Raw genomic sequence first — 57,267 nt, forward strand, 5'->3', positions numbered from 1 at the left:
ACGTCGGCCAGTCCGAAGCGGCAGGCGGCAGCTACAACCGCATCCTGCCATTCCTGCTCGGCTCCGTGCCCATGCTCGATGACGACCGCGTGAGCCTGCCGAAGGTGGACGGCTCCGAACTGTCCGACGCTTACGGGTGGGCCACCGCCCGCCCTCGTGTGATCACTCTCTCCGAGGACGCCCGGCCACTGTGGCGGACCGTTCGCCGGTACGCCCGCATCCTGGGCGAGACCCTGCCCGAAGAGCAGGCAGTGTTCATCGAGCGGACCGCAGAGCAGACGCTCAGGGTGGCCGCCTGCCTCGCGGCCTCCGAGTGCTCCGAGAGCATCACGGACGAGATCCTGACGGCCGCCTTCACTCTGGTTCGCCGCTCCGTACGCGACGCCGTACGACTCGCCGCAGGTCACGGGCATGTTGCCGGAGCCGTCAAGAAGGTCCGCCCGTCCCTCGCGGACAAGGTCCGCGCCCGGATTGAACTGCACGGCGGTCGGGCCACGTCGTCTCAGGTGCTCCCGTACGTGGGGGCAACGGCAGCGGAGGTCAAGGTGCTGCCGGATGTGGTGGTGACCGTAGACCGCTCCGGGAAGACCGGCCGTCCCGCCACCGTGTTCACGCTGCGCGGTGACACTCCCGTTCACGGAGAGCAGCCAGGTCCGACTCCGCAGCCGATGCCGGCCGCTCCAGAGCGTGAGCAGAACCGGGCCACGGTTGTGCAGATAGACGCCTACCGCCCGGCGCCCAAGCAGGCCCCGAAGCCGCAGCCGGTGAAGCGGTCGGAACCGCTCGCCGACTCCAATCCCTTCCTTGCCCTGCTCTAATCAACCAACGGAACGTCCCGGCCCAAATAGGCCGGGGCGTTCTTGCTTTGCTTTGGCTCAGCTCACCACAGCGCGAGCGATCAAAGTTCCGATGTGGTCGGGCTCGGGAGCGTCGAGCACCCGCGCTTCCGCTTCCTTGAATCCGGCTTTGAGCAGGAGGGTTTCCCACTTCCGGGGCGTGTAGCTGTAGCGGTACGTGTACATGGCCTTGCCCGCGAACCCGCCCTTGTACATGCCCTGCGGGCCGTACGCGCCGGGGATGGCCGGGGGGTGGGAGAACGTGAGCACACCGCCAGGGTTCAACCGCTCAGCAATCAAAGGAAGCAGCTTGGCCGGATCGGTGAACCACACGGCCCCGAAGATCGAGTACACGGCGTCGTACGTCTCCGTCGTGCTGCTCAAGTGGTCCAGCACCTCAGCGCAGACGAACCGCGCTCCCAACGGGCCCCACCGTTCTGTGGTGTTGGCGACCATGACGGGCGAGAGGTCCACACCGGTTGCCTTCACGCCTTTCTGCGCGAGGTAGGCGAGCGCTCGCCCCGTGCCGCATCCGATTTCCAGTGCGTTCGCCGGATCCCCCAGCAGTTCGGGGCCGGGACCGTGCCCGCTGTACTGCGTCCAACAGAAAACAGGGTCGGATTCGAACACCTTGTCTTTGGTGCTCTCCGCGAAGGTGTCCCAGAGTTCGCGTTCGCTGTCGATGTCGTGTCGTGCGGGCAACTGGGCTTCCTCTGTGTCGGGGCGGGCAAGAGGGTGCCCCCGCCCCTCGTGCGGAGTTGGGGGCGAGGGCACTCTAGTCCCGTGTCAGTGGCTGTCGGGGACCTTGTTGTCACACGGTGAGCAGTCGGACGCGTCCACCTCCCACAGCTCGTCATCGACGGTGAAGCCGTTCTTGCGCAGCAGTTCGGCCGTGCGCATCACGGTGCCGTCCCGGCGGCGCTCGATCAGCGGGGCGTGGTGCTTGTACCGCCCGCTGTTGTACTCCTCGCACAGCGCGAAGTAGAGCGGCGTGTCGAGGATGAGCTGATGAACGCCTACGTCCACGGTCTTGCCGACGCCCATGTCCACGCCGGGGCATTCCATGGCGGTGATCAGGTACGCGATGCCCTGGCCAAGGATGCGCTCGGCCAGGCTGCGAACGGCCACGCTGTCACGCAGCAGAAGCGCGACTTCTCGCTCCCACAGGTCGGCCACGTCCACGTCTGCGACCAGATGCGGCACGCGTTCCCGTACCGCGTTGAGGATGATGCGCGGATCACGGGTCCGCGTCTGAACTGCTGTGCTCATCGTGCGTCTCCTCCTGCTGTGGAGTGGTGCACTGCACTTGCTGACCCGGCCGGTCGACTCCGCTTCACGGTGGCGTGCGACCGGTCGGGCGTTGTGCCCCGCTCCCCGCTGGGGAGCCTCACTGACCAGTGGGGAACGGGAACTCATGGATGCGCTGAGGCGAGCTTCCCGGCAGCCGCCATGACCAATAGCGCCACGGCTGTTCCCCACGTCAGCAGGGCCAGGATTCCGCCCCAGAACGACCCGTCGCGGCTGACCTTCCAGCCCCGTAATCGGCTCACCGACTGACACCGAGCGAGGCGAGGCCGCGCACATGACGGTTGTGCTTGACCAGGGCTCTGAGCTGAATCAACTCCCGGTCGTTGGCGGCACGGACGGCCACTGTGCGGGTGTGCCAGCGAAGCCCTGAAGGACGCGTGAGGGTCAGCTTCGTGCCGTGCTGCGCATGGACCACGCCCACCAACTGGCTTCCCCGATCGAACACCGCCGCGCCCCGTTTCCAGTCCGCTACGGGGGCCGTCCTGAGCCCAGGTGAGTTCGTCATCCTCAATGCCTCCGGTCCGCTTCATCTCTTGCGGATACGGTGCAACCGGACGCGATCTCAGCCCAGGGACAGGGTGTGCGAGTGCTCAAATCAGGTAGGACGTAGCGTCCTAGTTACCGCTCGATCTCCAAGCGAACCGCCAGATCCCTGATGGGGGAACTACGGCGACGTTCGCGCTCCCGCAACTCCGCCACGAGATGCCGGGACGTGGAGTGGTAGCGCATCCACTCAGGGGCTGTCTGTTCAGCGGCGAGCAGGGCCCTTGTCGCTTCGGAGTCGCGGTTCATCTCCGCGTAGGCCAGGGCACGGTCCAGATGATGCCGGGCAAGCCAAGTGGGAGGCAGGCCCGCCACGTTGGTAATGCGCTTGGCGTGGCGCAGGGCCTTGTCCGGTTTCCCCATGTCCACGTACGCGTTCACCGCAGCGACTCCGGCATTCGTCGGGCCGAAGGGCGTTGCGTAGTCGAGTCGGTCAACACCGATGCGCGCAGCTGCCGCCGTGGCCAGCGAGAGCAACTCTTCGGCACTGTCCGTGCGTTCCGCCCGGACTGCGGCACTGGCGCCACGAAGCAAGAGAATCCCCCACAGAGACAGATCGATGGGGGCCGACCTGAAACCGGGCTCGATGCGCTCCGCCATCCGAACCGCGACCTCTTCGGCGTCCGCCACTCGACCTTGCTTGGAGAAGATCCAAGAGAGCGAGGAGACGCCGATGATCTCCAAGCGCGGATCGTCGGACTGCTGCGCCGCAGCCATGGACCGCTCCAGAGCCGTGTAGGCCGCATCCTCCTTGCCGAACGCGGTGAGGGTTGTAGCGGCTACCTGATACGCCTCAGCGAGCACTGCGTAGGCCGCCGCGCGGTCGGCACCCGTGTACTCATGGACGGCAGCACGGGCATCCGCCAGCAAGGTTGGCAGTAGGGCAGTGATCTTTGTTAACTCGCCCTGACGGCGGATGCGTTCGGTACTGCGGATGCTGTCGCGCAGTTGAGGGATCGTCGGAGCTGGCGCGCCCTCCGGGTCGCCTAGCCCGGGGAATCCTGAGAGAGGCGTAACCGCTTGTCGCAGCGTCAGGAGGCTCGGCGGCTCTGCTCCATTGCTTGGCTCCAGCACCCGGGGCGCCCCGAGGAGCACGGAGGTCTCCACGTCCAGTGCCCGCGCGAACTTGTTGAGTGTGGTCATGCGCGCGGTCATCCGCTGGTTCTGCTCCAGCTTCCGCACCGTGTCCACGCTGAGAAGCGCCTTCTCGGCAAGCTGCTCCTGAGTCAGGCCACGCCGCATGCGCAGCTCGACCAGCCGTTCCCCAAGTGTTGTCGCCATGGCCCTGCCTGTCGGGAGAGTGAGCGCCTAGAGCTACGGTACGCCCGCGCCGCTGAGGCGGTTGGAGATCGCCGGGCGGCAGGCGTTGGCCACGTGACCAACGCATGACCAACAGCAGTCCGAAACAGCCCGAAACAGGGGGAATGCATGACCAACGACAGCCGTCAACTCTGCGGCGTGTCGCGTACGTTCCCACAGGTCAGCTAGCTAGCATGCTGGTGCCCGAGTGGAGAGTTCAAGTCCCCCCTCGGACACCAATAAAAACCCCAGTTGATCTGGGGTTTTTCTGTTTTCTGGTGCCGTGGCGGGCAACGTTCGCCCGGTGGGGCGTGACGCGCGTCGGTCGATGTCCGCGGTCGGCCCGGATAACGGTTGGACGGCTTTGCGGGGTCCTGACACAGTGGCGCGCTATGGCGAATCTCGAGCATGTGACCGCCGCGGACGTGCGGCTGATGCAGGGTCTGGCGCAGCGTGTCACCGCCATCCGCCCGGACCTGGTGAACAGCGATGCGTCGTTCGGTGAGCTGGCCTGGACCTGGGGCAAGGGGCATGCCGGTGACGGCGCGAGCTGGCGGCGTCGGCTGTGGTTCTCCGGTGGGGATCTGGTGGCGTGGGGCTGGGTCCATCTTCCGCGCCGGGTGAGGCGGAGCGACGGGTCGGTGAAGGACGTCACCGGGGCCTATCTGGCGTATCAGGTCCATCCCGGCCATGTCGGGCTGGTCGACGAGGTGATCGGCTGGTACGACGGTGCGGCGGCGGGCGTCGAACGTACGGTGCTGCCGGGCGCCGCCGATGAGTTCGCCCTGAAGCGATGGGCGGCGCACGGCTATGAGAGCGACCCGGCCTCGCTGGGCGACGCCGGGTCCTGGACCCAGCTCAACGAGCGGGACCTCGCCGATGTGGAGCAGCCGGTGCTGCCGGACGGATTCCGGTTCCGCACCGCCGACGAGGCCGGGCCGGAGGCCGCGGTCCAGGCCCATCTGGACGCCTGGGCTCCCTCGACGTACTCGGCCGAGGGCTACCGGGGTGTCCGGCGGACGGCGGCGTACCGCGGCGACTTGCACATCCTGGTGGAGGCGCCGGACGCAACGATGGCAGCCTCGACGATCATGTGGCTCGACGAAGCGAACAAGACCGCTCAGTTCGAGCCGGTCGGGACGCATCCGGACTACCGGCGCCGGGGGCTGGGAAGGGCGATGCTGCTGCACGGGATGCATCGGGCGCGGGCGGCCGGGGCCGCTCATATGACGGTCGCCTGCCTGGGTGCGCCGGGGCATCCGCAGGCGCGCGGGCTGTATGACAGCGTCGGGTTCCGGGAGTTGTCGCGGGACGCGCCGCTCATCAAAACCGGGACCGCGGGGATCGGGCTACTCCCCGGGGAGTAGCCCGGTCCCCGGGCCACCCCGGGGAGTAGCTTCCGCTTCGGCCCTGGGGGCGACGCGTTCGCGCGGTTGCGCCCGGAGTCTGGATCCGTCGGATCGTTCACGATCGAGAAGGCGGCAGGCATGGGCCCGGCGGCACGGCGGACGAGGAAGGCACGGGTCATCCCCTGGGGGGTGGTCGCGCTGTGGGTGGTGGTGCTGGCGGTCACGGCGCCGTTCGCGGGGCTGAGCGGGGTCACCCGGGACCGGCTGGTGGACTATCTGCCCGCCAGTGCCGAATCCACCCGGGCCGAGCACCTGCTGCGGCGGCTGCCCGGCGGGGATGTCGCCCAGGCGGTCCTGGTCCACCACCGGGACGGCGGACTCACGCCCACCGACCGCCGGTTGGCGCGGGAACAGGTCCGGCGGATCGCCGGGCGTCATGAGCTCGGGGGTGACACCCTGCCGGCCGGCGTCGAGTCCGAGGACCGTGCGACGGTCATGACTGCGTTGTCGCTGACCGGACTGCCGGACACCAATGACCAGTCCAAGGCTGTCGATGACATCCGGGAGCTGGTCAAGGGTGCGCCGCCGGGGTTGTCCGTCGAAGTCACCGGCCCGGTGGCGCTGATGGCCGACCAGACGGAGGTCTTCGACTCCATTGACGGGGTGCTGCTGTTGAGCACCGCGGTGGTGGTCGCGCTGCTGCTGATCGTCATCTATCGCAGCCCGGCGCTGTGGCTGGTCCCGCTCGGGGTGGTCGGGGTGGCGGCCTCGGCCGCCATGGCCACGGTCCATGGGCTCGTCGAGGCGTTCCAACTCACCGTCACCACCGAGAACACCACCGTGATGACCGTGCTGGTGTTCGGCGCGGGCACGGATTACGCCCTGCTGCTGATATCCCGCTACCGCGAGGAACTGCGGCGGCGGGAGCGCCCGTACGAGGCGATGCTCGCCGCGCTCCGTGGCTGCGGGCCGGCCGTACTCGCCTCGGCCGGGACGGTGGTCGCGGGGCTGATGTGCCTGCTGGCGGCGGACCTCAACAGCAACCGGGGGCTCGGCCCGGTGGGCGCGGTGGGCGTGATCTGTGCGCTGGCCGCGATGCTGACGCTGCTGCCCGCGGTGCTGGTGCTGCTGGGGCGGCGGGCGTTCTGGCCGCTGGTGCCGCGGTACGGGGCCGAACCGGCGCCCCGGCGCTCGCTGTTCGCGCTGATGGGCAGTTCCGTCAGCCGCCGCCCGGTGGTGGTGCTGCTGAGCGGGGTGGCGGTGCTCGGAGCCCTGGCGGTCGGTTCACTGGCGCTGCCGGGCACCCTGCGGCAGGAGGACGCCTTTCTCGAGAAGCCGGAGTCCGTCACCGCGCTGCACACCCTGGCCACCGCCTTTCCGGCGGTCGGCAGCCAGCCGGTCAATGTGGTGACCCGGCCGGACCGGGCGGCGGAGGTGGAGCGGACGGCCCGCACCACTCCGGGGGTCGGCTCGGTGACCGAGGCCCGCAGCGGCCCGGAGGGTACGGAGTTCCGGGTGTTCCCCACCGCCCGGCCCGAGTCGGCCGAGGAGAAGCGGACCGTCGGTGAACTCCGCGACCGGCTGCACGCCCTGCCCGGCGCTCAGGTGCTGGTGGGCGGCGCCACCGCACAGCAGATGGACCTGGCCACCACCAATTCCGACGACCGCGCCAAGGTGATCCCCCTGGTGCTGGCCGGGGTGCTGATCGTGCTGATCGCCCTGCTGCGCAGCGTGCTCGCCCCACTGGTCCTGATCGTCGCCGTGATCGCCTCCTGGGGCGCGGCCATGGGGCTGAGCGGACTGGTCTTCGGCCCGGTCCTGGGCTACCAAGGGCTGGATTCCACGCTGCCGTTGCTGACCTTCGTCTTCCTGGTGGCGCTGGGCGTCGACTACGGCATCTTCCTGATGCACCGGGCCCGCGAGGAGCGGCTGAAGGGCGCCGAACCCGCCGAGGCGGCGCTCATCGCGCTGCGCACCACGGGTGGAGTGATCGCCTCCGCGGGCGTGGTGCTGGCCGCCACCTTCGGTGTGCTGGCGACGCTGCCCCTGGTGCCGCTGGTGGAAATGGGCCTCGTCATCGCGATCGGGGTACTGCTGGACACCTTTCTGGTGCGCACTTATCTGGTCACCTCCGCCGCCGTGTTGCTGAAGCGATGGATGTGGTGGCCGGGACGGCTATTCCGGAGTTCCCTGGAGCGGTGATGCCTCTCCGGGACCCGGCCACCCCCTTGATAGCGCGGATGCTGCTGCCGCGTTCGACCACTCAACCGCCCATTCAGCCGCAGGACCTGGGCATCGTCGCCGCGCTGCTCGCCCTGCAGAGCTGGCTGTGTGTCCTCTCCCCGGAGGACGCCCGGCCGCCCGGTCTCGCCGGCTGGGTCATCATCGCCGCCGCCTCGCTGCTGCCGGTCGCACGGCGCCGGGCACCGATGCTCACGGTGCTGGCGGTGGCCTGCCTGGCCGCTCCGTACCACATATTCGACTACCCCGACCTCGCGTTGCTGCCCTCCGAACTGGTCGCACTGTGGTCGCTCGCCGTGGTCGGGCCCCCGGTGCGGAGCTTCCTCACCCTCACCGGCATCTTCGCCGTCGCGGCCGTCGTCCTGCTGATCACGGGCGAGGAGGGGCAGATCCTGCCGGTGCTGGTACGGGGCGGCTGGATCGCCGATGTGGTGATGCTCGGCGAGGCGGTGCGGATCCACCGTGCCCATGTCGCGGCGATCGTGGAGCGCGCCGAACGCGCCGAACGCACCCGGGAACGGGAGGCGGCCCGCCGGGTCGCCGAGGAACGGGTGCACATCGCGCGCGACCTCCACGATCTGCTGGCCCACAGCGTCACCCTGATCGGCGTGCAGACCTCGGTCGCGGCACACGTACTGCTCACCGACCCCGAACGGCTCGACCGGGCGGCCCTCGCCAAGGCACTGGACGGCATCGCCGACACCTGCCGCGACGCCCGCGCGGAGCTGCGGGCCACCCTGGAGATGCTGCGCGCCAACGACCCTGCCGAACAAGGCCCGTTGCCGGGCCTGGACGGCCTGCCGGATCTGGTGCGGGCCGCCGAGGGAGCGGGCGCCCGGGTACGCCTGGAGGTGGACGCGGGTACGGACCCGTCCGGGCTGCCCCCGGCCGTCGGGGCGGCCGCGTACCGCATCACCCAGGAGGCGCTCACCAATGCCGTGCGGCACGGGGGACCCGCGGTCGGGGTGGCGGTCACGGTGTCGCGGGACGACGGCCCCGGCGCCGACGGTGCGCTGCGCATCTCCGTGCTCGACAACGGCCGGTCCCCCATGGCGAACGAGGCCGGGGGCTATGGGATCGTCGGCATGCGGGAACGCGCCCGCAGTGTCGGCGGCAGCCTGCGGGCCGGGCCCCGCCCGGACGGCGCCGGGTTCGCGGTGACCGCCGTGCTGCCGCTGGCCGCGGCAGCCGCCGACGCATCTGAAGGGAGCGACGGCCAATGAGCGAACCGGCGGCGATCCGGGTCCTGCTCGCCGATGACCAGCGGCTGGTCCGGTCCGCCTTCGCCATGCTGGTGGGCACCGCCGCGGACATGACGGTCGTCGGCGAGGCCGGTACCGGGCGGCAGGCCGTCGAACTGGCCCGCGCCGGCCGGGCCGATGTGGTGGTGATGGACATCCGGATGCCGGACCTGGACGGCATCGAGGCCACCCGGCTGATCGCCGGTGACGAGGATCTGGCGGGGGTGCGGGTGCTCGTCCTCACCACCTATGACACCGACGAGTACGTCATCGACGCGCTGCGCGCCGGGGCTTCGGGCTTCCTGGTCAAGGACACCCGGCCGGCCGCGCTCCTCGAGGCCATCAGGACCGTCGCCGCCGGGGAGTCCCTGCTCTCCCCCGGCCCCACCGCACGCCTGATCGCCCGGATGCTGCGCACCGATCTTCCGGCCGCGGCCCGGGACCGGGGTCCGGAGGTGCTCAGCGCCCGGGAGCGCCAGGTACTGGCCCTGGTGGCCAGGGGGCTGACCAACGCGGAGGTGGGCGAGGCGCTGGGGCTGAGCCCGCTGACGGCGAAGACCCATGTCAGCCGGATCCTGGGCAAGTTGGGTGCGCGCGACCGGGTGCAGTTGGTGATCGCCGCGTATGAGGCGGGACTGGTGACCCCGGGCGACCGGGGCGCGCCCGGGGCGTGACGTGTGGATCGGCACACCCGGCGGTGGGCGGAGCGGATGCTCACCCATGGTAAAGCCATGGCCATTGCGCCCGTTTGCCTGGATGAACGTCCGAAAGAGGGGTACTCGGACGTCACACCGCCCACGGGGCGGCTATCGTCATATGTCAAGTCTCCGACGACCGGCCGGTCTTGAGGTGCGCGACGTCATGGTCTTCGCCTTCGCCGTCAGTGCGGCATGTTGCCTGGGTGTCGGCTTCGTTCTCCAGCAGAACGCCGCGCAACGGGCCCCGATGAGCGACTTCCTCTCCTTCCGTCTGCTGCTCGACCTGGTGCGGATGCCCCGCTGGGTGGCGGGCATCGTGCTGATGGTGTGCGGGATGGTCCTTGGCGCGATCGCGCTGGGGCAGGGCGAGATCTCGCTGGTCGAACCGCTGATGGCGACGAACCTGCTGTTCGCCATGGCCCTGTCCCGCTGGCAGACCAAGCAGCCGCTCGGCCGGACGGGCTGGGGCGGACTGTGGCTGCTGGCCGGCGGCGTGTCCGCGTTCATCGTGGCCGGGCAGCCGCACGGCGGCAGTTCGGTCACCGATCCGCTGCGGCACTGGCTGATCATCGGGCTGATGCTGGGCGGGGCGATGCTGCTGGCGGCCATCGCCAAACGGCTGCGGATGAGTGCCGAGGCCGCGCTGCTCGCGGTGGCGGCCGGGCTGCTCTACGGCGTCCAGGACGCGCTGACCCGGGTCAGCGGCAAGCTGTTCGCGCACGGCGGCCTGGCCACCCTGCTCATCAGCTGGCAGCCGTACGCGGTGCTGGCCATCGGGGTCACCGCCCTGGTGCTGGTGCAGAGCGCCTTTGAGACCGCCCCGCTGCGGATGTCGCTGCCCGCGCTCACCGCCGCCCAGCCGCTGGCGGGCATCGCCTGCGGGGTGGGGTTCCTGGGCGACCGGCTGCGGACCACGCCCGGCGCGCTGGCCTGGCAGGCGGCCGGGGTGACCGCCATCGTCGTCGGCATCGTGCTGATCGGGCGCCATCCGGCGATGCCGTCCGGGATGGCGGAGACCCAGGTGCGTGATCTTCAGCCGCGCTGATCCGGGATCCGGGGTTGGATGGGGGCATGAACGGTCAACAAGGGCTGCCGGCACCGGGATCGCCGGCGGCCGAAGTGCTCGACATCGTCGATGAACGGGACCAGGTGGTGGGCCGGGCGCCGCGTGGCGAGGCCTACGCCCGGCGGCTGCGCCACCGCTGTGTGTTCGTACTGGCCCGGGACGGGCGGGGGCGGATCTTCGTCCACCGGCGCACCGCACAGAAGCTCGTCTTCCCCTCGCGCCACGACATGTTCGTCGGCGGGGTGGTGGGCGCCGGCGAGTCCTATGACGAGGCCGCGCTGCGGGAGGCCGAGGAGGAACTCGGCGTCAGCGGGCTGCCCGCGCCCACACCGCTGTTCCGCTTCCTGTACGAGACCCCCGAGCACACCTGGTGGTCGGGGGTCTACGAGGTCCGGTGCGAGCTGCCCGTCTCCCCCCAGGTGGCGGAGGTCGCCTGGCATGCGTTCCTCTCCGAGGAGGAGCTGGCGGACCGGCTCGACCGGTGGGACTGGGTGCCGGACGGGCTGGAGGCGTATGCGCGGCTGAGGGAGTGGCGGGGCGGGGCATGAGCCCCGGTCCCGCCGCGTCCGTCAGCCGACCGTGACAACGATCTTGCCGCGGGTGTGCCCCTCCGCGCTGCGGCGCTGCGCGTCCGCCGTCCGCTCCAACGGGAAGACCTCGGCCACCTCGACCGCCAGCTTGCCCCGCTCGGCCAGCGAGCTCAGCTCGGCGAGCTGGACCGGGTCGGGGCGTACCCACAGCAGGCGGCCGCCGAGGTCGGCGACGGCCGGGTCGGCGATGGAGACCAGCCGGGCGCCGGGGGCGGTGAGCTCGGGCGAGGTCCGGATGGTTCCGCCGCCGACCAGGTCGAGCACGACATCCACGCCCTCGGGCGCCAAGGCCCGTACCCGGTCGGCCAGCCCGTCCCCGTATTGCACGGGCTCGGCACCGAGCGAGCGCAGATAGTCATGGTTGCGCTCGCCGGCCGTGCCGATGACCCGGGCGCCGGAGTGCCGGGCGAGCTGGACCGCCATCGAGCCCACTCCCCCGGCGGCGGCGTGGATCAGCACGGTGTCCCCCGCGCCCGCCCCGGTCGCCTTCAGCGCCTGGTAGGCGGTCAGCCCCGCCAGCGGGATGCCCGCCGCCTGCTCGAAGGAGAGGGTGGCCGGCTTGCGCGCCAGGGTGCGCACCGGGGCCGCCGCATACTCGGCGAAGGTGCCCCGGGACAGGAAGTCCTCGCGGACATAGCCGATGACCTCGTCGCCCACCTGGTATTCGGGAACGTCCGCGCCGAGGCGGACGACGACGCCGGAGACGTCCCAGCCGGGCACCACGGGGAAGACCGGGGCGATCAGGCCGTCCAGGTAGCCCGCCTGGGCCTTCCAGTCGACGGGGTTGACCGCCGCCGCCCTGACCTTGATCAGCACGCTGTCCGGGCCGACCACGGGCTCGGGGAGTTCGCCGTACTCGAGGACCTCGGGGCCGCCGTGGGTGCGGTAGCTGACAGCCTTCATGATGGTGCTCCTCCTGTGGTGGGCGTTCAGCGGGTGACGGACGCGGTCTCAGCGTCCGCCGTGGGAGCGGAGCCCGCCACCGTTGCCGACCGCAAGGCGTGGATCGTGCGCAGGCCCAGCCCGGCCACCAGGGAGACCAGGATGAACGCCGCTCCCGCGATCGCGAAGGTGAGGGTGAACTGGCTCTCCGCGGGCAGCTTGGGCGCGCCCGGCGGCAGGTGCTCGATGCTCTTGGAGGCGAGCACCGAGGTGATCATCGCGGAGCCGATGGCGCTGCCGGTCGAGCGGGAGATGGAGTTGATCCCGTTGGCAATGCCGGTCTGGTGGCGCGGCACGCTGGCGACGATCACGGCGGGCATGGCCGCGTAACCGAAGCTGATGCCCGCGCCGACCAGCATGCCCGCGGCGATCACCGAGAAGGCGTGGTCGTGGTCGAGCGCGATCCAGACGAAGCCGGCGGTGCCGGCCAGCGAGGCCAGCAGCAGCACCAGGCGCGGACCGTGGCTGCGCACGAGCCGGCCGCCGATCGGGGCCGCCAGCAGCGAGACCAGGGTGCTGGGCAGCAGGAACTCCACGGAGGCGCGCAGCACGCTCGCGTCGAAGCCATAGCCCGCGATCTTCGACGGCATCTGCACCAGGTAGGAGACGCCGATGAAGAGCGCGAAGGAGCCGAAGCCCACCAGCAGACCCGCGAAGTTGGCGAAGAGCACCGGCCGGTGGACGAACATCTTCATGTCGACCAGGGGCTCGCGGACCTTGTTCTCCACCAGCGTCCACAGCGCGGCCATCAGCACGGCGCCGACGAAGCAGCCGATCGTCCGGCCGGAGGACCAGCCCCACTCATGGCCCTGGGTGATCGGCAGCAGCAGGAGTATCAGGGTGGCGGCCAGGCTGAGCGCGCCGAGGACATCGGTGCGTCCGCCGGTGGTCTGCCGGGTGGCGGGCACCAGGGCGGCGACGGCGACCAGGGCGACCGCGGCCAGCCCGGTGGCCAGCCAGAAGACGCTGCGGTAGTCGGGGTTGTCGCCGGAGGTGAGCAGGCCGGTGGCGACCAGCGCCAGGCCGCTGCCGAAGGCGAGGGTGCCGCTGACCATGGCCATCGCGCCGGGCAGCTTGGCCGGGCGGATCTCCTCGCGCAGTACGGACAGCGCGAGCGGGAAGATCGCGGTCGCGGCGCCCTGCAGCACCCGCCCGACGATCAGCCACAGCAGCGAGTGGGTCACCGCGGCCAGCACGGACCCTGCGACCATCACCACCAGCACGCCGACCAGGGTCTTCTTCTTGCCGTGCTGGTCGCCGAAGCGGCCCAGGAGCGGGGTGAAGACGGCGGCGGAGAGCAGCGTCGCGGTGGTGACCCAGCTGACATTGGCGGAGCTGGTGTTCAGGTCGTGCTGGATGAGGCTCAGGATCGGCACGACAAGGGTCTGCATCATCGATACGACCATGGCGGCCAGGCTCAGGGCGAAGACGACGACCGTCTCGTTCCTGGGCCGGGCGGCGGGCGCTTGTGACGTCATGGGCTGGGAAATCCTCCGGGTTACTTCACGACATTGATGCTTGATGCCATCAAGCAACCGGGCAAACCTAGGCCGAATATTTCAGGTAGTCAAGTTAATGTTTTAGGAGTTCAAGCTCTTGCGTAGAATGCGGTGCATGACCGCCCCGAACCCCCAGCCTCCGACCAAGGCCCAGCTCCTGGAGCTGGTGGCGACGCTCGGCACCGCGCAGTGGCAGGACTTCGCGGCGGCCGCCGCCCGCCATGGCCTCACTTCCATGCAGGCCAAGCTGCTCGCCCAGCTCAGGGGCCCGGTGCCGATGCGCGGCCTGGCCACCCTGCTGGTCTGCGACGCCTCCAACGTCACCGGCATCGTCGACCGGCTCGAGGCCCGCGGCCTGGTGCGCCGCGAGATGGACCGCGCCGACCGCCGGGTGAAGAACGTGGTGGCCACCGAGGAGGGCCGGGAGACGATCCGGCGGGTCCGCGCCGAGATGCAGGCCACCCACAGCGCGCTCGACGCGCTCGACGACGAGGAGCGCAGCACCCTGTACGGGCTGCTGGAACGGCTCCGGCCGGGTCTCGAGCAGCGGCGCTGAAACCCCTATCCTGACGGCCGGTCCGGTCCGCGCGTCCCGCACGGACCACTGGCGAAAGGCCCCCGATGCCCGACGGCTCCCCGGCTGCCCCGTACACCGTCCCGATCGCCCCCGGCGTCGGCGCCTATGTGCAGCCCGACGGCGGCTGGTGCCTGAACAACGCGGGGTTCGTCACCGACGGGGAGCGGACCCTGCTGATCGACACCGCCGCCACCGTCCGGCGGGCCCGGGCACTGCGCGATGCGATCACGGCCGGCGGGGCGCCGCCGCCGTCCCTGGTGGTCAATACGCACCACCACGGCGACCACACCTACGGCAACTGTGTCTTCGCCGCCGAGGCGACGATCATCGGCCATGCCGCCTGCCGCGCGCAGACCGCGGCCGTGGGGCCCCAACTGCACGCCGTGTGGCCCTGGATCGACTACGGCGAGGTGCGGATCACCCCCGCCACGCTCACCTACACCGACACGCTCACCCTCCATCTCGGCGACACCGAGGTGCAGTTGATCCACCCGGGCCCCGCCCACACCGTCGGCGACTCCATCGTCTGGCTCCCCCGGCAGCGCGTGGTGTTCACCGGCGACCTCGTCTTCAACAGCGGCACGCCCTTTGTCGCGATGGGCTCGCTCGGCGGTTCGCTGCGGGCCCTGGACCGGCTGCGGGAGCTCGATGCGCGGATCGTCGTCCCGGGCCACGGCCCGGTGACCGACCCCGGCGTCTACGACCGGACCGAGGACTACCTGCGGTATGTGGCACGGCTGGCCCGCGCGGAACACGCCGCGGGCCGCACGCCCCTGGAGGCCGCCCGCCGCGCCGACCTCGGCGGGTTCGCGGCGCTGGGCGAGAGCGAACGGCTGGCCGGCAATCTGCACCGCGCCTACGCCGAGCTGGACGGCCGGCCGCCGGGCTCGCCGCTGGAACTCACCGCCGTCTTCGGCGACATGGCGGCGCTGAACGGCGGCGAGCTCCCCTGCCACGTCTGATCCCCAGGGCACCCCTACGGCCGCAGCGCGCGCAGCAGCAGGTCGGCGAGGTGGTCGGCGACCTGCTGCGGGGTCAGCCGGCCGTCCGGGCGGTACCAGCTGCTGAGGTGGTGAACGGAGCCGAAGTGATAGTCGACCACCAGGTCGGCGGGGGTGGCCGAGCTGAACACCCCGGCGCGCTGGCCCTCTTCGACCAGGGCGCGGAACCGCTCGTGATAGCGCCGCCGTTCGGCCCGTACCCGCCTGCGCTGCTCCGCGCCGAGCTGGTGCATCGAGCGGAAGAAGATCTTTGTGTCGTCGAGGTTCTCGATGGTGGTGACCACCACGTCCGCCGCCGCGTCGCGCAGCCGCCGCTCGATGGGGGCGTCGGCGCCCGCGAAGGCGTCCAACCGCTCCTGCTGAAGGCGCAGCACCCGGGCGTAGACCTCGTGCAGCAGATCGTCCTTGGACCCGAAGTAGTGGTACAGCGCCCCCTTGGTGACCCCGGCCGCCTCGACGACCTCCTGTACGGAGGTGCGGTCATAGCCCTGGTCGGCAAAGAGCCGGGTGGCGGCGGCCAGCAGCCGTTGCGGTACCGGTCTTCCATGACACCTTGCCGCTCCGCCCGTCTCCGCTCTCGTCATGCCCCACCCCTCCGCTCCACGCGATATCCGTGCCGCCCACGCCGATGACACGGCCCCTCGCAGGATCTTGCCATTCGCCTTGCCGGGAAGCACTTTCGAGTCCACGGCGGCGTCAGCACCCGAGCCAGGGCCCACCCCACACCAAAGGGTGAACCAGGCCAAGAAGGCTGGACAGGCGCTCTTGACGGCAGGACCATGCGCGAACCCACTCACTCCGGACCGGCACTTGGGGGACCCGATGGCGGGCATCAGCGTGCAGCCGTACTGGGAAGTGACCTTCGACCGGGACGGGCATCCCGATCCGGACGAACGGGACGCCCTGCTGCGCGGCGCGGCGCGGGAGAACCTCACCGATCTGGTCCTCTTCGCACACGGCTGGAACAACACCCGGTCCACCGCCACCGGTCTCTATGCCGCCTTCTTCGCCCCCTTCCCCCGGCTGCTGGCCGGGGCCGGGAAGCGGGTGCGCCTCGGCTACGGCGGCGTGATCTGGCCGTCGATGCGGTTCACCGACGAGCCCGTCCCCGAGTACCGGGACCGGGGCGCGGCCCTCGCCGGACCGGGGCTTCCACCGGACGCCCGGCAGGACCTGGCGTCGGCCTTCCCCGGCCGGGACGCGGTACTGGACCGGCTGGCGGAACTGCTGGCCGGCCGCCCGGCCGACCCGGCACGGCTGACGGAGTTCGCCGGGCTCGTCCGCACCCTGGTCGCGCCGCACCCGCACGAGGAGGGCGTCCAGGACACCGGGGCGGACACCGCGGCGCCCCTGATGTTCACCGCTGACGCGGCCTCGGTCTGCGAACGCTTCGCCGATGCTCTGGAGAGCACCGGCCTGGCGGTGGGCGAGCTGTTCGGCGGGGTGGCGAACCGGGTGTGGGGCGGTGCCCTGGAGCTGCTGCGCCAGGGCACCTACTGGGAGATGAAGCGCCGGGCCGGGGTGGTGGGCCGGCGGGGGCTGGGCCCGGCGGTCGCCGCCCTCGCCCGTTCCTCGCCCGGGTTGCGCGTCCATCTGGTGGGGCACAGCTTCGGTGCGCGGCTGGTGTCCTACGCGCTGGGCGGGCTGCCCGCACACCCCCGGGCCGTCCACTCGCTGACCATGCTCCAAGGCGCCTTCTCGCACTATGCGTTCGCGCCCCGGCTGCCATTCGCACACCACCGGTCGGGCCCGCTGCACGGTCTGCGGGACCGGGTCGCCGGACCGGTGGTGTGCTGCCACTCCCGGCATGACCTGGCGCTCGGGGTGTTCTATCCGCTCGCCTCCCGGGTGTCCGACGACGATGACTCGCTGCTCGGCTTCGACGAGGCGCGGTGGGGCGCGATGGGCCACGACGGCATCCGGGCCGTGCCCGGCTGTGCCGAACTCACCCTGGGCCAGGGCCTGGACGGTGCGCTGCCGGACGGCGGCTGGGTGAACCTCGACGCGTCCGCGGTCGTACGCCGCGGCGGGCCGCCGGCCGGGGCGCACAGCGACATCTGCCACCAGGAGTTGGCGCGGATCGTCCTGCTGGCCGGGCGGGTGGTGCGCTGAGCGGCCGTGCGCCGCCCCCGTGCGCGGTGCGCACGACCTGCCGCCCGGGCATGCCCCGGGTCCGATGGATCCGAATCGCGATGGGTTACGTCCCTTCCATGTCGGTCGAGTCCGCGCCGCCGGAGGTGGGATGCAGTGGCAGGTTTCAGAGCTCTCGCACGAGAGGTACGCAATCCGGGGAACACCATCGCTTTGCGACGGACATCCCTGCGCAAGTGCCTCGAACGCTTCGCTCCCTACGGGCACCGGGCGACCTGGTACCACCTGTGCGCCGCGGCCGGTCTCGCCCCGGACGACCGCGCCCCGGACCCGGTGCGGCTCATCGCGGCGCTGGCCGAACTGGAGGAGGCCCGCGAGGTCTGGCTCGCATACGAGGCCGAGTTCGCCGGGCGGCGCAGGCGGGAGAAGCACGACGGCATCCGTCAGCCCAGCGCGGTCGACGACTGGCACCGCAACACCTGGGGCGGCTGTGACATCGTGCCGTGCGCGGTCCCCGAGGTGCAGCCCCGGGCCCGGCTGGCGGACGTACTGCGCCGGGTGATCACGGCCATGGAGTCGGCACCCGGGGACCGCTGCCCGGTCTGCTCCCAGGAGCGCATCGAGTGGCACGCCGACCTGGAGCGCTGTCCGCTGGAGGGGCCCGTCTGCACGGACTGCGGAATCGTGGTGCCGGTCGCGGTGCTCACCGCGGGAGCGCTGTCGGCGGCGCGGCGGCACACCTTCGAGGCGCGGTACGCGGTGGTGTGAGGGGGATGCCCCGGACCGGTGGGGTCCGGGGCGGGGCTCACAGCCGGGAGCCGCTGCCCCGGCCGCCGAAGGCGTCGTCGGGGTTGGACAGTGCGCACTTGTCGAGCGAGAGACAGCCGCACCCGATGCAGTCGTCGAGGTGGTCGCGCAGCCGGGCGAGCCGCTTGATCCGTTCGTCGAGCTCGCCGCGCCACAGCTCGGAGAGCCGGGCCCAGTCCTCGTGGTTGGGGGTGCGCTCATCGGGCAGCCGGGAGAGCGCCTCGCGAATGGTGGCGAGCGGGATGCCCACCCGTTGCGCGGCGCGGATGAAGGCGACCCGGCGCAGCGTGTCCCGGGTGAACCGGCGCTGGTTGCCCGAGGTGCGGCGGCTGGTGATCAGCCCCTTGGCCTCGTAGAAGTGCAGCGCGGAGACGGCGGTGCCACTGCGCGCGGCGAGCTGCCCGACAGTGAGTTCCTGGATGGTTTTTGAAATCTGCGGCACGCTTCCAGACTTTACGTCACCCGGGGAGTACGTCACCTGGGGAGATTGACAGCCGGAGAGCGGCCGCCGATGCTCGGACCCTGAGCGCACCCCCAGGGGAGCAAGGGAGGCACTGGAATGGCGGAGCCCCGGATCTTCACCTCGCCCGCCGGTCTGCGGGCCGCCGAGGGCGAGGTTTTCGGCCCGGGCGACTGGCTGGAGGTCGACCAGAAGCGGATCGACCTGTTCGCGGACGCGACCGGGGATCACCAGTGGATCCATGTGGACCCGGAGCGGGCGGCGACGGGCCCCTTCGGCAGCACGATCGCGCACGGCTATCTGACGCTCTCGCTGCTGCCCGCGTTTCTGCCCCGGCTGTTCCGGATCGAGGGCGCCCGGCTGGGCGTCAACTATGGCCTGAACAAGGTACGTTTTCCCGCGCCCGTGCCGGCCGGTTCCCGGCTGCGGGCCACGGCCCGCCTGATCCAGGTGGCCGAAGTGACGGACGGGGTGCAGCTGACGACCGTGGTGACGGTCGAGCGCGAGGGCGGGGACAAGCCGGTGTGCGTGGCGGAGTCGGTGTCCCGTTATCTGTGGTGAGCCCGGGGGTGTCCCACCATCCGCAGCGCGAGCGCCGCGTAGAGCTCGCCGACCTCCTCCGGGGTGCGCTTGCCGTCCATCCGGAACCAGCGGGCGACGTCGATGCACAGGGACAGCACGGCGAGGGTGGTGCCGCGGACATCGGGGACGTCGAAGTCGCCCGTCGCGACGCCGTCTTCGATGATGGCGCGGACGGCGGCGTCGGTGTCGCGGCGCAGCCCGACGATCTCAGTGTGGTGGTCCTCGCCGAGCGCCCCGAGTTCGTACTGCACCACCCGGGCGGTGGTGTGGTGTTCGGCATGCCAGCGGACGAAGGAGCGTACGGCGCGGGCCAGGCGTTCGGCCGGGCCGCCGTCGCCGTGGCGGGCCCGGTTGACCAGGTCCAGGGCGAGCCGGTGGCCGACGCCGCTGATCCGGTAGAGCAGTTCTTCCTTGGTCTTGTAGTGGATGTAGAGGGCCGCGGGGCTCATGCCGGCGCGCCCGGCTATGTCACGGGTGGTGGTGGCGTGATAGCCGCGTTCGGCGAACGCCTGCACGGCGGCGGTCAGCAGCCGCCGGGCGGCGTCCGGGGTGACTTCGGCCCACTCCTCGGACTGCGGTGTGCTCATGTGCGCGCCTTTCCCTCCCGGTCTCCTGGGCCCTCCCTGTCGGGGTCATTACCTTACCGTGCGGCTGAGCGGGCGCTTAGGGCGTGGCCGGTGCTGATCCATAAGAAGCGCCCCAGGGGTTGTGGGCGGGGGCGGGGTGGGGAACATCCACCCGAGGCGGGTGACCACGGTGCGGCGGGAGGCCGGATGAGCAAGGGACGGACACTCAGGTTCACGGGGCTGCGACGCACAGCACTCGGCACGCTGCCCACCGCGGCGACCGCGCTCACCGCAACCGTCGCTCTCTACACCGCACTTGTCGCCTTCGGCAATATCACCGACTTCGACACCAACCGCGAGTTCGTCCGGCATGTACTGGCCATGGACACCACCTTCAAGGACGACCACCTGATGTGGCGGGCGATCACCTCGCACACGATCCAGGACCTCGCCTATGTCGCCATCATCGGCTGGGAGACGCTCACCGCCGCCGTCCTGTCCGCCGGGACCGTGCTGTGGCTGCGGGGCCGGCGCCACCACCGCCGGGCCCGGCGGGCCACCACCCTGGGGCTGGTGATGTCCCTGCTGCTCTTCGGGATGGGGTTTATCGCCATCGGCGGTGAGTGGTTCGCCATGTGGCAGTCGGCGAAGTGGAACGGACTGGCGGCCGCCGAACGCAACTTCCTGGTGGCCGCCTTTGCGCTCATCGTGATCCACCTGCCGTCGCCGCAGTGGAGTTCACCCGACTGACCCCGCCTCCTCAGAGCTGGAGCGACTTGGTCTGGAGGAATTCCCGCAGCCCGTGCACGCCCAGCTCCCGCCCCACGCCGGACTGTTTGTATCCGCCGAAGGGCGCCAGCGGGTTGAACCGGCCACCGTTGACCTCCACCTGCCCGCACTCCATGCGGCGGGCGAAGGCCACCGCCTCGCTCTCGTCGGCGGCCCAGACCGCCCCGGCGAGGCCGTATTCGGTGCCGTTGGCGATGCTCAGGGCGTCATGTTCGTCCTCGTACCTCAGGAGGGAGACGACCGGGCCGAAGATCTCCTCACGGGCGATGGCCATCTGGGGGGGGTGACCTCGGCGAAGACCGTGGGACGCACGTAATAGCCCTTCTCCTGGCCGTCGGGCGCCTCCGGTCCGCCCGCCACCAGGCGGGCGCCCTCCTCGACATCCCGGCGGATATGGCCGCGGACCCGGTCGCGCTGGGCGGCGCTATCGCGGCGACCACACCGACCGGCTCGTGCAGCACGGTCGAGGTGCCGATCCGCTCCTCGAAGGCGTGGGTGGCGGCGAGTTCGGCGTAGGAGCCGGTGACGGCGACCGGCAGACCGGCGTGCACGCGCTGCGCGAAGCCGATCGGCGCACCGAGTTCGGCGGTGATGGTGGCGGCCATCTCCGCACGCCGGGAGCCGAGTTGAGCGGCCAGCGCGGTGAGGCGCTCGGCCCGCCGGGCGGGCGGGGTGGCCGCCCAGCCGGGCAGCGCCGCACGGGCCGCGCGCACCGCGGCGTCGACGTCCTCGGCGGTACCGGCCGGGACGGTGCCGATGACCTGCTCGTCGGCCGGATTGACCACCTCGATCGCCCCGGTCCCGGCGGCGGCCCGCCAGCCTCCGTCGATGAACATCCCGTCGTGCGCGATCACAGGCCGTCTCCCTCGCCAGGTCAGTGCGGGTAACAGCCCCAACCCAACCCCGGGCACTTTTCGCGCACCAGACTCCCATCCGGTCACATCGCCGCGCTTCGGTCCATTGACCGTTGACGCACCCGGCAGGGAATCCTACGGTCTCCCATAGGAATCCTTCGGCGGTGGGAGAACACGCGATGACCGGCACCGATCACGAGCAGGCGCGAAAGACGGCCGAGGGCCTGGAGTACGCGTCCGGCTTCGGCAACGAGCACAGCAGCGAGGCCGTTCCCGGCGCCCTGCCGCACGGGCGCAACTCACCCCAGCGGGCGCCCCTCGGGCTGTACGCGGAGCAGCTGAGCGGCACCGCCTTCACCGAGCCCCGGCGCAACAACCGCAGGTCATGGGTGTATCGGATCCGGCCCTCGGCCGCACACCCGCCCTTTGCGCGGATCGACAACGGGGCCGTGCGCGGCGCTCCCTTCACCGAAACCGTCCCCGACCCCAACCGGCTGCGCTGGAACCCGCTGCCCGAGCCCGCCGGGGGCACCGACTTCCTGGCCGGGCTGTGGACGCTGGGCGGCAATGGCGACGCCACCCAGCGCGCGGGCCTGGCCGTACACCTCTATGCCGCCAACTCCTCAATGAAGAACCGGGTGTTCAGCGACGCCGACGGCGAACTGCTGATCGTACCCGAGCGCGGCGGGCTGCTGCTGCGCACCGAGTTCGGGCTGCTGCGGGCCGAGCCGGGCCAGGTGGCGCTGATCCCGCGCGGGGTGCGGTTCCGGGTGGAGCTGCTGGCCGAGAATGCCCGCGGCTATGTGTGCGAGAACTACGGGCAGCCGTTCACCCTGCCCGATCTCGGCCCGATCGGCGCCAACGGCCTGGCGAACGCACGGGACTTCCTTGCGCCGGTGGCCGCCTATGAGGACGTCGAGGGCCCGGTGGAGGTGGTCAACAAGTTCTGCGGCAACCTCTGGTCGGCGACCTATGACCACTCGCCGCTGGATGTCGTCGCCTGGCATGGCAACCATCTGCCGTACGTCTATGACCTGCGCCGCTTCAATGTCATCGGCTCCATCAGCTATGACCACCCGGACCCGTCCGTCTTCACCGTGCTCACCTCGCCGTCCGACACCCCGGGGCTGGCCGGGGTGGACTTCGTGGTCTTCGCGCCGCGCTGGCTGGTGGGCGAGGACACCTTCCGGCCGCCGTACTTCCACCGCAATGTGATGAGCGAGTACATGGGCCTGATCGAGGGCGCCTATGACGCCAAGGCGGAGGGCTTCGTCCCGGGCGGCGGCTCGCTGCACAACATGATGTCCGCGCACGGCCCGGACCGGGAGACCTTCGACCGGGCGAGCGCGGCCGAGCTCAAGCCGCACAAGGTGGACGACGGTCTCGCGTTCATGTTTGAGACCCGCTGGCCGATCACCCTGACCGGACAGGCGGCGTCCGCCGGCCATCTGCAGCGGGGGTACGACGGGGTGTGGCAGGGTCTGGAGCGCCACTTCGCCTCGTAGGGAACTCCTGTGAACTCCTTCGCCCCCGACTCCCTCGCACTCAATCGCAAGCTGCCGCTCTGGTACCAGGTGTCGCAGTCGTTGCGGGCCTCGATACTCGGGCGCAGCCCGGACGACCCGCTGCGGCTGCCCACCGAGGACACGCTCGCCGCACACTACGGGGTGAGCGTGCTGACGATGCGGCAGGCGCTCAAGGAACTGGAGGCGGAGGGGCTCATCAGCCGGCACCGGCGGCGCGGCACCTTTATCGAGCCGAGCGCCCGCCGCACCTCACCGGTGCGGCTGCTCGGCTCGGTGGACACCATCGTGGCCCAGCAGTCCGGGGAGCGCACGACCGTCCTGGGGCACGGCCCGGCCCCGGTGCCGGCCGAACTGGCCGAGCACTTCCCCGGTCTGACGGAGGCGGTCGCCTTCCGGCGGCTGCGCTGTGACGAGACCTCGGGGGAGCCGACCAACTGGGCGGAGAACCTGGTCCGGCCCGAACTGGCCGAGCGCATCGAGCTGTCCGACCTGACCCGCTGGCCGATGACCAAGGTGCTGCGGGATGCGCTGGGGGTACGGATCAGCCGCATCACGGACACCGTGGAGGCGCGGCTGGCCGACCCGGAGACGGCCGGCCTGCTCAAGGTGCCGCTGCTCAGCCCGATCCTGCACTACACGGGGGTCACCTATGACGAGCGCGGACGGGCCGTGGACGTCGCCCGCATCCGCTACCGGGGGGATCGGTTCTCGTTCACGGTCACCCTGGACGCGCACTGACCGATCAGCCGAATCCGGCCTGACGGCCGACCGGGAATTGGGGTGGTGTGGGGTACGGGTGGGGAATCGTCAGTGGCGGCCGCCGAACAGCGAGCGGCGCAGCCGCCGCAGGGGAGCGAACAGAGAGAGGCGAGCCGTCCGGCTGGCACCGGTGCGCGTCTGATCGCGCGCGGTGAGCTCGCGCATCAGCGAGGTGGCACCCTCGGCCTCGCGCTGCGGCACAGCGGGGCCGCCCAGCACCGCGAGATGGCGGTCGAGGCGCGCACTGGACGCACCACTCCCGTAATCGATGGCAGGCACTCGCGGCCTGCTGCGCATTGCTATCTGATCCATGAGACTCCCCACCCGTACGAGGCACCCGGCCAAGGCAGAGTAACCCTATCGCCCCATCGCGTCACCCGTGCATCGGCGGAACGGATTCACCACCCCGTCAAGGGTGTTGACGTGCCTGGCGTGAACCTGCCGCCTTTGGTCGCGAGTTGACTCGGACATTCAGGTACGAAGGTAGAGGCAATCACGCTCCGTTGCGGTACATTCACCCGGAATCGCTCTCCCGGGGGAGGGGTGCTCATGAGCGGAGCCTTCGACGGAGGGCGCGTGCTGGCGGGCCGGTACCGGCTGCAGGGCGAGCTGGGGCGCGGTGGTATGGGCGTGGTGTGGCAGGCCTGGGACGAGATACTCGGCCGCGAGGTGGCCGTCAAGGAGGTACGGGCACCGGCCGGCCTGCCGGAGGGCGAGGTGCGGCGGCTGTACGCCCGGCTGGAGCGCGAGGGGCGGGCCGCGGCCCGCATCTCACACCGCAATGTGGTCATCGTCCATGACGTGGTCACCGAGGACGGCCGCCCATGGATCGTGATGGAGCTGGTGCGCGGCATGTCCTTTGGAGACGAGCTGGACGCACAGGGGCCGGTCACGCCCGCGCGCGCCGCGCATGTCGGCGCCGAGGTGCTGGCCGCGCTGCGAGCCGCGCACGAGGTGGGGGTGCTGCACCGCGATGTGAAACCGGCCAATGTACTGATCGCCAACGACGGGCGGGTGGTGCTCACCGACTTCGGCATCGCCCGGATCGACGAGCCCGCCGAGGGCACCGGCACCGCGCTGACGGTCACCGGCCAGCTGGTGGGCTCCCCCGAATTCCTGGCGCCGGAGCGGGTGCTGGGCCGCCCGCCCGGGCCGGAGTCCGACCTGTGGTCGCTCGGGGTGACGCTGTACGCGGCGGTGGAGGGCCACTCCCCCTTCCGCCAGGACACCCCGTACAGCACGCTGCGCGCCGTGGTGGACGAGCAGTTGCCGCCGCCGCGCCGGGCGGGGGTGCTACTGCCCGTGCTGGACGGGCTGTTGCGCAAGGACCCCGCGCTGCGGATGGGCCCGGCGGAGGCCGAACGGCTGCTGCGGACGGCGTCCGCGGGCGGTGCGCCCAGCGCGGTCCCGGCCGCGTACAGCCCGGCGGCGTACAGCCCCACGGTCCCGGCGCACCCGGTGGGCGGGTCCGCGCCGCCCTCCGGTGCCGCCCCCGTGCCGTCCGCACCCGGTGCGGGTGACGGTGCACCGGGGCGGCGGTCCGGCGGGGCCGGGGTGGTGCTGGTGGCCGTGGTACTGGTGGCCGTGCTGGCCATCGGCGGGCTGGTGTGGGCGCTGATCAGCCGGGATGGTTCGGGTGGCTCCTCCTCCTCGGGGAGCGGCACCGGCGGGGGTGGCGGCCGGAACTCCGGGGCGTCCTCCTCCGGCGCCCCGGCCGGCTCGGGCGGGGGCGGGACGAGCGGGCAGCCCACCCCGTCCGCCGGCTATGGGGTCACGGTCAAGGTGAAGGCCGTCCGCGACCGGTACTCCGGTCCCTGCCCGGCCCCCACCGCCCAGGCCCCTTCCTTCTGGGCGACGATCAGCGTGGACCGCACTCCGGCGGAGGTGGTCTACCGCTGGGTCACCGGAAGCGGGAAGGTGGCGGACGGCGGGTGGCAGACCGTCTCGCTCGGCGAGTCGAGGGCGGTGACCGTGCGGCACACGGAGACCGGCCGCGATGCGGCCGACCCCGCACCGGACTGGATCGCCGTCGAGGTCAAGAGCCCCCGCCAACTGACCTCCTCTCATGTGCGGTTCACGGTCACCTGCCGGGCGAAGCCGACGGACGGCCCGTCGTCCCCCGGCTCCGCCGGGCCCTCCGGCTCGCCGGGCGAGAGCACATACGGCTCAGGCGGCTGAGCTGAAGACGGGCAGATAGCCGGCGGACTGCCCGCTGGCGGTGGGGTGGTAGGACTCGTCGATGGGGAAGGTGACGCTGCGCAGCCAGGGGCTGCCCGAGCAGAGCTCATGCCCGGCGAAGGTGGAGTTGACGTTGCCGTAGGCGAAGCCGTGATCGGCGGCGCGCTTGGCGATGACCGAGTCGAGGAGGTCGGCCGCGGCGTTGATGGCGGATCTCTTGGTGTCGCTCAGCCCGACACAGCTGACGCCGAGCTTGTAGAAGCGCGGATAGCCGAGGACCACGACCCGGGCGGCGGGGGCCTTGGAGCTGATGGCGGAGTAGACCTTGTCGAGCCGTCCGGGCAGTTCGTTCCGGACATATGCGGTGGCCTGGTCGATGCGGTCCAGACAGGAGTCGTCGGTGCCGAGCACACAGCTGCGCATGGTGTCGGAGAAGCCGGCGTCATTGCCGCCGATGCTGAGGCTGACGAGTCCGGTTCTGGAGTTCAGCGGGCCCAGTTGCTTGCCGAGCACATCACCCGTCCGGGCGCCCGAGCAGGCGGTGAAGGCAAAGCCGGCGGGGGCGTGCCGGGCGGCCCAGAGCGCGGGGTACGCCTTTTTGCTCCGCTTGCAGCCTCCGCTGGAGGAGTCGTACGAACCGGCGCCGACTCCGGAGGAATAGGAGTCGCCCAGCGCCACATAGGCCGGGCCGGAACGCTGTACCGAGGCGTGCGCGGTGCCGGCCCCACCGAGGGTGGCGGTGAGGACAAGTGCGGCAGCCGAGAGAAAACCCGTGATCCGGGACAATTTCATGGGGACCTCCCTAGCAGGGTTTCTGCCACCACCGTGGTAGCAGCGCCCTGGCCATTTCGGAAGTGTCCATGTCAATTTCAAGAGGGATCCCCGGCTTTGATTGCCGTTTGATGTCGCCTCGTTTACGTCCCGTTGACCGGGACGGCGGAGGCTCGAATGAGCCATCGGATCCGATCAGGGATGGCGAAGTGGCGCCGGTGGACGGCTGATTGACGGTCTGACATGTTCGTCAACCGTTCACCTGACGGAAAACCTCCGCTTTCACCCGACGTCGGCGGCCGGAGGCTGTTTGCACAGCCTTCACATCTTGACGTGCATCCGCCCATTGCGCGACATTGAAGCCCGGCATCCGGCGCTTCGGGGGGCAAAGTCGCCAATGCAGAGCTTCAGCGATCTCACCGGTCTTGACGGTCTCGACGATCCGGCCGAAGCCGCCGGGGACAACACTGGCGAACCCCGCGGAAGGCGTCCCTCGGCGGACTCGCTGCCCGTGGTCGCGGGTGCCGCAACGGCCATCGCCGGGGTCGGCGCGGTGCTGGCGCTGATGGACATCGGCTCGCCGCTGCGCGCGCCCTTCACCCTGTTCTTCCTGGTCGTGGCGCCCGCGTGCGCCATGGCGGCCGCCCTGCGCGGCCTCGACCCGCTGAGCCGCTCGGTGGTGGCGGCCGGCGGAGCCGTCACGGTCGACCTGCTGATCGCGCAGACCATGCTCGCCCTGCACGCCTGGACGGTACGGGGCGGTGTCGCCACGGTCGCGGTCGTCAGTCTCCTGCTGTTCCTGCTGGCACATGTGTGGCGCCACCGAGGCCGCACCACGAGAAGTCGGGCTTCCTGACGTGGACATCAGCGTGTACCGCCCCGGTGACCTCACGGCCGCCGACCGCGCTGCCTGGTCGGCCCTGCAGTCACAGGCCGTGGCGGATGGCTCCCCCCAGCTCGCGAATCCTTTCCTCGCGCCGGAGTTCACCCTGGCGGTGGGCCGGTGCCGGCGCGGGGCGCGGATAGCGGTCGTCAGGGAGGAGGGCGATCCGGTGGCCTTCTTCCCCCACCAGCGGACCGCCCTGGGCGTGGGCCGGGCGATCGGCCTGGGGGTCTCGGACTCCCAGGGCCTGGTGCACCGGTCCGGATTCCAGTGGGACGCCCGGGAGTTGCTGCACTCCTGCGGCCTGTCGCTGTGGGAGTTCGACCACCTGGTGGAGGGGCAGAAACCTTTCGAAGTGGGCTCTTGCAGCTCATACGGCTCTCCCGTCATCGACGTCGAGCATGGTTTCGCTCCGTACCTGGCCGCCTTGCGCAAGCAGTCTCCGAAGTTCACCCGCACCACCCTCGCCAAGGAGCGCAAGCTGGGGCGCGACATCGGCGAGGTGCGGTATGTGCACGACGAGCGCGATCCGGCCGCCCTCCGGACACTCATCGGCTGGAAGTCGGCGCAGTACCGAAGAACAGGGCGCAACGACCGGTTTGCGCGCCCTTGGATACACCAACTCGTGGAACAGCTCTTCCACACCCGTGCCGAGTCCTGCGCCGGCCTGCTGTCCGTGCTGTACGCGGGCGACCGGCCGGTCGCGGCGCACTTCGGGCTGCGGTCGCGGACGGTGCTCGCCTGCTGGTTCCCGGCGTACGACCCGGAGTTCGCGAAGTACTCCCCCGGGCTGGTGTTGCATCTGCGCATGGCGGAGGGGGCCGCCGCGGCGGGCCTGGCCCAGCTGGACCTGGGCCGGGGCGACAAGCCCTACAAGGATTCCCTGAAGACCCGTGAACTTACCGTTTCCGAGGGCTGGGTGACGCGGCGTCATCCGGTGGCGCTCGGGCATCTGGCCCGTCGTGCGCCGGTGCGGGCGCTGCGCAATGCCGTGCTCGCGCGGCCCGCGCTCTTCGAGCCGGCCGACCGGATGCTCAAACAGCTGGGCCGCCTTCGCCAAGTCCGTTGATCCGTACGCCAGTTGGACGGTCCCGCGGACCCGAGGGGCGCGCGCGGGGGCGCAGGGGAACGTTGCGCCGGGAACAAAGGACACCAAAGGAGGAGAGTCCGTCCCACCTCTTGCCATTCACTCCCAAGCTTCAATACCGTCGTACATCTACCCGCATCGGTCCATCATTCCATGCGGCTCCGGGGAGGGCTCGAGCGCCGCGATGGTTCCGGAGCGGAGCGCGGCAGGGGGTGCCGCGCTCGGCGTGCCACGGTGTGCCGAGTCGCGTTGCCGCGTGGGTAGTAATCACCAACTCGCCCTGTTCATCCGGCACTTGACACGCCGCGTGGACCTGGCGGGTTACCCCCTTTTCGCACCGGACACATCAAGGGACCGCTCGGGGGCGGGCGGTCCACCGGACGAGAGGGAAACAGAGACTCATGAGTTCATTCCTGCGCCCGGCGGCCGGTCAGGAAGCGGCCACGCAAAGTGGCGCCGGGGATCCCGGCCGGGCCCCGGAGGTCCCCGGGCACTACCGGCCGGTCACCGCGCAATTCGCAATAGCACCGCCCGTCAGTGTGGTCATCCCCGCCATGAACGAGGCGGAGAACCTGCCCTATGTCTTCAAGACGCTGCCCGCGTGGATCCACGAAGTGGTCCTGGTCGACGGCAACTCCACCGATGACACCGTCAGGGTGGCCCGTGAGCTGTATCCGGCGGTCAAGGTCGTCGAGCAGCGCGGCAAGGGCAAGGGGGACGCCCTGATCACGGGGTTCGCCGCCTGCACGGGCGAGATCATCGTCATGGTGGACGCGGATGGCTCGGCCGATGGCAATGAGATCGTCAGCTATGTCTCCGCACTGGTCGGCGGCGCGGACTTCGCCAAGGGCTCCCGGTTCGCCAACGGGGGCGGCACCGACGACATGACGCTGATCCGCAAGCTCGGCAACCGGGTGCTGTGCTCGATCGTCAATCACAAGTTCGGCGCTCGGTACACCGATCTGTGCTACGGCTACAACGCGTTCTGGAAGCGGGTCCTGGATGACATCGCCCTGGACTGCGCCGGCTTCGAGGTCGAGACGCTGATGAACATCAGAGTGGTGAAGGCCGGGCTGCGCGTCCAGGAGATTCCCAGCCATGAGTTTGTGCGCATCCATGGCGCCAGCAATCTGCGGGCGGTGCGCGACGGGCTGCGGGTGCTGAAGGTGATCGTGCACGAGCGGGGTGCCCGGCGCCGGCGACGAGCGCGGCACCGGCCGATCGCCATCGCGCCGGCCGCGAACCGCGGGGAGGTGTCTTGAGCGCGCGGCCGGCCGGGCCGGGCGTCTCGGTGGTGATCTGCGTCTACACCGAGGAGCGCTGGGACGACATCCTGGCCGCGGTGGCCTCGGTGGCCGCCCAGTCGTATCCGGCGCTGGAGACGCTGGTCGTGGTGGACCACCATCCGGAGCTGCTGCGGCGGCTGGCCAAGGAGTACGCGGAGGACGACGGGGCCGCGCGGGTGCGGGTGCTCGCCAACGCGGGCCCCCGCGGCCTGTCGGCGGGCCGCAACACCGGGATCGCGGCCTCCCATGGTGAGGTGATCGCCTTCCTCGACGACGACGCGGTGGCCGAGCGGGACTGGCTGCGCCACTTCGCCGGTGGCTACGCGGACCCCCGGGTGATGGCGGTGGGCGGCCGCACCCGGCCGGTGTGGGCCTCCCGGCGCAGGCCCGCATGGTTCCCCGAGGAGTTCGACTGGGTGGTCGGGTGCACCTACCGGGGGCTGCCGCCCGGCCTGGTGGTGGTGCGCAACGTCCTGGGCGGCAATGCCTCGTTCCGCCGGTCGGGGCTGGCGGCGGTGGGCGGGTTCGCCAGCGGCATCGGGCGGGACGGCGACCGGCTGCCGCTGGGCTGCGAGGAGACCGAGCTGTGCATCCGGCTGGTCCGGGCGGTGCCGGACGCGGTGTTGCTGATCGACGACCGGGCGGTGATCCACCACCGGGTGCCCGCGGCCCGCGAGCGGTTCGGCTACTTCCGCACCCGGGCCTATGCCGAGGGCCTGTCCAAGGCGCTGGTCGCCCGGAGTGTGGGCGCGCAGGAGGGGCTGGCGACCGAACGCCGGTACGCCACCCGGGTGTTGCCCGCGGGCGTGCTGCGCGGGCTGCGGGACGCGCTGCTCGGCAGGCCGGGCGGCGCCGGGCGGGCCGGGGCGATCGTGGTGGGGGTGGCCGCGGCGGTCGGGGGCTATGCGCTCGGCCGGGTGCGGGCCCGCCGGGGTGGCGGGCGGTTCGCGGTGGCGGTGGTCGAGCAGCCGTCGCCCGGCGGCGAGGAGGCGGCATGAGGGACGGTCCTCCGATGAGCGCCGCCCCGGTGCCGATCCTGATGTACCACTCGGTGGCCCACGCCCCGGCCCGCGCGGCATACGGGCTGTCGGTCTCCCCGGAGGCGTTCGCCGAACAGATGCGGCTGCTGGCCGGGTTCGGCTTCACCCCGGTCACCACCGAGCGGCTGGCCGCCGCCTGGCGCGACGGGCACCCGCTGCCCCCCAAGCCGGTGCTGATCACCTTTGACGACGGCTATGAGGGGGTGCACCGGCATGCCCTGGCCGCCCTCACCGAGCACGGCTTCCCGGCCACGCTCTTCGTCTCCACCGGGTGGCTGCGCGGCGCGGATGAGACCGGGGGCGCGCTCGACCTGATGCTGGACTGGGACCAGATACGCGACTTGGCCGCCGTCGGCGTCGAGATCGGCGGGCACAGCCACACACATCCGCAACTCGATCAACTCACCGACGAAAAGCTGCGGTTCGAGATCGAGCACTGCCGGGACATACTGTCCCGGGAGCTCGGCCGGCCACCGGTCTCCTTCGCCTATCCGTACGGGTACTCCACCCGCCGGGTGCGGGAGGCGGTGCGCGGCGCCGGGTACGGCATCTCGCTCGCGGTGGGCAACGGCCTGGCCGCGCGCGGGCAGGGGCCGTACGCCCTGCGCCGGGTCACGGTGCGCCGGACGACGGGGATCGTGGATTTCGAGCGCCTGGTGCAGGGCCGGGCGCTGGGGCGGCTGTTCGCCGGGGACCGGGCCCTGACCAAGGGGTACGCCGTCATCCGCAGAGGCCGTCAGGTGATCGGAAAGGCACGAGAGACGCGTGACTGACACGTCCGCACGGACGGAGGAACGAGCGGTGGAACCGGCCGGCCGCGGACTGCGGCTGCCGGGGCGCGGCGGGGGCGGCAGCCCGCTGTTCCGCAATGCCTTCGCCCTGATGCTCAACACCGGTATCAGCGCGGTACTCGGGCTGGGCTTCTGGCTGGTCGCCGCCCGCTACTACAGCGAGGACTCGGTCGGCCAGGGCTCGGCGGCCATCGCCGCGATGAAGCTCCTCGCGGGGCTCGCCGCGCTCACCCTGACGGGGGCGCTGGCCCGCTTCATCCCGGTGGCGGGCCGGACCACCGGGCAGCTGGTCCTCCGCACCTATGCGGGCAGTTCGGTGCTGGTCGCGGCGGCGGCGGGCGTCTTCCTGCTCACCCTCGACCTCTGGGGCTCCTCCTACCGCTCCCTGCACGGGCTGCTGCCCGGGCTCGGGTTCATCGCCTCGGTGATCGCCTGGTCGCTGCTCACCCTGCAGGACGGGGTGCTGACCGGGCTGCGCAGCGCCAAGTGGGTCCCGGTCGGCAATACGGTCTTCTCCACCGTAAAACTGGCGCTGCTGGTGGGACTGGCGGTGGCCCTGCCGACCACCGGGGTGTTCGTCTCCTGGGTGGTGTCGATCGCCGTCTCGGTACTGCCACTGGGCTGGCTGGTGTTCCGGCGGCTGGTCCCCGCGCACATCCGGGCAACCGCGCGCACCGCGCGTCCCGCCTCCTACCGGGAGATGGGCCGCTTCCTGGCCGGGGACTACACCGGCTCGCTGTTCTCGCTCGCCGTGGTCTACCTGGTGCCGGTGATCGTCGCCGCACAGGTCAGCTCCACCGACAACGCGTACTTCTATATCGCCTCCACCATCGGCGGCACCGTCAATCTGCTCGCCATCAACATGGGTGCCTCGCTGACCGTCGAGGGCTCGCACGACCCGGAGCAGCTGGCGGCCAACTGCCGGGCCGCGCTGCGCCGGATGGCCAAGATCATGCTCCCGGTGTGCGCCCTGCTCTTTCTCCTCGCGCCGTACATCCTGCGGGTGTTCGGCCCCGGATACGAGGGCGCCGCCACCCCGCTGCTGCGCTGGCTCGCGGTCGGGGCGGCGCTGCGCGTGGTGATGGAGACCTACTTCGCGGTGCTGCGGGCCCAGAGCCGCACCGCCGGGCTCGCCTATCTCCAGGGGCTGCTGTGCGTGCTGGTCCTGGGCCTGACGCTGCTGCTGCTCCCCCGGTTGGGGCTGACCGGCGAGGGCGTGGCGGAGATCTCCAGTCTCGCGGTGATCAGCACCGTCGCGGCCGTGCGGCTCCGCGGCATCCTCAAGGCCGCTCCCGCCACCCCGGAGCGGGTCGTCGAGGCCGCCCCGGACGGGGACCTGGCCGACCTGCCGGCGCACGGCGACCGGCACCACGAGGAGCCGCCGGCCGAGCCCACCGCCCGGGAGGGCGGAGGCCATGGCACCCGCTGGGCGCTGCGGGCGGCACTGGATGCGGACACCCTGCCGCTGGGCGTGCGGCTGGACTTCGACCACCCGGAGCGACGCCCCGATGTCCGGCCCGCCCCGGACGCCGGCCCGCCTCCCCCGCCCGACCCGCCGCCCGCCGCCGGGACCGCGCCGCTCGCCGCCCCGCCCCGGCCGGTGCCCCGGTGGCCCGGCCCCGAGGCGCGCGGCTGGCTGCTGCTCGCCGCCGCGCTGGCGCTGTACTGGGTGCCGCTGCGGGCCATCGGCGAGGTCAACCTGGACGGCATGGGCGGGCTGGGGCTGGTGACCGTCCTGCCCGCCGCGACCCTGCTGGGTGCCGGGCTGCTGATGGCGGCGTTCGCCTACGCGCTGTGGCAGGACCGGCCGCGCCCCTGGCTGTTGGCCGCCGTGCTGCTGCTGACCGTGGTGTCCCTGCATGCCGTGCCCGCGCTGTTGGAGGACCAGCCGCGCTTTGCGACGGCCTGGCAGCATGTCGGCTTTATCGACTACATCGAACGCACCGGCACGGCCGCGCCCGACCTGGACGCCCGCTGGAGCTGGCCCGGCTTCTTCGCCCTCGCCGCCTTCGCCGCCAGGGCCTGTGGCGTCACCGATCTCAGCGAGGTGCTGCGCTGGTGGCCGCTGGCCGTCCAACTGCTGTGCCTGGCGCCGCTGGCGCTGCTGCTGCGGGCCGTCCGGGCCGGCTGGCGGGCGAAGTGGACGGCGCTCTGGCTGTTCGCCCTGTGCGGCTGGGTCGGGCAGGACTACTTCTCCCCGCAGGCCCTCAACTACGCCTTCTACCTCCTCTTCGTCGCCGTGCTGCTGGTGTGGTTCCGGCCGCTCCGGCCGCCGGGCGGCCGGAGACTGCCCGGCGAGCGCCGCACCGCCCCCGCCGGCCGCCGCGAACTCGCCGTCCTGCTGCTGCTGTTGATCGCCCTGTTCACCGCCTCGGTCACCAGCCACCAGCTGACCCCCTTTGTGATGCTGGGGGTGCTGACCGCCCTGGTGCTGCTGCGGCGCTCGACCCTGCGCGGCCTTCCCCTGCTGTGCGGGGTGATGCTGGCGGTGTGGGTGGGCTTCCTCGCCGAGCCCTACTGGTCGGGGCACTTCAATGAGCTCTTCGGTGGCCTGGGCTCGCTGGGCGGCAATGTCTCCTCCTCCGTCTCCGGCCGCATCCAGGGCGGCAACAGCACCCACAAGCTGGTGCTGTACGTCCGGGTGGCGCTCGCGGGCGGGGTGCTGGCCTTTGCCGCGCTCGGCTGGTGGCGCCGCCGCCGCGCCGGAATCTCCGACCTGGCCCTGCTGATCCTGACCTGTGTGCCGTTCCTCGCCTTCGGCATGCAGTCGTACGGCGGCGAAGTGGCCCTGCGGGTCTTCCTGTTCGCCCTGCCCGGCGCCTGCGTCCTCGCCGCGCTGGCGCTCTTCCCGGCCAAGGGCGCGCGTCCCCGCACCGCCCTGGGACACTCCCTGGGCCCACTGGCGGCGCTGGCCGCCGGTCTGGTCCTGGTCTTCGGCTTCCTGGTGGCCCGTTGGGGCAATGAGCCCTTCGAACGGGTCCGGGACGGCGAGGTCGCCGCCATGAACTATGTCTACGCACACGACAAGCCGACCGTGCGGCTGCTGTGGATGAGCAGTGACACGGTCACCAATATCACCCCGGCCATGCCCTGGGGCGCCCGGGACATGGAACGCGTGCTCTACGAGCCGACGCTCGCCCCGCGCGACCCCGCCGATCTGCCCGATGTGCTCGCTGCTCTGCGCAGGGCCGGGCCCAACGCCTATCTGATGGTCAACCGCGGCCAGTCCACCTATCTGGAGCTCACCGCGGGCTACGCTCCCGACTGGGAGCGGCGGCTGCGCGGCTCCCTGGACCGGCTGCCCGAGCTGCGCCGGGCGTTCACCTCCGGCGACGCGGTGTTGTACGAGCTGAAGCAGAAGCCGTCCGGCTCCGCGCCCCGCCCGCGGCCCGGCCCGGCCGGTCCACGGGTGACCTGGACGCCGGTGTCGGTGATCGGCGGGCTCACCGCGGTGTTGCTGCTGCTTCTGCTGGCGGCGCGGGAGCTGACCCGGGTGGCGGCCCGGCCGGGGCCCGCGCAACTGCGGTGGCTGCAGGCCTCGTTCTGGTTTGCGCTGCCCTTGGTGGGGGTGGTGGGGGCGGTGCTGGTGCAGCGGCTGGTGACGCTGTCGTGAGGGGCCGGGGCCAAAGAACCCCTACCGCAGCCAACGCACCTCGTACGGACCGAGGTTGACCCCCTGGCCGTCCACCTCCGCCACCACTCCTCGATCCTGTGTATTGATCGCCACCACGGTGGCGTCGGACGCCAGCGCCCGCACCACACCGCCATCCGGCCCCCCGACCGATGGCACCCGCACCCGCGCCCCCGGCCCGAACCCCTTCGCGAACCGCGACAGCAGATCCAGCATCGGCAGCGCGCCTCCGCCGCCCCCCTGCTGGGTGGTGCGCCACAGACAGCCCGCGCAGTCGCCGCCGGACGCCTCTTCCGGGTTCCAGTAGAAGGCCGTCGACACCCCCGCCAGGGCCAACTGCGTCATGGCCGTGGCCTGCACGGCGACCCGGCGCGGCTCGGTCCAGCCCTTGCGCTCGTCGTTGGCGTCGGGGGGCTCGACGTACCACTCGGCCCACCACACCGGCAGCCCGGTGGTCTTCTTCAGCCAGCTGGTGACGTCGGCGAACTTCCGGGTGGCCTGGAATTCATCCGGGATCAGCAGATTCCCGTCACGGGTGTAACTGGAGCCGTCGACCACGACAAAGTCGGCCCCTGCCTTGTGCCGGTTCCAGTAGTCGACCGCGTCGACGGAGCGCTGGTCCAGCACCCCCCAGACTCCCTGCACGACCGAGGAGTTCGAGCCGGACCCGGGAGCGTTGCTGTCCATGACGACATACGGCCCCCCGATGAGAGCATCCCTACGCTGTTTCTTGAGTTCCCGGTAGACGAGGTTGTAGAGCTGGGTGTACCCCTCGTAGTCCCAGCGCTTACGTGCATCGTCGTAGAAGCCCTTGAGCTCGTTCCAGACGATGAAGTGCCGGACGTCCGGATACCGTTTGGCGATCACTCCGGCGAGGTGGGCGAAGTCCTGGTAGTGGGCCCGGTCCGGGGCCCGCTCCAGGGATTTCTGGGACCAGTCGGTGTTCGGACCGCCGCCCTTCATCCAGTCGGGCGCGCAGCACAGGGTGAGCACCGGCGTCCCGCCGGACCTGCGCATCAGCTCGACCCGGCGGTCCAGGTCACCGAAGTTGTAGGTACCGGGTCTGGGCTCGGGATTGTCCACGCCCCAGCCCATGATGTGCTGGTTCTGCGGCATGGGGTCGCCGGAGAGCAGCCTGGCCGCCGTCTGCTTGGAGCCGTCGTCGCCCACATCGGCGCTGTACTGGGTGTGGGTGAAACCCCAGCCGAGATCCGTGGGCCCCGGATCGCGGCCCAGGCCGCCGGGGGGGCCGCCGCTCGATCCCCAGCCCCCGATGCTCATGGTGAACAGCAGCGCCAACGCGCCCGCGACGGCCGCGAGTAGCGCGCTCAGCCGCCACCGCCTCGGATTTGACAACGTCGGCCCCCCAGCATGGCGTCCCATCCCCGTAAGGGTATCGGCGCGCGGTCCGGAGTGCGGCGGCTTCGGGCCGAACGACCGTGATCGTCCCATTCGGCACACTCGCCCGTTCCCACCCTGTTGTGTTGGGCACTCAGGAGCCGTATACGGCGCGCACCGCGTCCTGCGCCGCGGCGAGCGCGGCCGCCCGGTCCAGGCCCAGCCGCCGGGCGCGCTGGGCGTAGTCGTGGGCGGCCGCGGCGGCCTCGCGGGCGGCGGTGTCGCCCGGGGCGGCGACAAAAGTGCCGTTGCGGCCCCGGGTCTCGATCACCCCGTCCGTCTCCAGCGCACGGTATGCCTTGGCCACGGTGTTGGCGGCGAGCCCCAGTTCCCCGGCCAGGCCCCGTACGGTCGGCAGCTTGTGGCCGACGGGGAGGGCGCCGGAGCGGGCCCGTTCCGCGATGTGGGCGCGGATCTGCTCATAGGGCGGTTCGGGGGCGTGCGGATCGACGGTCAGGGACAAGGACACGGTGGAACTCCTGGCTGGCTGGGTGGATCGCGGCCCCCATTGTGCGTCAACGGCAGGAGTGCAGAGCACCCTTGGCCGCGCGTGTCAACGCCGTCGCCCAGGACCTGACCGAGAATCCGGGAGCGCTCGACGCCGAGAGATCTCATACGACACACTCGACACAGCAGTCGCTCTGTTGACCCCCCGCTCAGCAGTCTCAGGCATCACGAGCGACCGATTCTGCTCTCAGGCAAGCGAACGTCAACGTACTTGAACATCAGCGCACTTGTACGTAAGGAGCTGTCTGTGCACATCACTCGTAGGACTCTGTCCGCGAGATCCGCCACGGCGGGCGGCATAGCCGCCGCCACGGTGCTGGCCCTGCTGGGGTCCGTCGCCCCGGCACTGGCCGACCCCGCCGCCCCGTCCCCCCACCGATCCCCCCTGCACAAGGCCGCCGGAGCCAAGGTGACGGAGGCGGCCACCACCGCATCCGCCCTGGTGGCCGCCCAGGCCGGGGGCAGCCGGGTGGAGGTCCTCGACCGCAGGACCGAGACCTCCACCACCTGGGCCAACCCCGATGGAACCCTGACCACCACCCTGGCCGGCGGCCCCCAGCGGATGCTGCGCAACGGCAAGTGGGTCGGGGTGGACTCCACTCTGGCCCGCGCCGCCGACGGAAGCGTACGGGCCAAGGCGCACCCGGGCGGGCTGCGCCTGGCGGGCAGCGGCGGAACGACCGCCCGCTCCGCCAGGGCCGCCGCGGATGCCCCCGCCTCCTCGGCCCGGGATCTGGTCACCCTCGGGGAGGGCGACCGGCGGATCGGCGTCCAGTGGAAGGGCGGCCTGCCCGCCCCGGCGCTGGACGGCCACCGGGCGACCTATCAGGACGCCGTGCCCGGCGCCGACTTGATCGTGGACGCCACCCGGACCGGCTTCGAGCAGTATCTGCGCCTCAAGAAGCGCCCGGCGGACACCGCGGCCCCGATGACGCTGCCGCTGCGGGTCCCCGGCCTGAAGGCCGCACAACAGGCCGACGGGTCGGTGGAGTTCACCGACCGCAGGACCGGCCGGCAGGTCGCCCATATGCCGGCCCCGATGATGTGGGACGCCGCGGTGGACCGGCGCTCGGGTGAGCACACCCACACCGCCCGGGTGCCGATGAAGGTCACCCAGAGCGGGGACACCGTCGAGCTGCGGCTGACGCCGGACCCGGCGTTCCTGGCGGACCCGGCCACCCGGTATCCGGTGACCATCGACCCGTCCACCGACACGCTGTCCGTGCTGTTCGACACCTTTGTACAGGTCGGCACCGACGCCGACCAGTCGGCATCCACCGACCTCAAGATCGGCTGGCCCGGCGACTACGCGGGCGGCGACAAGCGCGTCGCCCGGTCGTTCCTCACCTGGGACACCGCGCAGTTCGCCGACGCGCAGGTCGGCGAGGCGAAGCTGGCGCTGTACAACTACCACTCCTGGTCCTGTGACGCCCGCGGCTGGGAGGTGTGGGACGCGGACCCGGCCAGTACGGCCACCCGCTGGAACAACCAGCCCGCCCTCAAGCGCAAGGCCGCCACCTCCACCGAGACCCGCGCGGACGCCTGCAACACCGGCGGCTGGGTGAACGCCGACGTCACCGACCTCGCCAAGTCCTGGGCGAGCGCCAAGGCCGGTACCGGATCGGTGGCCCTGAAGGCCGCGGACGAGAACGACACCTACGGCTGGAAGCGCTTCTACTCCTCCAAGTCCACCGAGGACCGGATCCCCCAGCTGACGGTCACCTACAGCCCCCCGCTCAAGAGCGGCGCCAACCTCCAGGCGGGGGCGCCGTTCTACACCGAGGACGGCGTCTACAAGGTCAACTCCCTGACGCCCACCCTGCGGTTCACGGTCGAGGACTCCCCGGAGGACGCCAAGATCCGGGGCACCTATGAGATCACCGACAAGGCCACCGGCGAGCTGGTGACCAAGCTGGACTCCTCGGAGGCCGTCGATCCCGGCGCCACCGCCACGGCCGTGGTACCGGACGGCAAGCTGGTCAACGGCCACTCCTACGAGGTCCGTTCGGGTACCTACGAGGGGTCGCGCTGGTCCGGCTGGTCGGCACCGATCACCTTCACCGTGGACACCGGCTGGCAGCCCGATGCCACGGTGCGCACGCTCGGCACCGTCAACGCCAGGCTGGAGGCCTCGGACATCACCGCCGCCACCACCAGTGACGGTTCCTTCGCCGCCATCGCCGAGACCCCGACCGGCACCGTGACCGTGCCCTGGGAGACCAGTGGCGAGATCCGGAGCAAGCCCGAGGACATCCCGGCCGTCGGCATCGGGATCACCGGCAATGACGCCAGGGGTGTGAACGTCGGCGGAAATGTCGTCCGCACCACCGACAGCGCCGCGGTCGACACCGTCACCCAGCCCACCCTCGAGGGCGGCAGCCGTACCCTGCAGGTCATCAAGAACGCCGACGCCCCCCATGAGTTCCGGGCCACCCCCGACCTGCCGGCCGGATCGACGCTGCGCCGGCAGGACGACGGCACGATCGTGATCGTCGGCGCCAACCCGGACGAGCCGGTGGCACCGCTCAACGCCCCCTGGGCGAAGGACGCCAACGGCAATCCGGTGCCCACCAGTTACCGCCTGGACGGGAACGCCCTCGTACAGACCGTGGACTTCGATGCCAACACCGCCTTCCCGGTGGTCGCCGACCCATGGTGGAATCCCTTCAGCTGGAACTGGCACCGGATCGGCCGAGTGGTGAAGAACGCCGCCAAGAAGTGCGGTCTGGGCGCGCTCTCCGCCTATGTGCCGGTGCAGGCCCACCATGTCTCGGTCAATATCAAACGAGTCCGGGCGGGAGCGAGGATGGTCAGGTTCGGCGGTGGCCCCTGGGGCTTTGTCACGGTCGCGGCAGCCGGCTGCCTCGTCAACCAACTCAATTGACCGCGTCCCGGAAGCGGCACCGCGCCGCGGAGTTCCTCGGTATGTCCGGTGACGGACGTCCCGGGGGGCGGCGCGCCGCCGTCATCGATGTCACCGCCGCCGTGCTCACTCTGGTCGTCACGGCGCTGGTCTGCCTGGGCCTCGGTCTGGCCGGCTGGCTGAGTGTGCTCATCGGCGGCTGTCTGGCCGCCGCCGGCACCCGGCTCCGTCCGGGTGCCAGGCTGACGGGATCCGGCCGCCGGGACGGAACCGAGTAGGAACGGCACAACCGCCCGTGGGGTGCCGCCGGATCCGGCGGCACCCCACGGGTCGTCAACCGCCTCAGAGCTCAAGCTCGATGCCGCCGGACCGCAGCCAGGTGTCCAGGCCGAGGACGACTTCCGCACCGCTGCGGTAGGCCTCCGCCCCGCCGTCCGAGAGCGCCGACGTGATGGACTCGTCGTCCAGCAGGGGCCGCACCGGCGAGTCCTGGTCGGCGGCCACCCGGCGCAGCTCGGTCTGGAGGGCGGTCGCATAGCCGGGGTCCTGGGTGGCCGGGTAGGGGCTCTTGACCCGGTTGGCGACCACATCGGGGAGCAGATCGCGGGTGGCGGCGCGCAGCAGGGACTTCTCTCGGCCGTCGAAGGTCTTCATCGCCCAGGGGGTGTTGAAGACGTAGGAGACCAGGCGGTGGTCGCAGAACGGCACCCGCACCTCCAGGCCGACGGCCATGCTGGCGCGGTCCTTGCGGTCCAGCAGCATCTGGACGAAGCGGGTCAGGTGCAGATGGCTGACCTCGCGCATGCGCCGCTGCAGTCCGCTCTCACCGGACAGGTGGGGGACTTCGGTGAGAGCCTCGCGATAGCGGGCGGCGAGGTAGCCGTCCACATCGACCTTCGCCAGGATGCCCTGGCCGAACAGGGCGGTGCGGCCGAGGCTGGCCTTCCCGTCCCGGGTGAAGGTGTCGGCGGCGCCGCCGGCCACCCAGGGGAAGGTGTCGGCGTGTATGGCCTTGGGGTCGTGGAACCACTTGTAGCCGCCGAAGACCTCGTCGGCGGACTCCCCGGAGAGGGCGACGGTCGACTGCTCACGGATCGCCTTGAAGAGGAGGTAGAGCGAGGTGTCCCCGTCGCCGAAGCCCAGCGGGAGGTCGCGGGCGGTCAGGATCGCGGCGCGGTTGGCCGGATCCATCAGGGCCGCGGTGTCCAGGACCACATCGCGGTGGTCGGAGTGCACATGCCCGGCGAGGGCGTGGGCGTAGGGGCCGTCGGGGGTGGAGCGCAGGGCGTCCGGCCGGAAGTTCTCGGTCTGGCCGGTGAAGTCCACCGAGAAGGAGCGCACCGGGCCGTGGCCCGCGTCGGCCAGTCCCTTGGCGGCGAGGGCGGTGATGGCGGAGGAGTCGAGGCCGCCGGAGAGCAGGGTGCACAGCGGGACGTCGGCGATCAGCTGGCGCTCGACGATGTCCTCGAGCAGTTCGCGCACCCGGCCGACGGTGGTCCGCACATCGTCGGTGTGCTCCCGCGCCTCGAGTGCCCAGTAGCGCCGGACGGTCAGGCCCGAGCGGCGGACGCGCACGGTGTGACCGGGGCGCAGCTCATGGATGCCCTGGTAGACGCCGTGGCCGGGGGTCTTGGCGAAGGCCATGATCTCGGCGAGGCCCTCGGCGTCCACGGCGGGACGGACCGCGGGGTGGGCGAGGATGGCCTTCTGCTCGGAGCCGAAGAGCACTCCGTCCGGGGTCGGGCAGTAGAAGAGCGGTTTGATGCCCATCCGGTCGCGGACCAGGAGGAGTTCCTCGGTGCGCGGGTCCCAGAGCGCGAAGGCGTACATGCCGTTGAGGCGTTCGGTGAAGGCCCCGCCCCACTCCAGGTAGGCGTGCAGCACGACCTCGGTGTCGCTGCTGGTGCGGAAGGTGTGACCGCGCGAGGACAACTCGGTACGCAGCTCCCGGTAGTTGTAGACCTCTCCGCTGTAGGTGAGGGCGAGCCGGACCCTGCCGTCCCGTTCGACGAGCATCGGCTGCTTGCCGCCCTCGATGTCGATGACGGCCAGCCTGCGGTGCCCCAGCCCGGCGTGGGTGTCCAGCCAGACGCCGGAGGCGTCCGGTCCGCGGCAGGCCATGGTCTGCGTCATCGCGTCGAGCGTGCCGCGCGCGGTGGTGAGGTCCTGGTCGTAGGAGATCCATCCGGTGATTCCGCACATGGTCGCGGTGTCCCCTTTCGGTAGGCCGCCCCGGGGTGCCGGGGCACGGCTCAGCCCCCGTTGTCACCGTCCGCATCGCTGTCGCGGACCGTGGCGCCGACGCTACGCCCAGATAAGTGCATGCACCATCTACAGTCGGTAAAACCCTTTGCTTTGAGCCATCCCCCTTCCTACGGTGCCCGGGTGAACATCACCGTGAGAGATTTCCGCCCCGCCGACGCCGAGGCTGCCGCCGAGGCCCGCCGCACGGCCCAGCCGTTTATCATCACCACCCCCGAACTGCTGCGCTGGGAGACCGAGCACTCCCCCGCCGAGAGGCACTTCCGGCTGCTGGTGGCCGAGCTGGACGGCGAGGTCGTGGGCATGGCGCGGACTTCACTGGTCCCCGACGGCGAACCGGGCCAGGCTCTCGCCAACCCCTTTGTGCACCCCGAGCGGACCGGCCGCGGCGTCGGCTCCGCGCTGCTCGCCGCCGCCGAGCGGCATCTGGCGGAACTCGGCGCCCGCACGGTCTACACCTGGGCGATGGACGACGGCCGCTCCCCCGGCTGGGCCGAGAAGCACGGTTACCGGCGCCGCCCCCGCCAAGCGCGCTTCCTGCGCCTCGACCTCGCCTCCGCGGGGCTCCCGGAGCGGACCGAGCCGCCGAACGGCATCCAACTGCGCACCGCCGCCGGCTTCGCCGCCGACCCGCGTCCGCTGTACGAGCTGGACGCCGAGGTCGCCGAGGACGAACCAGGCGATGTGGACCCGGGCTTCACCTACCAGGTCTGGCTGGACTCCGAGTGGCGACGCCCCGTGGTCGACCACGGCCTGTCGGTGGTGGCGGTGGACGACGGCGTACCCGTCGCCTTCACCCTGGCCCACACGGACGGCCACGGCCGCTATCTGTCCGGCATGACGGGCACCGCCCGCTCGCACCGGGGCCTGGGGCTGGCCAAGGTGGTCAAGAACCACAGCCTGCACCTGGCCCGGGCGGCCGGGTACCGGGAGGCGTACACCCACAATGACGCGGAGAACGCGCCGATGCTGGCGGTCAACCAGTGGTTCGGCTATCAGCAGGCCATGGGCGAGTTGCGCTATGTGCGGGAACTCGGCTGAGACCCGGACAGAAAATGGAACGTCGGCCCCGGATGCATCAGGAACTCATGGTGCGAGATGTTCCAGGCGTAGGCCCCGGCCATGGCGAAGGCCACCCGGTCTCCCGCCCGCATCCGAGCCACCGGGACCCGTCGGGCGAGGGTGTCCCTCGGGGTGCACAACTGCCCGGTCAGGGTGACCGGTTCGCCGAGCGCGGCCGGGCGCGGCCAGGGGTGGGGCCAGTCGTCGACGGGCAGCACCGTGAAGGGCTGGTCGTGGCCCTTGGCAGCCGGGGTGCGCAGATGGTGGGTGCCGCCGCGCAGTACCGCGAAGGCCTCGCCATGGCTGTGCTTGAGGTCGAGGACCTCGGTGACATACCAGCCGCAGTAGGCGGTCAGCGAGCGGCCGGGCTCCAGGCGGAGGGTGAACTCGGGGTGGCGGTCGGCCAGTTCGGCCAGGCCCCGGCCGTAGGCGGTCCAGTCGAAGCGGGTGTGCGGGCGGGTGTAGTCGACGGCCATGCCGCCGCCGAGGTTGACCTCGGTCAGGTCGAGCCCGTGCCGGTCGGCGAGCTCCCGGGCCCAGCCGGTGACGCGGGCGGCTACGGCCAGGTGGGCGGTGGCGTCGAGGCCGCTGGCCAGGTGGGCGTGGATGCCGCGCAGCCGCAGCCGGGTCCCGCGCAGCAGGGGCAGGCAGGCCTCGACACCGCGCGGGTCGAGGCCGAAGGGGCCGGGGCGGCCGCCCATGGCGAGGGCCGCCGTCCCCAACTCCCCTTCAGCAACCGGCAGGTTGACGCGGAGCAGGAGGTCCGCCGGGGCGTCGGCGAGCAGCCGCAGCTCGCGCTCGCTCTCCACATGGATGCGCTCCACGCCCAGCCGCAGGGCGAGCCCGAGTTCCTCCTCGGTCTTGCCGGGGCCGCCGAGGGCGAGCGGGCGGCCGGGGACGGTGTCGCGGACATGGGCCAGCTCCCCGCCCGAGGAGACCTCGAAGCCGCTGAGGTGCGGGGCCAGCGCGCCCAGGATCTCGGGGGCGGGGTTGGCCTTGGCCGCGTAGTACAGCTCGACGGTGTCGGGCAGGGCGGCCCGGATGGCGTGAGCGTGTTCGTCCAGGGCGGTCAGGTCGTAGAGGTACGCCGGTAGTTCGAGGTCCGGCAGGGCTGCGACGGGCGGAGTGATCATGTGGTGCTCCAGGACACGGAGGGTGCGGGAGTGGCCGATGCCGGCAGCGTCGACAGCACGGACAGCAGTTCCGAGGCCAGTGGCGAGGCGATGCGGACATAGCCCGCGTCCCGGTCGGCCTTGCGTGCCCAGCGGGTCAGCAGATTGGCCTTGGCGGGCAGCGGCATCCCGGCGACCAGGGCGTGCAGCGCCGGCGGGTCGCCGTGCTCGGCGCAGCGGGCGGCCAGCACCCTCCGTACGGCCGACCACAGTTGTGGCTCCAGGTGCGGGTGCCGGTCGGCGAGGGCGGCGAGCATTTCGGCCAGGTGGTTGACGAGCAGGCAGTAGACGACCCGGTCCCAGCCGCGCTCGCGGTCGTAGGCCAGGGCGCGGGCCACCTCTCCGGGGAGCGCGGCCAGCGCGGCCGGGTGCCGCCCGGCGATCAGCTTGGTGCCCTCCAGGTCGCGGAAGAGGACCTGCCGGGGCGTTCCCTCGGCGTCGACGCCGATGATCACGTTCTGCAGGTGCGGTTCCAGGACCACGCCGTGGTCGAAGTAGGCGGCCAGCACCGGGGGGACCAGCAGCCGGAGGTAGGCGTCCCACCAGGCGAGGGCCCGGCCGGGGCCGGTCCCGGCCAGCAGCTGTCCGAGCTGCGCGCGGCCGGTGGGGTACTCATCGGCGACGGCCGCCGCGAGGAGTGCGGTCAGGCCGGGTGCCAGCCGGGCGCCGAGTCCCTCGCGGACGATCACACCAAAGCCCTCGGCCAGTTCCCGGCCGCCCAGGCCGAGGGTGCGGTAGGCGGGTTCGCCCAGCAGTCCGGTGCCCGGGAAGCGGGCGGCCAGGTCGGCGGCGACCGGCTCCAGCAGCCGGGTCAGGGCGACGGCACCGGCCAGTTCGTACTCGGCGTTCTTGCGCAGGCAGTTGGTGATGCGGACATTGAGGCTGAATTTCAGGAAGTCATGGCCGTCATAGAGAGTGCGCACCGAGGCGGTCGGTGCGAAGTCCGCGCCGCGCGGCCCCAGTTCAAGGATGTCCCCGCGCCGGACCGCGGCCCGCAGGACGGGATGGTCCCGCAGCATGGCGTACTGCCAGGGGTGGGCGGGCAGCAGCAGATATCCGGCCGGTACCGGGCCCTGGCGGTCGAGTGCCGCCAGGGCGGCGGGGGCCAAGGCGTCCTGCCGTACGCATTCCCGCCGTACGGCCAGGTGGTTCAGGGCGAACCGGGCGCGGGCCTCGGGGGCGTAGCGCTCCCAGTCCTCGGGGGCGCCGGTGTGGGCCTTGGGGGTGGGGTGGAAGCGATGGCCGAACAGCAGCGACTGCTCGGAGTCCAGATAGGCGTCGGTGGGACGGCCCCGGGGGCGGACCGCGCCGAGTGCGGCGCTCACTCCCGCGTGGCTGGCGGCCACCTGGCCGAGGAACTCGTCATTGCGGACTCCGGTACGCAGTTCCAGCTCCCGGTGGATGCGCTCGGCCAGCGCGGGCCAGGGCAGTTCGGACCAGCCGCCGCCCCGGCCCTGGGCGCTGACCGCCCCGGCGAATCGGTGGGCGCCGATCAGCGAGACCCGGCGGAGGGCGATGCGCAGCAGGACGCCGCTGCGGGGCAGCCGCAGCAGCAGGTGCCCATCGGTGACGGCGGTCTGGTGCTCGGGGCCGGAGACCTCCCGGAGCAGGCAGTTGAGCAGCGTATGGGCGACGATGTGATCGGCGGAGGGGGGAAGCGGATGAGGGGTCAACGCACCACACCTGTCAGATAGTTGGGTCCGTCCACATAGTGCTTGTTGATGTCGGCGGCGCCGGACCGCTCCTTGCCGAGCAGCGTCCCTGCGGTGATCATGGCCTTGACCGGCAGCCGGGGGGCGTCCAGCAGCCGGGTGCGCAGCACGGCGGCGGCCCCGGGGGCGGCCCCGTCGGCGGCGAGCACCTCGATGGCCCGTGCCAGCCGGTCGCGCAGCCGTCCCAGCGAGGCGGCCAGCGGTATCCGGCCCAGCCGGTCCAGCTCGAAGGCGAGCGCGCCCGCGCACAGATGCACGGTGATGGTCGCGAGGACATCGGCGACCGGCCCGTCGCCGCCCACCAGGATCCGCCGGTCGTCGAACCCGAGCAGATCCGCGGCCCGGCCGCCCAGCCGGGCGGCGAGCCTGGTGGAGTTGACCCGCGGCCCGTCGTTGTCCTTCAGCAGCAGCCGCAGCCGGGTCCGGCCGCCCCGGGTCTCGTCGAGCACCACCGAGGTGTTCTGCTGGTGCGACTCCAGGGCGATGCCATAGCCGAAGAGCGTGGTGTGCCAGTCGAGCAGCAACTCCAGGCAGGCGTCGAGGAAGGCGGTGAGCGAACCCCCGTAGTGGCGCTCGGCCAGCGCATCCGCGACCAGCGTGCCATCGGGGGCCCGGGCGAGCAGCGCGGCCACCGGCACCACCTGGGCGCGGTGCAGCCCGGCCGGGTAGCGGCGCACCAGCGCCGTCAGCAGTTCATGGCCCGCGCCGAGGTGGGTGTGTTCGTCGGCGAGCAGGATGGTGTCCGCGAAGCGCGGCTCATGCGCGATGATCTCCTCGAGCAGCCGCTGTGCCACCGCGCCGTCGACCAGGCTGCCGGGTTTGATGGTGCGCCGGTTGCGCAGGCCCAGGGTCGCGGTGGTGAGCGGCAGTTTGAGGTGCGTATCCGGCTCGTCGGCGATGGCCACCGTGCGCATCGAGAGCGTCGGCACCACTTCCAGCCAGGGTTTCTCGGCGAGTTGTGCGGCGCCCCCCAGCCCCGTGTCGCGCAGCGCCCCGGCGAGCGGCGCCCCCGCTGTGAGGGGGTGCACGGGCAGCGCCAGGTGGGTGGCGTCGAGGCGGGGCAGCCCCAGCACGGCCGGGGTGGGCCACCAGTGCGGCAGCCCGTCCCACTCGCCGCGCCCGGCTGCGCACGGGAGGGCGAGCCAGCGCAGCGCGAAGCCGGGATGGAACTCCGGTGCATACGGGCGTAGTTGCTGCTCGGTGAGCCCGGACCGGGCGTGACCGGTCGGATAGACGGGGTGGTCCCGGAAGGCGGCGAGGGTGTCATGGGCGACGGCCCCGCGCAGCCCCGTCCAGTCGGCGGCGCCGGGCCCGTACACCATGGCCAGCCGCTCGGTGACGTCCCTGCGCACCCTCCGGTGCAGCCGCCGCACCGCCAGCTCCTCGCCGCATTCCGCGGTGAACGCGTCGAACCCCGGCCGGTCCGGCGGCTCGACCGCCGCCCGCAGCCGGGCCAGCACCGGGTGCAGTCCGGTGACGGTGTCCCCGTCGCCCGTCTCCAACAGGGGTGCGCGGACTCGGACTTCACACTGGAAGCCGTCGGGCTCGACCGGCAGTGCCAGCGCCTCCTCCGCGACCGTCAGACGCAGCCAGTCGCCGTCCGCCCGGCGCTCGGCGTGTGCCGTACTGCGCAGGTGGTAGGCGTCCTCCCGGAGCAGGGCGTCGAGTACCCGGGTGAGGAGTTCGCGCTCCGCCGCTTCGATCGCACCGTTCGCGGCCGGGTTCACCGCGGCTCCCGGTGCGCCGTCGCGTTCGCCGCACACATACTCGATACGTACCCGGCCGCCGGGTCTCGCACCGGTCTCCGCGATGCGGCACCGGGCTGCAACTTCCCTCGATGGGCGGCTGGTTGGCCTTGGGATTCTGCCACAAGAGAGAGATTAGGTTAGGTAAACCTAACCTTGTCAATTCGCCATTGAACCACACCCCGGATGTCCGGGCGTGTCACCGATGCGGCCTCTGGTGCAGCACCGCCGGTAACACCTCCATCACTTCCGCGTCGATACATGATTGATCTCTCCGCAACTCCTGTGCAGCCATGAGGGCTTGGGCTTACAGTCACCGTCACCGTGACTCAAGTGGCGCGGGGTACGGGAGGGTTGGGAAGACTCTTACGGGACCCGTGAGGTCTGTGTGTCCTCGCGTGCTGACAACTCCTGTGATAACACAGGGAATTCATAGGACATCGCATCATGCGAAGAACGTCAGAACGGTCACCTCGACAACCAGCTGCCCGCCTGGCGGTGGCGGCGGCCATCAGGACGGCGTTGGCCGCGTTGCTGGCCTGGGTCATGGCCGGGCCGGCCATCGCTCTCCCCGCGGCCACGCCGGGGGCACCCGTCACGACCACCGCGTCCCGCGCCCAGGCGGCCCAACGACTGGGCGCGGCATACCGGGCCGCGGCGGCGCGCCATGCCCACCAGCACACGATGCACCCGGCCCACCGGGCCGCCGAGGCGAGCGCCCCGTCGTTCCCCTTCTTCGCCCGGACCTACGACGGGCACGTGTTCTCCTACGAGCCGAACGGCAAGGGCAACTTCGACGAGGCCGATCTGGGCGGCGGCTTCGGGGACGCCTCCGCGATGCTGTCGGCCAATGTGTCGCAGTACGGCCAGGGCAACGACCTGTACTTCCGGATGGACGGGGCGCTGTACTACACGGCCGAACACGGCGTCGACACCAAGCTCGTCGGCTGGGGCTGGGACATGTACTCCCTGCTGGCCGTGGTCGACCGGGGCAGCACCGGGCTGCCGCAGATCGTGGGCACGGACAACAACGGGGCCTTGTGGTCCTACCAAACCCAAGCAGACGGCACGCTGACCGGCCCGACGAAGATCGGCAGCGGCGGCTGGGACAAGTTCAGCCTCATCACCGGCCGCTCCGACTACACCGGTGACGGCAAGCCCGACCTGATCGCCAAGGACACCAGCGGAAACCTGTACATCTACCCCGGCACCGGCAACCCCAACGCCGAGGTGACACCCGGCACCCGCATCAAGGTCGGCTCCGGATGGAACCGGGACCTGGCCGACCTCTCCACCGGGGACGTGGACGGCGACGGCAAGGCCGACCTGATCACCTGGGACAGACAGGGCAACCTCGGCGTCATCAAGGGCACCGGCGATCCCGCCAACCCCTTCGGCGAGTGGCATGTGCTGCGCCAACTCGATCCGCAGCGCTTCTTCACCCTCTTCTGAGCGCTGACGCTTCCGATCCTCAACCCTTCCACCTCCACCTCGTAGAACGGGTGACCTCAGCATGTGCACAACCTCACCGCCCGGACGCCGCCGAAGAGTTGGCGCCCGGCACCGTCTGCTCGCGGCCACGGCCGTGGCGACCTCACTGGCGGTGGCCGCCTCCGCCAGCGCCCTGCAACCCCCGGGCGGATCCCGCCCGGCAACGGCCAAGGACCGCAGGTCCGCGGACTCCGGCCTCGACGACGCCGCCCAGGTCCGGGAGGACCAGTGCCGGCTGAACTATGTGCTCGCCAGGGGCGGGCCGGTGATGAAGGTGATCGCCCGGATGGGGCTGGCCGGCACCCAGGCGGAGCTGCATACCGCAGCCGACCGCCGGTACTGGGAGAAGACCCCGCTCTCCGACGCCTTCGCCAAGGACAAGGACACCACTTACGCGAAGATGCAGGAGCTGAACGACCGGGATGCGGACTGGGAAAGGGCGCTCAACGTCCGGCAGATACCCCCGGGTTACACCAACGCCGGCTTCACCGAGCCGCCCCGGAACCCCGACATCTTCGGCCAGACCGGCTTCAGCAACTGGATAGCCGGCCAGTTCTGGAAGTCCGAAGGCGACTTCTACGAGCGCACTGCCTCGCACGCGAGCCAGGAATCCGCCGACGCGGTCAAGAACATCGCGACCACCCGGTACTCCCCGGACCGTTACGAGGACAGCGCGGACTGGCACGCCTGGGAGGACATGACCTTCATGCACTCCATGGACGCCGACGACGCGCGTCTGTTCCTCCAGCACGGAGGGTTCCCCACCAAGGCATCCGACCCGACGTCGATGGAGTACCGCATCGACGTCGAGAACCTCAAGGCCCGGTTCGCCACCTGCACCAGCACCAACCCGCCCGACCCGCATGGGGTACTGACCTCCGAGATCGTCGCGGCGCACAGCGAGTGGCAGTCCGAACTCTACGCACAGCGCACCCAGCGGGACGCCATCCAGGAGGCCGAGCGCGAGGCCAACGACGACCTGATGACCGCCGCCCAGGCCATGGGTGAGGCGCTGGGACAGTCGATGATCGCCAGTCGGCTGACCGACTGGCAGGACTACTTTGTGCACGCCGACCCGGGCCGGGTCGGCATGAACTACCCCACGCGGGAGGAGTTCAACTCGGTCAAGGACCGCATCGCCCAGGCCAGGGCGCGGGCATCCGGGCGGCTGTTCGTTGCCTCGCGCGCCGCGCAGCACGCCAAGAAGCAGGCGGCCCGGGTGGACACGGCCAGGAACCAGGCGTACGCCATCGCCGACGCGGCCAAAGTGCCGCGCGGCCGCGGCCTGATGTACTCCCAGCAGGCGGCGCAGGTCGCCAAGGCGTCGATCGCCGCCACCCAGGCCGCCGCCAAGGCCACCGAGACCGCCGTCAACGCAGCCCGCGCCTCGGCGAACGACAGCAAGGCCCTCAACTCCCTGGCCATGGCCCAGTCGCACGCCGCCAAGGCGGAGTTCCGGCGCATCGCCGCCCAGGAGGCCGCCGCCGACGCCAAGTCCGCCGCCGAGGGTGCCGCCGCACAGGCTGCCCAAGCGGCCAAGAACGCATCCGACGCCAAGTCAGCCCAGGCCAGGGCCGAGGACGCGGAGAAGACGGCCAAGGCCGCGGCGGACGACGCCGCGGCCAAGCGGGCCACCGCCGAGTCCGAGCGGGACAAGGCGAAGACGGAGAAGGAGACCGCCGAGAAGGAGCGCGCCAACGCCGCGGCGGCCGACCAACGGGCCAAGGATCAACGGGACGTTGCCACAAAGAAACTGACTGAGGCTCAGGACGCCGGAAAGACGGCGAGCGACAAGAAGGACGCGGCACAGGCTGCCGAACGCAAGGCAGCCACCGCGCGTGACAACGCCAGGGACGCCGAGCGCAACCGGGACATCAAGGCCGCCAAGGCGGCCGCCCTGGAGGCCTACGCAGCATCGGTGGACGGCACCGACGCCGCCAACGACGCACGGGCCGCCGCGACCAGGGCACGCGCCGCCGCCAACGACGCGACCACCGCCGCCAACGACGCACGGGCCGCCGCCAACGAAGCCACCAACGCCGCGGCCGCCGCCCGGGAGGCGGCGACCCGCGCCGACGCCGCCGCATCACGGGCCAAGGCAGCCTCCGACGCCGCTCAACGCGATGTGACCGTCACCCGGGCCCAGGTGATGAAGGCCCATGCGGCGGCCGCCGACGCGATCGCCGCCTCCAACGCCGCCGCCGAGAACGTACGGCAAGCCAGGGCATACGCCGACACCGCCAAGTCCAAGGCGGTTCAGGCACATGCGGACGCGGTCATCGCGCGGACCGAGGCCGACAACACGGCCGACGACGCCAAGCGCAGCGTCGGCTATGCCTACGCGACCGCCCAAGCGGCCCTCGCCGCCCGTGATTCGGCCGCCCAGGTCATACAGCCCGCCAATGACGCCATCCAGCTCGGTTCCCCCTACAAGGAGACCGACTCGTCCGCCGGGCTGGCGGTGCTGATCGGACAGAGCTCCAAGACCACTGCCGAGCAGCAGGAAGCCGTCGCCCAGGCCAAGACCGCCCAGGCGGCCCGGGCCGCCGACGCGGCCAAGGACCTGGCGGAAAGGGCCGATGCCGACGCCAAGGCAGCGGCGGCCGCCGCGGCCGACGCCGCCGGGTCCGCGGCGGCCGCCGCCACGTCTCTCGGCCAGGCACGTGCTTCCGGGGCCACGGCGGCCGCGGCCGCACGCGCCGCCAAGGAGGCGGAGAGCAAGACCGTCCAGCACAACCAGCGGGCCACGGACGACGCAGCCGCCGCCGCGAACGCCTCGACCACCGCGAGCGGCTACGCCTCCCAGGCCAACGACGCGGCCGACGCCGCCGAGAGGGACGCGTCCTCCGCGCGCAGCGCGGCCAGTGACGCGGAGAGCAAGGCAGGCGCCGCCCGTGATGTGGCCGACCAGGCCGACAGGGACGCCACCACCGCCGAGTCGGCAGCGGCGCATGCGCGTGAACTCGCCGACGAGGCACAGAGATCGGCGTCCCGCACCGAAGACGCCGCCGACGCCGTGCAACAGGAGGCCAACAGGTCCTCCGACGGCCCGGTGAGGCAGGACGGCGTGGTGATGCGGCCGAGCGCCGACACCAAGGTCGACATCGATCCCAAGAGCGACTGCGTCGGGACGCACAGTGGCCCTGACATCGGCTGTGAGATCGACCTCGAGTACCACATATACGGGGAGATGGAGTTCTTCCTGGAGTCCTGCCCGCTGCCCGGCGTGGCACGGGCCGACTGCGGCGCCAGCATCCAGCGCGACTACCTGGCCAGCGCCCCCCTGGATGTGCGGTACCGCAAGGACAAGGTCCACATCGACGGCCTCGAGTTGACCAAGGCCGTCCTCAAGGGACTGGTGACAGGCGCCTTCCGGGATGTCATCGACTGCTCCCACGGCAAGCTCAGCGGCTGCGCCTGGCTGGCCGGCAGCATCGTCGTACCCCAGGTCCTGGGGGTCGGACTCCGCTATGCGGTGGCCCTGCGCGCTGCCATCCAGAGCGGGACCCGCCTCAGCGAGGTCCTGTACGGGCTCCGCGCCTCGGGGCTGAGCGACCAGGCCATCGCCGGTCTGGAAAAGGTGGGCGCGGAAGCCCTGTTGGGTCGGTGCTTCCCGGCCGGCACCAAGGTCCTGACCGACCACGGCCCCCAACCGATCGAGAAGGTCAAGGTCGGCGACCGGGTCTGGTCGGCCGAACCGACGACGGGCAAGAAGACCATCCAGAAGGTCACCGGACTGCACCGCCGCACGGTGGACTCACTGGTGCGCATCAGGACGGCCGACGGCACCGTGGAGGCCACCGACAGCCACCGGTTCTGGGTCCAGGGCCGCGGCTGGACCGAGGCACACAACCTCCGGGCCGGAGACACCTTCCGGACCGCGAAGGGCAGCACCGACCGGGTACTCGGCACCACGGCGGACCACCGGCGCGCCAAGGTCTACAACTTCGAGGTCGAGAACGCCCACACGTACTTCGTGTTCGCGGGGGCGACGGCCGTCCTCGTCCACAACGAGTGCACCCCCGAAACGCTTCTCGCGGACCTCATCAAGGACGGGGATCATATCGTTCTCGGAGTCAACCCGTACTCCGATAAACTCGCTCGAGAGGTCATCAAGGGGAACAGCAAGACGTTCAACCTCAAGGCGCTCGGCGCCCCGACACCGAATTCCGATGGCCGCCCCCTCTGGATGACCGGGGCCCAAGAGGCGCTGTCCAGGTCCGGAGTCCGGATTTCGGTAACATTGGACGGTATCCCAGGCGCCGAGAATGCCGATCAAGCCCTGGCCATGTTCATCGAACGCGGCAGGCCGCTGGTGGGCGGCGACTGGAGACAGGTGGCAACACCGGGCTCGAACAACGGCACCGCATGGGAGATGGCGATCCTTCGGCTCCAGGTGGTGACGGGCAAGCGGAGCTGGGAATCGATCGACTGGTACTGGAAAGGCGACACGGTGCAGCCCACCCGTCCCGACTGGGCTCAGCAGCCCCACTTCAAGGAGAACCGGAAGGATGTCAGAGTTCATTCGCAAAGGTCGGCTCTTCCGCGTCGTCAGCTTTCATCCATCGCACCGTCAGCTGTTGTTGCGCAGTGAAGCGACCGCGATCGACGAGACCACCACACGGGTGGAGGTCTACATCGGTCATGTGGAACTGATGTTCCTCAAGGCCATCTACGAGAACGGCCTGCACATCCGGCGCGCCTCGGAAAGCGAGTACGCCGTGCTGCGCGAGCGGCACGGCCTGGCCCAGGAAGACGCGCAGTGGACCTGGATGCTGGACCCCGACAGCGACAGTTTCGTCATCGCGGGCCAACCAGCCTGGCGTGAGGCGGAGTTCGCGCTGATGGACCGCGAGTCCCTGTTCGACTTCTCCAAATCATGGCCGCCGGACTACCCGGCGGAGTCGGGCCTCGTGGACTAGCCGGGCGCACCGGATGAGCGGCCGGAAATCAGGCCACTGCCGCCCCCGGTGAACATCAAACGCGGAGCCCCTGCCCAAGCGGCGGGGGCTCCGTCATGCCTGCCCCCGGATCTCCCATCGCCGACTCGCCAGGAAGTCCGCGACCGCCCGGTCGATCCGGCCTTCATCGGTTCCCATCACCCGCAGGACCCCCAGGTAGTCGCGGTTGGTCCGATAGAGCGGATGGCACTCTCCCGTCGCACGCAACGGCCGGTAGACCAGCCGCAGCCCATCACGCTCCAGGTCGCTCGCCGCGGGCGCGGACACCAGAGTGCCCCCGCGTTCCGCGCATACATACTCGATGCGCAACCGGCCACCGGTGCGGGCGCCAAGCTCGGGGGGCAGCGGCTCGCCGAGGTGGGTGCGCAGAATGTGCTCGAACAGCGGTATGCCCAGCGCCTCGGCGAGCGCGAGATCGCACTGGTCGCCTATCGCCCGGTAGTTGACCTCGATGATCCGGGCCCGCTCCCCCTGCACCACAAACTCGGTGTGGCACACCCCGAACCCGATCCCCAGCGCGCGCAGCTGCGCCAGGACCTGCGCGGTGTACGGCTCCGGCGGAGCGGGCAGCAGGTCCAGCCGCCGCTCGATGAAGTACGGCAGCGGGGAGAGCCGGGTGCGGAACGAGCCGAGGGTGTGCAGGGTGCGGCCGTCGCCGAGCGTCTCCAGGGTGTGCAACGGCCCATCCAGATACTCCTCGACGACCAGGGCCTCACCGGGCCGGCGGGCCCCGATCCGGCGGCACTGCTCGGCCAGTTGGCCGGAGTCCCGGACGAAGACGACATCCTCACTGGCCACACCCTCGCGCGGCTTGACCACACAGGGGAACGGCACCGTTCCCGGCCCGGGTTCCTCGTCCGCCGCCAGCTCGACGCACCGGACGGAGTCCAGCCCGGCCGCAGCCAGGCCGCGCCGCAGCTGCGCCTTGTTCTTGGCGCGCAACGCGGCCCGCCAGTCCTTGCCCGGGAGCCCGAAGTACTCGGCGGTCAGGGCAGCTTGGGTCTGCAGGTGGTCGCTGTTGGTGAACACGGCGGCGGGTCTCCCCAAGGCCGAGATCCGGCCGATGACCTCGCGGAAGTCGCGTACGTCGCAGGGGACGATGTCGAGTTCGAGCCCCGCCCTTCGGTGGGCGGCGGGTTGATCGGTGAGCAGGGTGACGGCCGGCCCGAGCCGGGCGGCGGCAGGCAGAAAGCCCTCGGTGACGGAGTCGGTGGGATTGAGCGCGAGGAGGTAGAGCCGCTGCACAGGGTTGCCTTTCGGGCCGAGGGCCGGGTGGGCGTTCGCCGCGTGAGCCGCCCGCAGTTGCGCACTGTTCAGCTACGCCCCACGCCCTGAACCACATGATTGTCTTGATCTGCTCAGCGCACAGCAGCGGCGCGACGAGGCCCGGGCACGTTCCGGCCGGGAAGCGGGTAGACACGCGAAACTTCGATCGGGTGGGACCGGCCCACGACGTAGGCGTTTCCGTCCTCGAACTCCAGCCGTTTGCGGGCCGACAGCACGCCCCGTACGTCCCGCACGGTGTGTGGAATCCCGCCGACGGTGATCACGTCACCCATGCGCACCCCATCTCCGGTCACGGTGATAGTCGCAACTCTCGGCTGCTCCGCGAGTCGGCGGGGTCTTCGTCGTACTGCGATTTCCGGACAGTCTTGCCTGCACTCCCGCGAAGAACCGTACTGCCATTCACGAAAGACGGCAAGGTCGCAGAAGAGTGACTTCCGCTGATCAACCTGCCTAATGTTTAAGGCAGTAAGGTCTCGAGATCACTTCCCACCCCAGGAGGTCGCTGTGAGCAGCAACAGCGAATGGACCAGCGCATCAGTGCCCTACTTGACGCCACGCAAGGACGGTCAGCCTGACGCGTGGAGTGACGAGACTGCCACGGAGGGCCTACAAGGAACCCAACGCATCGTTACTGCTGGGGAAGTTGTGCCACCCAGTGAAGTGAGTGAGCTACTGCGTACTACGACAGGCGAGCACGTGATCGTCCGCCGCAGGATCATGTACCTGGGTGACCAGCCGATGGAGTTGACCGACACCTACTATCCGTTGGACATCGCGAGCGGCACCGCCTTGGCCGGAAAAGCCAAGATCCCAGGTGGCGCGGTGACGCTGCTGGCACGCCTCGGCCACGTCGGAGAACGCATCCGCGAAGAAGTCCGTGCCCGTATGCCCGGAACGGACGAGCGCGAAGCCCTGTCGATGGATGCGGGCGAGCCCGTTCTGCACCTGACGCGCGTCACTCTGGATGCCGACGATCGGCCCATCCAGGTGGACGTCATGACGATGCCCGCACAGCGGCAGTGCCTGCGCTACGAGTTGAAAGCCGGATGACCGTGCCCAAGGCTGATGGAAACGCACCCGACCGGCGCTCGCTCCACGAACGCATCGCCGCAGACCTGAGGGACGAGATCATGTCCGGCGAGCTGCCGCCGGGCGGCAACCTGCCCTCGACCCAGCAGCTCAAAGACCGCTTCGACGCCTCCAACGCGACCGTGCAGAAAGCACTTCAGTTGCTGAAGGGCGAGGGACTGGCCGTGGGCCGCCCGGGCTCCGCGGTAACGGTTCGCGAACACCGGCAGCGGACCATACGGCCCGCCTCCTTCATGGCACCCGCCGAGCCGGGCCGGCCCTACCGCTGGATCGTGGAATCCGCGAAGCGAGGGGTCCGGGGCAGCAGCAGACTCCTGAAGGTTGGCGAGGTGAGACCGCCGGCGGACGTCGCCGCGGCGATGAACATCGCCAAGGCCGGTACGGCCCTGCTGCGCTCCCAGGTCCTGCTGTTCGACGACGAACCGGT

49 protein-coding genes and 1 pseudogene (2 of these 50 running past the window's edge) are annotated in these 57,267 nt (G+C 71.0%); 30 read left to right on the top strand and 20 right to left on the bottom strand.

Features of this window, described 5'->3' with window-relative positions; genetic code table 11:
• Nucleotides 1-818, top strand: partial view of a DUF3987 domain-containing protein gene (locus ABCR83_RS00845; protein ID WP_462692182.1) — the 3' portion only. The gene continues 559 nt to the left of window position 1, outside the view; the window shows 818 of its 1,377 coding nt (coding positions 560-1,377); its start codon lies beyond the left edge, outside the window; it ends in the stop codon at nt 816-818.
• Nucleotides 819-875: 57 nt separating this feature from the next.
• Here the strand turns inward: ABCR83_RS00845 and ABCR83_RS00850 are convergent, their stop codons facing one another.
• From ABCR83_RS00850 to ABCR83_RS00865, 4 genes are all read right to left on the bottom strand, one after another.
• Nucleotides 876-1,538 carry a class I SAM-dependent methyltransferase gene (locus ABCR83_RS00850; RefSeq protein WP_462692183.1) on the bottom strand — a complete coding sequence of 221 codons (663 nt, stop codon included), beginning with the start codon at nt 1,536-1,538 and terminating at the stop codon, nt 876-878.
• 84 nt (nt 1,539-1,622) lie between these two features.
• Nucleotides 1,623-2,105 (bottom strand): hypothetical protein, encoded by a 483-nt coding sequence (locus tag ABCR83_RS00855; RefSeq protein ID WP_462692184.1) that lies wholly within the window; start codon nt 2,103-2,105, stop codon nt 1,623-1,625.
• 277 nt (nt 2,106-2,382) lie between these two features.
• Nucleotides 2,383-2,589 carry a hypothetical protein gene (locus ABCR83_RS00860; protein ID WP_462692185.1) on the bottom strand — a complete coding sequence of 69 codons (207 nt, stop codon included), beginning with the start codon at nt 2,587-2,589 and terminating at the stop codon, nt 2,383-2,385.
• 173 nt (nt 2,590-2,762) lie between these two features.
• Nucleotides 2,763-3,968 carry a helix-turn-helix domain-containing protein gene (locus tag ABCR83_RS00865; protein WP_462692186.1) on the bottom strand — a complete coding sequence of 402 codons (1,206 nt, stop codon included), beginning with the start codon at nt 3,966-3,968 and terminating at the stop codon, nt 2,763-2,765.
• Between the two features lie 410 nt (nt 3,969-4,378).
• On the opposite strand from ABCR83_RS00865, the gene ABCR83_RS00870 reads away from it, so the two are divergent.
• The 6 genes from ABCR83_RS00870 (at nt 4,379) to ABCR83_RS00895 (ending at nt 11,129) form a co-directional block, all read left to right on the top strand.
• Nucleotides 4,379-5,353, top strand: a complete 975-nt coding sequence (locus ABCR83_RS00870) for a GNAT family N-acetyltransferase (protein WP_462692187.1) — start codon at nt 4,379-4,381, stop codon at nt 5,351-5,353.
• Between the two features lie 120 nt (nt 5,354-5,473).
• Nucleotides 5,474-7,537 carry an MMPL family transporter gene (locus ABCR83_RS00875; RefSeq protein ID WP_462692188.1) on the top strand — a complete coding sequence of 688 codons (2,064 nt, stop codon included), beginning with the start codon at nt 5,474-5,476 and terminating at the stop codon, nt 7,535-7,537.
• Nucleotides 7,537-8,799 (top strand): sensor histidine kinase, encoded by a 1,263-nt coding sequence (locus ABCR83_RS00880; protein ID WP_462692189.1) that lies wholly within the window; start codon nt 7,537-7,539, stop codon nt 8,797-8,799. Before ABCR83_RS00875 ends, ABCR83_RS00880 begins: the two co-directional genes overlap by 1 nt.
• Nucleotides 8,796-9,491 carry a response regulator gene (locus tag ABCR83_RS00885; RefSeq protein ID WP_462692190.1) on the top strand — a complete coding sequence of 232 codons (696 nt, stop codon included), beginning with the start codon at nt 8,796-8,798 and terminating at the stop codon, nt 9,489-9,491. The genes ABCR83_RS00880 and ABCR83_RS00885 overlap by 4 nt, the downstream gene beginning before the upstream one ends.
• A 142-nt stretch (nt 9,492-9,633) precedes the next feature.
• Nucleotides 9,634-10,560, top strand: coding sequence for a DMT family transporter (locus ABCR83_RS00890; protein WP_462692191.1), 927 nt, complete (start codon nt 9,634-9,636; stop codon nt 10,558-10,560).
• A 26-nt stretch (nt 10,561-10,586) separates the two neighbouring features.
• A complete protein-coding gene (locus ABCR83_RS00895) occupies nt 10,587-11,129 on the top strand; it encodes an NUDIX hydrolase (protein ID WP_462692192.1) in 543 nt (180 codons plus the stop codon).
• Nucleotides 11,130-11,150: 21 nt separating this feature from the next.
• Here the strand turns inward: ABCR83_RS00895 and ABCR83_RS00900 are convergent, their stop codons facing one another.
• Together ABCR83_RS00900 and ABCR83_RS00905 are read right to left on the bottom strand one after the other, a co-directional pair.
• Nucleotides 11,151-12,074 (bottom strand): NADP-dependent oxidoreductase, encoded by a 924-nt coding sequence (locus ABCR83_RS00900; RefSeq protein ID WP_462692193.1) that lies wholly within the window; start codon nt 12,072-12,074, stop codon nt 11,151-11,153.
• Nucleotides 12,075-12,100: 26 nt separating this feature from the next.
• The gene (locus ABCR83_RS00905) at nt 12,101-13,591 is read right to left on the bottom strand and encodes an MFS transporter (RefSeq protein ID WP_462692194.1); all 1,491 of its coding nucleotides are present in this window, start codon (nt 13,589-13,591) and stop codon (nt 12,101-12,103) included.
• A gap of 136 nt (nt 13,592-13,727) precedes the next feature.
• Here ABCR83_RS00905 and ABCR83_RS00910 point away from each other — a divergent pair, with 136 nt between their 5' ends.
• Entirely contained in the window at nt 13,728-14,168 is a 441-nt protein-coding gene (locus tag ABCR83_RS00910) for a MarR family winged helix-turn-helix transcriptional regulator (protein ID WP_462692196.1), read from the top strand.
• A 65-nt stretch (nt 14,169-14,233) separates the two neighbouring features.
• Complete coding sequence (locus ABCR83_RS00915; protein ID WP_462692198.1) at nt 14,234-15,151, top strand: MBL fold metallo-hydrolase; 918 nt, start codon at nt 14,234-14,236, stop codon at nt 15,149-15,151.
• A gap of 14 nt (nt 15,152-15,165) precedes the next feature.
• Here the strand turns inward: ABCR83_RS00915 and ABCR83_RS00920 are convergent, their stop codons facing one another.
• Nucleotides 15,166-15,774, bottom strand: coding sequence for a TetR/AcrR family transcriptional regulator (locus tag ABCR83_RS00920; RefSeq protein WP_462692200.1), 609 nt, complete (start codon nt 15,772-15,774; stop codon nt 15,166-15,168).
• Between the two features lie 238 nt (nt 15,775-16,012).
• Here ABCR83_RS00920 and ABCR83_RS00925 point away from each other — a divergent pair, with 238 nt between their 5' ends.
• Both ABCR83_RS00925 and ABCR83_RS00930 read left to right on the top strand, forming a co-directional pair.
• Nucleotides 16,013-17,302, top strand: a complete 1,290-nt coding sequence (locus ABCR83_RS00925; RefSeq protein WP_462692202.1) for a serine-threonine protein kinase — start codon at nt 16,013-16,015, stop codon at nt 17,300-17,302.
• Nucleotides 17,303-17,437: 135 nt separating this feature from the next.
• Nucleotides 17,438-18,049 (top strand): hypothetical protein, encoded by a 612-nt coding sequence (locus ABCR83_RS00930; RefSeq protein ID WP_462692204.1) that lies wholly within the window; start codon nt 17,438-17,440, stop codon nt 18,047-18,049.
• Nucleotides 18,050-18,086: 37 nt separating this feature from the next.
• Here ABCR83_RS00930 and soxR read toward each other — a convergent pair whose 3' ends face one another.
• Complete coding sequence (gene soxR, locus ABCR83_RS00935) at nt 18,087-18,530, bottom strand: redox-sensitive transcriptional activator SoxR (RefSeq protein WP_462692206.1); 444 nt, start codon at nt 18,528-18,530, stop codon at nt 18,087-18,089.
• A 117-nt stretch (nt 18,531-18,647) separates the two neighbouring features.
• On the opposite strand from soxR, the gene ABCR83_RS00940 reads away from it, so the two are divergent.
• The gene (locus ABCR83_RS00940; protein WP_462692208.1) at nt 18,648-19,109 is read left to right on the top strand and encodes a MaoC family dehydratase; all 462 of its coding nucleotides are present in this window, start codon (nt 18,648-18,650) and stop codon (nt 19,107-19,109) included.
• On the opposite strand, the gene ABCR83_RS00945 is transcribed toward ABCR83_RS00940, so the two are convergent.
• Nucleotides 19,097-19,717, bottom strand: coding sequence for a TetR/AcrR family transcriptional regulator (locus tag ABCR83_RS00945; protein ID WP_462692210.1), 621 nt, complete (start codon nt 19,715-19,717; stop codon nt 19,097-19,099). The genes ABCR83_RS00940 and ABCR83_RS00945 overlap by 13 nt on opposite strands.
• A gap of 186 nt (nt 19,718-19,903) precedes the next feature.
• Between ABCR83_RS00945 and ABCR83_RS00950 the strand changes: the two genes are divergently transcribed.
• Nucleotides 19,904-20,446 carry a DUF2165 domain-containing protein gene (locus ABCR83_RS00950; RefSeq protein ID WP_462692212.1) on the top strand — a complete coding sequence of 181 codons (543 nt, stop codon included), beginning with the start codon at nt 19,904-19,906 and terminating at the stop codon, nt 20,444-20,446.
• 10 nt (nt 20,447-20,456) lie between these two features.
• Here the strand turns inward: ABCR83_RS00950 and ABCR83_RS00955 are convergent.
• Nucleotides 20,457-21,339, bottom strand: a pseudogene (locus ABCR83_RS00955) (aldehyde dehydrogenase family protein).
• A 179-nt stretch (nt 21,340-21,518) separates the two neighbouring features.
• Here ABCR83_RS00955 and hmgA point away from each other — a divergent pair.
• The gene (gene hmgA / locus ABCR83_RS00960; protein WP_462692214.1) at nt 21,519-22,844 is read left to right on the top strand and encodes a homogentisate 1,2-dioxygenase; all 1,326 of its coding nucleotides are present in this window, start codon (nt 21,519-21,521) and stop codon (nt 22,842-22,844) included.
• Nucleotides 22,845-22,853: 9 nt separating this feature from the next.
• Entirely contained in the window at nt 22,854-23,603 is a 750-nt protein-coding gene (locus tag ABCR83_RS00965; protein ID WP_462692216.1) for a GntR family transcriptional regulator, read from the top strand.
• Nucleotides 23,604-23,672: 69 nt separating this feature from the next.
• Here ABCR83_RS00965 and ABCR83_RS00970 read toward each other — a convergent pair whose 3' ends face one another.
• Nucleotides 23,673-23,936 carry a hypothetical protein gene (locus ABCR83_RS00970; RefSeq protein WP_462692218.1) on the bottom strand — a complete coding sequence of 88 codons (264 nt, stop codon included), beginning with the start codon at nt 23,934-23,936 and terminating at the stop codon, nt 23,673-23,675.
• A gap of 237 nt (nt 23,937-24,173) precedes the next feature.
• On the opposite strand from ABCR83_RS00970, the gene ABCR83_RS00975 reads away from it, so the two are divergent.
• On the top strand, nt 24,174-25,802 hold the full coding sequence (locus ABCR83_RS00975; RefSeq protein ID WP_462692220.1) for a serine/threonine-protein kinase: 1,629 nt from the start codon (nt 24,174-24,176) through the stop codon (nt 25,800-25,802).
• Here the strand turns inward: ABCR83_RS00975 and ABCR83_RS00980 are convergent.
• A complete protein-coding gene (locus tag ABCR83_RS00980; RefSeq protein ID WP_462692222.1) occupies nt 25,791-26,594 on the bottom strand; it encodes an SGNH/GDSL hydrolase family protein in 804 nt (267 codons plus the stop codon). The two genes, ABCR83_RS00975 and ABCR83_RS00980, sit on opposite strands and share 12 nt — an antisense overlap.
• A 376-nt stretch (nt 26,595-26,970) precedes the next feature.
• On the opposite strand from ABCR83_RS00980, the gene ABCR83_RS00985 reads away from it, so the two are divergent.
• From ABCR83_RS00985 to ABCR83_RS01010, 6 genes are all read left to right on the top strand, one after another.
• Nucleotides 26,971-27,429: a hypothetical protein gene (locus ABCR83_RS00985; protein ID WP_462692224.1), complete on the top strand. Its 459-nt coding sequence runs from the start codon at nt 26,971-26,973 to the stop codon at nt 27,427-27,429.
• Between the two features lies 1 nt (nt 27,430).
• Complete coding sequence (locus ABCR83_RS00990; RefSeq protein ID WP_462692226.1) at nt 27,431-28,525, top strand: GNAT family N-acetyltransferase; 1,095 nt, start codon at nt 27,431-27,433, stop codon at nt 28,523-28,525.
• A 419-nt stretch (nt 28,526-28,944) separates the two neighbouring features.
• Entirely contained in the window at nt 28,945-29,805 is an 861-nt protein-coding gene (locus ABCR83_RS00995; RefSeq protein WP_462692228.1) for a glycosyltransferase family 2 protein, read from the top strand.
• Nucleotides 29,802-30,827, top strand: a complete 1,026-nt coding sequence (locus ABCR83_RS01000; protein WP_462692230.1) for a glycosyltransferase family 2 protein — start codon at nt 29,802-29,804, stop codon at nt 30,825-30,827. Before ABCR83_RS00995 ends, ABCR83_RS01000 begins: the two co-directional genes overlap by 4 nt.
• A gap of 14 nt (nt 30,828-30,841) precedes the next feature.
• Complete coding sequence (locus ABCR83_RS01005) at nt 30,842-31,642, top strand: polysaccharide deacetylase family protein (RefSeq protein ID WP_462692322.1); 801 nt, start codon at nt 30,842-30,844, stop codon at nt 31,640-31,642.
• Nucleotides 31,635-35,273 (top strand): lipopolysaccharide biosynthesis protein, encoded by a 3,639-nt coding sequence (locus ABCR83_RS01010; protein WP_462692232.1) that lies wholly within the window; start codon nt 31,635-31,637, stop codon nt 35,271-35,273. The genes ABCR83_RS01005 and ABCR83_RS01010 overlap by 8 nt, the downstream gene beginning before the upstream one ends.
• A gap of 21 nt (nt 35,274-35,294) precedes the next feature.
• On the opposite strand, the gene ABCR83_RS01015 is transcribed toward ABCR83_RS01010, so the two are convergent.
• Together ABCR83_RS01015 and ABCR83_RS01020 are read right to left on the bottom strand one after the other, a co-directional pair.
• Entirely contained in the window at nt 35,295-36,674 is a 1,380-nt protein-coding gene (locus tag ABCR83_RS01015; protein ID WP_462692234.1) for a glycoside hydrolase family protein, read from the bottom strand.
• A gap of 109 nt (nt 36,675-36,783) precedes the next feature.
• Nucleotides 36,784-37,158 (bottom strand): GntR family transcriptional regulator, encoded by a 375-nt coding sequence (locus ABCR83_RS01020; protein WP_462692236.1) that lies wholly within the window; start codon nt 37,156-37,158, stop codon nt 36,784-36,786.
• 285 nt (nt 37,159-37,443) lie between these two features.
• Between ABCR83_RS01020 and ABCR83_RS01025 the strand changes: the two genes are divergently transcribed.
• Together ABCR83_RS01025 and ABCR83_RS01030 are read left to right on the top strand one after the other, a co-directional pair.
• The gene (locus ABCR83_RS01025) at nt 37,444-40,080 is read left to right on the top strand and encodes a DNRLRE domain-containing protein (protein ID WP_462692238.1); all 2,637 of its coding nucleotides are present in this window, start codon (nt 37,444-37,446) and stop codon (nt 40,078-40,080) included.
• On the top strand, nt 40,077-40,337 hold the full coding sequence (locus ABCR83_RS01030; RefSeq protein WP_462692240.1) for a hypothetical protein: 261 nt from the start codon (nt 40,077-40,079) through the stop codon (nt 40,335-40,337). The genes ABCR83_RS01025 and ABCR83_RS01030 overlap by 4 nt, the downstream gene beginning before the upstream one ends.
• Nucleotides 40,338-40,401: 64 nt before the next feature.
• Here the strand turns inward: ABCR83_RS01030 and asnB are convergent, their stop codons facing one another.
• Nucleotides 40,402-42,261: an asparagine synthase (glutamine-hydrolyzing) gene (asnB, locus tag ABCR83_RS01035; RefSeq protein WP_462692242.1), complete on the bottom strand. Its 1,860-nt coding sequence runs from the start codon at nt 42,259-42,261 to the stop codon at nt 40,402-40,404.
• A 183-nt stretch (nt 42,262-42,444) separates the two neighbouring features.
• Here asnB and ABCR83_RS01040 point away from each other — a divergent pair, with 183 nt between their 5' ends.
• Complete coding sequence (locus ABCR83_RS01040) at nt 42,445-43,362, top strand: GNAT family N-acetyltransferase (protein WP_462692244.1); 918 nt, start codon at nt 42,445-42,447, stop codon at nt 43,360-43,362.
• Here the strand turns inward: ABCR83_RS01040 and ABCR83_RS01045 are convergent.
• From ABCR83_RS01045 to ABCR83_RS01055, 3 genes are read right to left on the bottom strand one after another with little or no spacing between them, the layout of a single operon-like run.
• Nucleotides 43,341-44,516: a type III PLP-dependent enzyme gene (locus tag ABCR83_RS01045; RefSeq protein WP_462692246.1), complete on the bottom strand. Its 1,176-nt coding sequence runs from the start codon at nt 44,514-44,516 to the stop codon at nt 43,341-43,343. The genes ABCR83_RS01040 and ABCR83_RS01045 overlap by 22 nt on opposite strands.
• Entirely contained in the window at nt 44,513-46,228 is a 1,716-nt protein-coding gene (locus ABCR83_RS01050) for an IucA/IucC family protein (RefSeq protein ID WP_462692248.1), read from the bottom strand. Before ABCR83_RS01050 ends, ABCR83_RS01045 begins: the two co-directional genes overlap by 4 nt.
• Nucleotides 46,225-47,994, bottom strand: coding sequence for an IucA/IucC family protein (locus tag ABCR83_RS01055; RefSeq protein WP_462692250.1), 1,770 nt, complete (start codon nt 47,992-47,994; stop codon nt 46,225-46,227). Before ABCR83_RS01055 ends, ABCR83_RS01050 begins: the two co-directional genes overlap by 4 nt.
• A 465-nt stretch (nt 47,995-48,459) precedes the next feature.
• Between ABCR83_RS01055 and ABCR83_RS01060 the strand changes: the two genes are divergently transcribed.
• The 3 genes from ABCR83_RS01060 (at nt 48,460) to ABCR83_RS01070 (ending at nt 54,425) form a co-directional block, all read left to right on the top strand.
• A complete protein-coding gene (locus ABCR83_RS01060; RefSeq protein WP_462692252.1) occupies nt 48,460-49,464 on the top strand; it encodes an FG-GAP repeat domain-containing protein in 1,005 nt (334 codons plus the stop codon).
• A gap of 61 nt (nt 49,465-49,525) precedes the next feature.
• Nucleotides 49,526-54,097, top strand: coding sequence for a polymorphic toxin type 27 domain-containing protein (locus ABCR83_RS01065; protein WP_462692254.1), 4,572 nt, complete (start codon nt 49,526-49,528; stop codon nt 54,095-54,097).
• On the top strand, nt 54,015-54,425 hold the full coding sequence (locus ABCR83_RS01070) for a hypothetical protein (protein WP_462692256.1): 411 nt from the start codon (nt 54,015-54,017) through the stop codon (nt 54,423-54,425). Before ABCR83_RS01065 ends, ABCR83_RS01070 begins: the two co-directional genes overlap by 83 nt.
• 93 nt (nt 54,426-54,518) lie before the next feature.
• Here ABCR83_RS01070 and ABCR83_RS01075 read toward each other — a convergent pair whose 3' ends face one another.
• A complete protein-coding gene (locus ABCR83_RS01075) occupies nt 54,519-55,709 on the bottom strand; it encodes an ATP-grasp domain-containing protein (RefSeq protein ID WP_462692258.1) in 1,191 nt (396 codons plus the stop codon).
• Between the two features lie 113 nt (nt 55,710-55,822).
• The gene (locus tag ABCR83_RS01080; protein ID WP_462692260.1) at nt 55,823-56,023 is read right to left on the bottom strand and encodes a hypothetical protein; all 201 of its coding nucleotides are present in this window, start codon (nt 56,021-56,023) and stop codon (nt 55,823-55,825) included.
• Between the two features lie 181 nt (nt 56,024-56,204).
• On the opposite strand from ABCR83_RS01080, the gene ABCR83_RS01085 reads away from it, so the two are divergent.
• Together ABCR83_RS01085 and ABCR83_RS01090 are read left to right on the top strand one after the other, a co-directional pair.
• A complete protein-coding gene (locus ABCR83_RS01085; protein WP_462692262.1) occupies nt 56,205-56,801 on the top strand; it encodes a GntR family transcriptional regulator in 597 nt (198 codons plus the stop codon).
• A protein-coding gene (locus tag ABCR83_RS01090; RefSeq protein ID WP_462692264.1) for a GntR family transcriptional regulator crosses the window boundary here: on the top strand, nt 56,798-57,267 show its 5' portion. The gene runs 307 nt beyond the window's last position; the window shows 470 of its 777 coding nt (coding positions 1-470); the start codon lies at nt 56,798-56,800; the stop codon falls past the right edge of the window. Before ABCR83_RS01085 ends, ABCR83_RS01090 begins: the two co-directional genes overlap by 4 nt.

The organism is Streptomyces xingningensis (assembly GCF_054957865.1).

Bases quoted from the DNA above. Each gene is read 5' to 3' on its own strand.
- ABCR83_RS00880 (WP_462692189.1), top strand. From the start codon at position 7,537: ATGCCTCTCCGGGACCCGGCCACCCCCTTGATAGCGCGGATGCTGCTG.
- ABCR83_RS01085 (WP_462692262.1), top strand. From the start codon at position 56,205: ATGTTTAAGGCAGTAAGGTCTCGAGATCACTTCCCACCCCAGGAGGTC.
- ABCR83_RS00890 (WP_462692191.1), top strand. From the start codon at position 9,634: ATGTCAAGTCTCCGACGACCGGCCGGTCTTGAGGTGCGCGACGTCATG.
- ABCR83_RS01070 (WP_462692256.1), top strand. From the start codon at position 54,015: ATGTCAGAGTTCATTCGCAAAGGTCGGCTCTTCCGCGTCGTCAGCTTT.
- ABCR83_RS00875 (WP_462692188.1), top strand. From the start codon at position 5,474: ATGGGCCCGGCGGCACGGCGGACGAGGAAGGCACGGGTCATCCCCTGG.
- ABCR83_RS00870 (WP_462692187.1), top strand. From the start codon at position 4,379: ATGGCGAATCTCGAGCATGTGACCGCCGCGGACGTGCGGCTGATGCAG.
- ABCR83_RS00995 (WP_462692228.1), top strand. From the start codon at position 28,945: ATGAGTTCATTCCTGCGCCCGGCGGCCGGTCAGGAAGCGGCCACGCAA.
- ABCR83_RS01045 (WP_462692246.1), bottom strand. From the start codon at position 44,516: ATGATCACTCCGCCCGTCGCAGCCCTGCCGGACCTCGAACTACCGGCG.
- ABCR83_RS00980 (WP_462692222.1), bottom strand. From the start codon at position 26,594: ATGAAATTGTCCCGGATCACGGGTTTTCTCTCGGCTGCCGCACTTGTC.
- ABCR83_RS01005 (WP_462692322.1), top strand. From the start codon at position 30,842: ATGAGCGCCGCCCCGGTGCCGATCCTGATGTACCACTCGGTGGCCCAC.
- ABCR83_RS00945 (WP_462692210.1), bottom strand. From the start codon at position 19,717: ATGAGCACACCGCAGTCCGAGGAGTGGGCCGAAGTCACCCCGGACGCC.
- ABCR83_RS00925 (WP_462692202.1), top strand. From the start codon at position 16,013: ATGGCGGGCATCAGCGTGCAGCCGTACTGGGAAGTGACCTTCGACCGG.
- hmgA (WP_462692214.1), top strand. From the start codon at position 21,519: ATGACCGGCACCGATCACGAGCAGGCGCGAAAGACGGCCGAGGGCCTG.
- ABCR83_RS00910 (WP_462692196.1), top strand. From the start codon at position 13,728: ATGACCGCCCCGAACCCCCAGCCTCCGACCAAGGCCCAGCTCCTGGAG.
- ABCR83_RS00905 (WP_462692194.1), bottom strand. From the start codon at position 13,591: ATGACGTCACAAGCGCCCGCCGCCCGGCCCAGGAACGAGACGGTCGTC.
- ABCR83_RS00915 (WP_462692198.1), top strand. From the start codon at position 14,234: ATGCCCGACGGCTCCCCGGCTGCCCCGTACACCGTCCCGATCGCCCCC.
- ABCR83_RS00895 (WP_462692192.1), top strand. From the start codon at position 10,587: ATGAACGGTCAACAAGGGCTGCCGGCACCGGGATCGCCGGCGGCCGAA.
- ABCR83_RS00865 (WP_462692186.1), bottom strand. From the start codon at position 3,968: ATGGCGACAACACTTGGGGAACGGCTGGTCGAGCTGCGCATGCGGCGT.
- ABCR83_RS00900 (WP_462692193.1), bottom strand. From the start codon at position 12,074: ATGAAGGCTGTCAGCTACCGCACCCACGGCGGCCCCGAGGTCCTCGAG.
- ABCR83_RS00985 (WP_462692224.1), top strand. From the start codon at position 26,971: ATGCAGAGCTTCAGCGATCTCACCGGTCTTGACGGTCTCGACGATCCG.
- ABCR83_RS00940 (WP_462692208.1), top strand. From the start codon at position 18,648: ATGGCGGAGCCCCGGATCTTCACCTCGCCCGCCGGTCTGCGGGCCGCC.
- asnB (WP_462692242.1), bottom strand. From the start codon at position 42,261: ATGTGCGGAATCACCGGATGGATCTCCTACGACCAGGACCTCACCACC.
- ABCR83_RS01065 (WP_462692254.1), top strand. From the start codon at position 49,526: ATGTGCACAACCTCACCGCCCGGACGCCGCCGAAGAGTTGGCGCCCGG.
- ABCR83_RS00885 (WP_462692190.1), top strand. From the start codon at position 8,796: ATGAGCGAACCGGCGGCGATCCGGGTCCTGCTCGCCGATGACCAGCGG.
- ABCR83_RS00855 (WP_462692184.1), bottom strand. From the start codon at position 2,105: ATGAGCACAGCAGTTCAGACGCGGACCCGTGATCCGCGCATCATCCTC.
- ABCR83_RS00970 (WP_462692218.1), bottom strand. From the start codon at position 23,936: ATGGATCAGATAGCAATGCGCAGCAGGCCGCGAGTGCCTGCCATCGAT.
- ABCR83_RS01060 (WP_462692252.1), top strand. From the start codon at position 48,460: ATGCGAAGAACGTCAGAACGGTCACCTCGACAACCAGCTGCCCGCCTG.
- ABCR83_RS01080 (WP_462692260.1), bottom strand. From the start codon at position 56,023: ATGGGTGACGTGATCACCGTCGGCGGGATTCCACACACCGTGCGGGAC.
- ABCR83_RS00950 (WP_462692212.1), top strand. From the start codon at position 19,904: ATGAGCAAGGGACGGACACTCAGGTTCACGGGGCTGCGACGCACAGCA.
- ABCR83_RS00975 (WP_462692220.1), top strand. From the start codon at position 24,174: ATGAGCGGAGCCTTCGACGGAGGGCGCGTGCTGGCGGGCCGGTACCGG.
- ABCR83_RS01015 (WP_462692234.1), bottom strand. From the start codon at position 36,674: ATGGGACGCCATGCTGGGGGGCCGACGTTGTCAAATCCGAGGCGGTGG.
- ABCR83_RS00920 (WP_462692200.1), bottom strand. From the start codon at position 15,774: ATGACGAGAGCGGAGACGGGCGGAGCGGCAAGGTGTCATGGAAGACCG.